The following is a 57,671-nucleotide window of genomic DNA, read 5'->3' on the forward strand; positions in this document are numbered from 1 at the left end:
TGTGCTGTTGCAGCATTGGTGGCGGCTTGCAGTGCTGCTTGGAGTGTCGTGACAACATCTTCAGCGACAACCGCATCCGTCATACTTGTATCAACAAATATTTTACTTTGCCCAGCCTGCGTAAATGTCTCAGTCTCAAATTCAGCTTTAGCCAGTGTTTCATCACCAGTACGTTCTACAGAGACTGCAGACGAACGGCCACCATCACTTGCACTACCGGCAGCAGTACTTACAGGATCGATAAACTCTTCATCAGAAAGGATTAATTCTTGAATGGCACGAATGTCAGCTAAAACATCATCACCAACTTGCGGTTGGCCTGGTGTTGGTTGATCACTCGCTTCAGTAATTTCATCTAACACATCCATCGCTATATCAGGTGTGTCAGCATTATCAGTTGCTTTAAAATGCTCATCGATGATCACTTGTGAGCCATCGGCATATTTCAATATAACTTGAGCTCCAGACGTGATCTCAATTTTGCCACCCGCAGCGATTTCATAACCACTTTCCAAGGATTGACTATCCTGCTCAAGTATATGCTCCGCTTTACCGTTAACAGATATAACTTGGGCTTGTTGGGGGATGACAAATGTGATCATGGGTAAGTCCTTTTGACTATCTTATTCCAAGGAGCAGGTAAAGCCTGCATAATTATCGGTTTACCGACATTTTAATCATTTAATAATAGTAATTAAACATCTAATTAACACATACTACTAACATCTAAGCACATCGCCAATCACAACTTAACAGAGTCACTACAAGGCATTGGTTTTAATAGCACTTCTATTATACATGTTTAACAAAACATAAACCATTGTATGAAATGTAATTTTATATACAAAACTTGCCTAATTTATTATTTATGACTTACCCTTTTAAAAGAACTCGTTATCATTTCAGTAAGCTATTGTAATTAATAATCATTTACAAAAACGACTTTAGTACTAAGTTAGTATGACTATATATTTTTTTAATTTAAAACAAAAAAAGCCCATCGTTATTGCTAACGATGGGCTTAAAAACCATTAAATTTAATACATTGTCGGTTAGATCACTTATTTAAATAAGTTATTTCCACCACAACGCGAGCTCAGGGAAGATGATAAGTAACGCCAGTGCGACTACTTGCAAGCAGATAAACGGTACTAACGCACTGAATATTTCACCTAAACTGATGTCTTTTGGTGCGACTGATTTAAGATAGAAAGCAGCCGGACCAAAGGGTGGTGATAAGAAGGAAACCTGCATATTCATACAGAACACCACACCAAACCAAATAGGATCAAAACCAAGACCAACAACAATCGGCACAAAGATAGGCATAGTAAGTAGTGCAACACCTACCCAATCCAGGAACATACCCAATACAAACAGCACTGCCATCATGATTAAGATAGTCCCCATTGGGCTACCACCACTCATCGCGAGAATACCTTCACTGACGAAATCAATGCCGCCCATCAAGTTGTAAACACCAACCAATGCGCTCGCACCAATACCAATCCAGATGATCATGCCACAAGTACGCAAGGTCGCAATCGAACTTTCTTTTAACATGTTCCAGTTAAGTTCACCACGAATCGCCGCACTAATGGCAATACCAACAACACCCAATGCCGATGCTTCAGTAATTGACGCAATACCGCTGTAGATACTACCCAGTACCACTGCAACAGATAACATCGGGAATAATAATGCTTTCTTAAAGTTAATATTTTTTGCTTCGTCTTCCGCTAATTCTTCCGCGCTAGGCAAGGGTGCTAATGACGGGTTTAAATAACAACGAACCAATACATACACAATATACAATAACGCTAATATCGCAGCTGGTAAGAACGACGCTTTAAACAGATCGCCAATGGATACACTTGCCGTGAGACCATAAATAATCAACACGATACTTGGCGGTAACATAGTCCCTAACGCGCCACCAGCACAAGTCGTACCAATCGCCAGTTTACGGTCGTAACCCAAGCGCAGCATTTGTGGTAATGCCAGAATACCAAGCAGTACCGTTTCACCACCAATCACACCTGACATAGATGCCAGTAATACCGCGACTAATAACGTTTGAACGGCAACGCCACCACGGACGTTACGCGCGACCTTTTTCATTGCATCGAATAAGTCACGCGCAATACCTGAACGGTCAAGCAAGGCGGCCATCAATACAAACATAGGCACGGCTAAGAATACGTAGCCACTAACAAAACTATAAATCCGGCTGGTGATCAGGGGTAACACCTCTGGACCAAACCAACCAAATGTGAAAATAACAGCAACTAAGCCCGTTACAAATGCCAACTGCATACCTGTTAATAACAGGCCAATCATAAGCACCAGCATTAACAAACTGCCGTAACCAATACCGATAGATGAAAGATCAAACATATTATTTATTCTTCTTAACTAAGTCGTGGATATCTTGAATGAGGTGCAACACAAATTGCACTGACATTAAGCACAAAGTACCAAAAATTAACGCTTTAAGTAGCGCAGGATATGCAGGATCCCAAGCAGAGCCCGATGTTTCTAAACGCATTTCACCCCAAGGTGCATACCAAGCACCTTCAGTCATTGTCCATGCCGCAATAGAAAGTAAAACAGTGAACAATAACCCCATAATATGATGGAATACATTCAAGTACTGTTTTGTTCGTTCTGATACATGATCATAAATAAGAACAACACGAACGTGTTTGTCTGTCGCTAATCCATAAGCGCCACCAATTACAAATAATGAGCCACCAATAAAGGATGCTGTTTCATGTACCCAAATCGTCGGTGCATTAAATACATAACGCATCAACACTTCATAGAACGATATTAATACCGTAAATAAAAACAGCACACTAATGGCATTACCAGCCCATATAATGCCCGCGTCAAGGCGGTTTCTTGGTTGCAGTTCTTCTGGATTACTCATCGATTTAGTCATCTTATAAGTGGAAAAAAAGGCTGCAGTGCAGCCTTCAGGTATAGCACTTACTTAAATTACAGTAAGTTTTTCGCTTTCAAATGTGCTGTTACAGAATCATATACTTTTTGTGCGTTTGGAGAACGTTTTGCATAAACTTCCCATTGGCTACGCGCAATGATACGGAATTTTTTACGTTCTGCTGCTGGCCAGTCATGTATTGTAATCTTTGGATCTGCCATTGCTTCTGCAACCGCTTCAGCATCTGCTTTCTTTAAGGTATCAACCATAGTGTAAGCAAACGTTTTAACTGAATCTTGCATTATTTTTTGTAAATCAGCTGGTAGTTTGTTCCACGATTTTGCACTGATTGATACTTCAATTGCAGGTAAAGAATGGAAACCAGGATAGACAGGATGCGGTGCGATGTCATTTAGACCGGCTTTATGGTTCGTTGAAAATACCGTGTAATCGGCAGCATCAATAACGCCTTTACTTAAACCTGTAAATACTTCTGAACCCGGTAAGTTAACCGGTGAAGCACCTGCCGCAGCAAAGACTTGTTGCACTAGACCTTCTGGTGCACGTAGTTTAAGCCCTTTAAGATCGGCTACGCCATTAAGCGGCACTTTAGAAACAAACGCTTCAAGACCCGTTGCTGATGCACCAATATAGTAGATACCATATGGCTGATAGATTTCACGCATTAGCTCGTTACCGCCGCCGTTATACATGTAATCAAGTAATTGTTCAGGCTCAGACCAAGCACCAACCGTGTTGCCCATCAAACCAAAGGCAGGATCTTTACCAGCAAAGAAACCCGTTGCCGTAATGTGACCTTGTAAAACCCCAAATTTAATCGCATCCAGTGTTTCGGTGTGCTTAATAACAGCACCAACAGGCAACATAGTGACATCGATACGACCGTCAGAATCTTTTTCTAGTTGGTCAGCCCATGCTTGTTGCACTTGGAAGTTCTTCTCACCTGATGGATCTGAAGATTGGAATTTGAAGTTAAACTCAGCAGCGAATGCAGATGCACTCATTAACGCGGCAACAGACGCTGCAAGTATTGTTTTAGAAATCGTTTTCATTAGTAGCGGTATCCTTGTTTCTGGTAAACCCGATAATGATGTTATGTTAACTTTTATGTTAATCGTTATGTTACCGGTAACTATTAAGGCAATCTTACTCTCACAAACAGTTAAACTCTAGGGCTAACATCACATTTTTACATAAAATCATCGGATAATTTCAACTTTCAAGTCACTATTGTTACATATGCACAACTTTATTGTTTCATTTGAAAGTATAATTTCGGGATAAAAAAAACGGCCATATTTTGATTAAAATATGACCATTATTATATTTTATGAATGCACTGATATTTTATAAGATCAGTCGTAATCAAGACAATATCGCAATACTATTCGCTCGATAAAGCAGCGACACTGAGCATTACAATGTCATCAATTGTACCATCAATAGGCACAGAGAGTACGTCGCTTTCATCTGCCAAAGGTAGCTCTAAAGTACTGAACTGACTTTTTAACATCTCTCCACCACTAAAGAAGTGGCCTGCTCGTGCTTTCATACGCGTTAAAATTAAATCAAAGCTGCCATCTAAGTAGATAAATGTCACGGCTTTATTACCGTCACGAATTTGATCACGGTAATCTTTGCGTAATGCAGAACAAACGATAACGCCTGTTTCGTTCTTCTGCTCAATACTAAAACACGCATCACGGATACGTTCTAACCAAGGTTGACGGTCTGCATCATTTAATGGCTGGCTCGCGGCCATTTTTAAAATATTCGCTTTCGGATGCAGGTCATCGCCATCAATAAACTTAACGCCAAGTTGCTGTGAAATTTTTAATCCTATCGTGGACTTTCCGCTGCCAGAAACGCCCATGACAATAATGCTTCTACCTATCATATTATTTACTTCTTAACATTACTCGAAATCAACACGGCAATGTTACCGATAACACAATAAAACACAAGTTTTATTAGTACATATTAGGTAGAAGCACGCTCTGAAATAATAAAACCGAGATCCAGATGCTTATTTTCGATCGGTTCATCGTTGATTCTTTTAAGTAACATTGTTGCCGCTTGCTCACCAATATCAAAGCGAGGAATAGACACAGACGTTAATTTAGGGTTTGTTGCTGAGCAAATTTCAAGGTCGTTAAAGCCAACTAAGGCGATATCTTTTGGTACTTTCAAATTACGACGTTGGCACTCAAACAGGGCACCAGCCGCTAAATCATCATTACAAAAGAAGATACAATCCGTTTCAGGCCATTCACCCAATATCTCCGTCAGCATATCTGCGCCCATCTGGTAAGTAGACGCATAGTTACTGGTGACAACACGATCATCGCTCAAATCGGTTTCCCAAATCGCTTTACGCCAACCATCCAAACGCATCTGTGCACGTAAATCCATACGCGCGCCGGCAAAGCCAATATTTTTATAGCCTTTACCAATTAAATGCTCTGTCATCTTATAGCCAGCTTCTTCATGATCTAAGCCAACCGACATATCAATGGCGTTACCATTACATTCCATGATCTCGACAACAGGTAAGTTTGATTTACGTAACAGGCGATTACTGCGTTCGGTATGATGGGTTCCCGAAATGATGATACCGTCGATACCAAACTGTAAATAGGTTTCAATCAAACGTTCTTCTTCTAACAATGAATAACCCGAGTGACCTAATAAGATCTGAAAGCCTTGCCCTAACATCACATCATTAATACCGCGTACAACGTCAGCAAATACGCCGTTAGATAATGAAGGCACAATTAATACCACCGTTTTACTTTGCTTGGCACTTAACATGCTAGCGGCACGGTTAGGTATATAGCCCATTTGATCTATGGCTTTATGGATAGTTAAGCGTAATGATTCCGATACTTTCTCAGGTGTGCGGATCGCCCTAGAGACGGTAATTTTAGTCACGCCTACTTTATTTGCAACATCTTGTAAGGTCACTCGACCGGACTTGCGACTGTTGGAACTCATACGCCTAATATCCTTAGTTATAAAATACTTACCTCATTATACCTATCTTCAATTAGGGGTAAATAAACTTTTCAATTAACTTTAAATTAGCAAATTCGTATAGTTTTCAACATATTTGTTAATTTATTTAGCCGTTAATGCTACTGATATGTTTAAAAAATATTCACGAGACTGTTATATAAACATATTAGTAATTTTAGCTATATTTATATAATTGGGCAGGAAAGAACCAATCTTAAATTTATACAAACTATGATAGTGTGAGGTAGATCTCATAAGACAATACGGATTAACCATATCAATTTTAATGATTTAAAATTAGTTTATCCAAAAAGTGTGATTTAGATGAAAAAGACAAATAACGATAGCGTTAACATTGTATCTTTTGCTACTTTCTATATCATGCCTTAAACAATCAGGCATTAGCCAATTCTCACCTTCATGACTTGCCAAGGCACAGAGGAACAGATGAACAATAATATTGATATTGCAGTAATAGGTTTAGGCGTAATGGGTGCCAACATGGCATTAAACTTAGCAGAACGTGGTTTCTCAGTTGCCGCTTTTGATATTAACGAAGCCCGTCGTACTGACATCGTTAAGCGTCATCAACCTCTCACAGCAGCAAAATTAATCGCTGTTGCCGATCTTGCAGAACTAATTAACCAACTAGATACGCCACGTCGTATCGTGCTTTCTGTACCAGCAGGTCCGGTTGTTGATATCATTTGTAATGACTTAATTGCAGCTGGCTTAGAAGCAAGCGACATTGTGGTTGATACAGGTAATAGCCAATGGCGAGATTCAATTACCCGTGCAGATTCTTATGCCGGCAAGTTTAACTTCTTCACTTGTGCTATTTCAGGTGGTGAAGTGGGCGCTCGTTTTGGTCCTTCACTTATGCCAAGTGGCGACAAAGCAGCATGGGAATTGTTAAAACCGATGTGGCAAGCAATGTCAGCGAAAGTAGATCCTGTAACAGGTGTTGAAATTGCACGTACACAAGTCGAGCAGCCGTTACCTGAAGGTGAACCTTGTGCTGAATATATCGGTCCAATCGGTTCTGGTCATTTTGTTAAAATGGTACATAACGGTATCGAATACGCTGATATGCAAATGATTGCCGAAGTTGTGCAGTTCATGCGTCAAATCTTGGGTATGTCTGCTGTTGAAGTTGGCGAAGTATTCAGTGAATGGAATAAAGGCAAGCTACAAAGCTACCTCATCGAAATCACCGGTAACATCCTGCAAGTTGTTGACCAAGCAACAGGCAAACCTATGGTTGACGTGATCATGGATCAAGCTGGCCAAAAAGGTACGGGTAACTGGACTGCACGTGAAGCTTTAGAGCTTGGCGTACCAGCAAACGCAATTGCAGAATCTGTATTTGCACGTTGCCTAAGCACACAAAAATCTATCCGTCAGGTTGGCGCGATGAAACTTGCAGGTCCTGCAGTGACTATCGAAGACCGTAACGTATGGTTAGAAAAACTGGCTGACGCTCTGTATTGTTCAAAAATCTGTAGCTACGCGCAAGGTTTTGAATTAATGAGTGCAGCTGAAAAAGAACATAACTGGACGCTTGATTACGTTGCTATTGCAAAAATCTGGCGTGCTGGTTGCGTGATCCGCGCTCACTTCTTAGATGATATTTCAAAAGCTTACCAGGCTGAGCCTGAGTTATTAAACCTAATGTTAGCTGAACGTTTCACTAATACCCTTGCAGAAAGCCAAATGGCATGGCGCGAAGTATTAGCGAAAGCAATCATGCAAGGTATGCCAATGCCTTCAATTAGCGCAGCAATGAGCTACTACGATTGTTACCGTGAAGCAGATTCTTCAGCAAGCTTAATTCAAGCAATGCGTGATTACTTTGGTGGCCATACTTACCGTCGTAAAGATCAAGATGCAAGCCAAAGCTTCCATTACGATTGGCACTTTGGTACTGGCGAGCACAAAGCCCAGCACTAATTACTTGATGAATTATATATAATTGATATGCCGTCATCGGTATAACGGTTCAAAAACCCAGTGCGCTGGGTTTTTTATTACCTGCGGTTTATGCTGTCTGTTGTTATTCTCGTCACGACGACCAGCTTACCAGTACAACCAACACCAACAATAACTTCAACGACCACCTCAACGACCCCGTACGCGAATCATCTACCCCTACTTCACCGCTAAGTGTTATCAACTAAAATTAAGCCTTATGCATAAAATATGACATATATCTTTATCATTGTTCGCTATTGTATTCTGAAGTATTACAATGCGTAACAAATAGACCCATTAGTCATTAGGCAAGATGATATATTACTTATATCAGCCTATTTTACTCGTCATCACAAGGACAATGCGATGCAGGATCAACAAGCCGACCCAGAACAAGTACCACAATCAAAACTAAAGTCAGCATTAAAAGGCGCTGCAGCGGCAATGCCACTCAGTATTGCGGTGATCCCTTGGGGTATCTTGGCAGGCTCTTATGCCATTGAAGCGGGGTTAGATATGCTCCAAAGCCAAGCAATGTCGGCGATTGTGTTTGCCGGTGCGGCGCAATTAGTGGCAGTGGGTATGATCAAATCAGGGGTTGGGTTAACCAGTATTTTATTAACGACGCTGCTCATTACTTCACGCCATTTCTTATACGGCATGGCCATGCGTCAGCAAATGAGCCCCCTGCCCTTACGCTGGCGACTGACATTAGGTTTTTTACTCACCGATGAGTTATTTGCCGTATGCAGCGAAACCAAACAGCACAAGTTTGACCGCTGGTTTGCTTTTGGCGGTGGCTTTAGTTTCTATCTCATTTGGAACATTGCCTCTGCGGTCGGCATTGTCGCGGGTCAACAGATCCCCAATTTAGATGAGCTCGGTTTAGACTTTGCCATTGCAGCAACCTTTATTGCGTTAGTCGTGCCAGCGATTAAAACCCCCTCCATTCTCGTTAGCGTGTTGGTGTCGTTAGTCATGGCGGTTGTCTGTGAACTATTCCATATACCGGGCGGATTACTTATCGCGGCATTATCAGGGATGACGGCAGGTATGCTTACGGCTAAGTTCACCAATGAAGCACACCCCAATAAAACCCTATTAACAAGACCGGGAGACGACCTATGATCTGGCTAACGATAATATTAATGACAGTCATCATCTTTTTCAGTCGCTACATCTTTATCGAACCTAAACTGCCCCTACGTTTAAGTGCTGGCATGGTGAAGTTTTTAAGCTACTCAGCCCCTGCCGTGCTTACCGCTATTTTAGCGCCTATTGTCTTTTTACAAGACAATACGTTGCACCTAAACCTGGATAACAGTTATTTAATCGGTGCGGTATTTGCGGTATTGTTGATCTTATTGACCCGCAATACCTTACTCACAGCGGTACTGAGTATGTTGCTGTTTTTCTTGGTTCATTAACACTTTTAATTAGATACGTTGTTTACTAGATAACGTCCAGGGTAACCGTTATGCATGATTTTGATATGAACCTGATTAAGCCGTTTATCAAGGTGTATGAGTTTAACTCCTTCACCAAAGCGGCTGAATTTTTAGATGTTTCACAGCCAGCGATTAGCGCCTCAATAAAGCGTTTAGAAGACTACCTAGGTTATCAATTATTCATACGCAGCGGCCGTAATTTAACAACAACAACCAGTGCCCAACAGTTTTACCAACAAGTTGTCAGTGTGATTGACGTCGTCGATAATGCCATCGACACAAAAAAGCAATTTATCGTCACAGCACCAGAGAGTATTCTTTTACAATTAATCGGTCTGCCTAATATCCAGCTCATTGAATCTGGAGATACTGAAGACAAGACATTTAACGACTTGCGTATGCGTACCATTGATTTAGCCATTGATAACATCACTCAAAAAGACAGTAACTTTTGTTTTGAGCTAATCCATACAGAACCCTTAGTGTTGATTTGTTGTCAAAATCATCCAGAAATTCAAGGCCAGGTAAGCTTAGAACAGTATCGACAAGCGGGTCATGTAGTAATGAAGCTATTACGTCATAATATGCATGCGGTAGAGTTTTTTAGTAAGACGACAATACTGCGAGAGCGAGATGTTAAGGTGCAAGTATCTAGCCCAGCAAATTTAATGCTCGCTGTGCAAGGCACTCCTTACATAGCTGCAATGCCAGCAGGGCTTTCGCACATTGCTAAATCTTTAAATTTACAAGTACTACCATTGCCTTTCGCGATCAGTGATATTGAATACCACATGATTTATCACAAGCGCTTCATTAAAGATCCGGTACATAAAAAGCTACGAGAAACATTCAAGGCTAAACTCATTTAGTATAAGCACTGGTTATCATAAGTATATCTCACACCCTATTTTTAATTATACCTAAGTCACTTATAGTTAGCTCATCAAAACGAGGCGATGCATACCGCCTTATCTTATTTTTAATATGAGTGATGACGATATGAAGAAGACAACCTTAGCAACTTTAATTTTTTCAATTTCATTTGGCGCTGTTGCAGCACAACATGATCATGAACATTTTAGTGAGATTGGCAATCAAGGTGGTAAAGCCGCAACCCAAGCAACAATTGACTATAACCAAGATTTCTCTAAAACACTTAACTATAAAGATACCCGCGCTTTTGACAATAATAACCGCGGCTTGATTGCTGCATTTGATCAAAAAACCGGTGATCTTATTCGTAACAGTTTCGACTTTATTGACCCAAGTGCAGCCAATGCCGATAAAGCGCCCGATTCAGTGAATCCATCGCTTTGGCGCCAAGCAGTATTGAACCAAGCTGCAACAGGTCTATATGAAGTCGTGCCAGGTAAAATATATCAAGTGCGTGGTGCTGACCTCGCTTCAATCTCGTTTATCCGCAGTGACAACGGTTGGATCGCATACGACGTATTATTAACAAAAGAGTCAGCGGAGCAATCACTTAAATTCTTCCAAGAAAATGTACCTGAAGCAGGCAACTTACCGATTGTCGCCATGATCTACTCACACTCACATGCCGATCACTTTGGTGGTTCTCGCGCAATTAAAGATGCGTTCCCAAATATAAAAGTATACGGTTCAAAAAACATCACCAAAGAGATTGTTGATGAAAATGTACTTGCAGGTAATGCAATGTCTCGCCGTACGGCATACCAATATGGTGCAACATTAAATCGTGATGAACACGGTATTGTTGATGCAGCACTCGCAAAAGGCCTATCAACAGGCGAAATTACTTATGTGCTACCTGACTATGAACTAAACCAAAAAGATGAATTTGAAACATTAACCATTGATGGTCTAGAAATGATCTTTATGGATGCATCAGGCACAGAAGCATCATCAGAAATGGTCACTTATATTCCAAGTATGAAAACCCTGTGGTCGGCAGAATTAACTTACCAAGGCATGCATAACTTATACACACTACGTGGTGCAAAAGTGCGAGATGGTTTACTTTGGTCTAAAAAAATCAATGAGATGTTACACACATGGGGTAATGAAACTGAAGTATTGTTCTCTGCTCACTCTGCGCCAGTTTGGGGAAATGAAGAGATCTCTGATTTCTTAAAAATGCAACGTGATGCCTATGGATTCACTCACAACCAAACGCTTCGCCTAGCCAACGATGGATATGTAATGCAAGATTTAGGTGACAAGATTTATGATGTAATGCCTCAATCAATTCAAAAGGCATGGTATACCAATGGTTACCACGGTACTTATTCACATAATGCACGCGCCGTTTACAATATGTATCTGGGCTACTTTGATATGGTTCCTGCAAACCTTAACCCGCTACCTGTTGCACCACAAGCAGAGAAGTTCGTTGAATACATGGGCGGCAGTGAAGTGATACTCAAAAAAGCGCAAGCTGACTTTGAAAAAGGTGAATACCGCTTTGTCGCGACAGTATTGAGTAAAGTGGTCAAAACTGAGCCAAGTAATAAAGATGCACGTAAACTATTGGCTGACACTTACGAGCAACTTGGTTATCAATCTGAAGGTGCTGGTTGGAGAAACATTTACCTCACTGGTGCTCAAGAATTACGTATAGGTACTAAACCAGGTGCACCTAAAACAGCATCAGCAGATGTACTTGCTAACATGACGGTTGAAAATTTATTTGATTACATGGCTGTACGTGTTGATTCATTAAAAGCACAAAATACCCCATTCACACTGAATGTTGTATTACCGGATTCAAAAGAAACATTTTTTGTCGAGATGTCTAACGGCAACATGAGTAACATTAAAGTAGATAAAGCACTAGAAGCAGACGCTACTCTTTATGTTAACCGCACCGATGTAACGAAACTGGTATTAAAACAAACAACACTAAAAGCCTTGTTTGAATCAAAAGAAGCCGGACTTAAAGGTGACAAAACAGTATTAAATAAACTGATGGCCTCTTTAGTCGAGTTTGATGAGAAATTCGAAATTGTGCCTCGCCCAGCGAAAGGCCAAGAAGTCGATGCCCAGTTATATGAAAAAACGACAGACCATACAGGTCATAAACATTAACCACGTTTATTAGCGTCACGACTAACACCATGACTAACGTCACTATCCAAGCCAGCTTATGCTGGCTTTTTTAGCAGTTAAATTTGCACCGTATGCAAAACATTAATGCGACGCTAGCATTAAGACCCTATCTCATTATGTTTCGAGACATTATCGACGTTAGTTTCATTAATTATGCTTTAACCACACATAAAGTGTAAGTTTAAATAGACAAACGAAACAAACGAAACTAAAATGCGACAACTTCGAAACTTAAGTTATCGTATTGACAGCATTAAAGCATTAATATAACGAGTGAAAGTAGATAAATTTCAATCACACGCTATATTTATTAAAACGTAACCCCTGAATTTCATTTCAGTTACGTTTCGAACTAAAAATCATTAAAACAAGTTGTAAAAGGACGCACGTCATCACGGACCGATAGGCAGTACTATCACGTGGTTATTACTTGTTTACATCTTATTTGTTACATATTTATACAAATTATAAAGTTAGGAGAAGACCATGTGTGGGATTGTTGGTGCAGTAGCGCAAAGAGATATCGCTGAAATTTTAGTTGAAGGTTTACGTCGTTTAGAATACCGCGGGTATGATTCTGCTGGTGTTGCGATTGTAGATCAAGATAACAACCTACAACGTATTCGTAGCTTAGGTAAAGTAAAAGAGCTAGCAGCTGCTGTAGATGTCGAACAACCTATTGGCGGTACTGGTATTGCCCATACACGTTGGGCGACACATGGTGTACCTTCGCAAGAAAATGCCCATCCACATGTATCTGGTGACATCGCCGTTGTTCATAACGGTATTATCGAAAACCATGAATCATTGCGCGCGCTACTACAGCAACGTGGTTATGTATTCCAATCACAAACAGACACTGAAGTTATCGCCCACTTAGTTGAATGGGAACTACGTTCAACGGATAGCCTACTGGATGCAGTACAAAAAACTGCAACGCAATTAGATGGCGCATACGGCACGGTTGTACTTAACCGCCTAGAACCAGGTAAATTAATTGTCGCGCGTTCAGGCAGCCCGATTGTGATTGGTTTGGGTGTAGGTGAAAACTTCCTAGCATCAGATCAACTGGCACTACTTAGCGTAACACGCCGCTTCATGTACCTTGAAGAAGGCGATGTTGCTGAAGTAACGCGCCGCGATGTAAACGTATTTGATATTAACGGTGACGCGGTAACACGTGAAGTAACTGAATCGAACGCTGAACATGATGCTGCCGATAAAGGTAAATTCCGTCACTACATGCAAAAAGAAATCTTTGAGCAGCCTGTGGCATTAACTAATACAATGGAAGGTCGTCTTTCAGCTAACAGTGTGATCACTCAAAGTATTGGTGTTAACGCCGCTGAAATCTTACCGAAAGTAGAACACGTGCAAATTATCGCTTGTGGTACTTCTTACAATGCAGGTATGACTGCACGTTATTGGTTTGAGTCATTAGCTGGCGTCAGCTGTGATGTCGAAATTGCCTCTGAATTCCGCTACCGTAAATTTGTAACGCGTCCGAACAGCCTACTAATTACCTTGTCACAATCAGGTGAAACAGCAGATACCTTAGCAGCATTACGCCTTGCTAAAGAAAAAGGCTACATGGCGGCAATGACTATTTGTAACGTGGCAGGTTCTTCGTTAGTACGTGAGTCTGACTTTGCATTCATGACCCGTGCTGGTACTGAAATTGGCGTGGCATCTACAAAAGCATTCACCACCCAACTTTCTGCTTTATTAATGCTAGTGACTGCATTAGGTAAAGAGAAAAAGGTAATTAGCGCAGAGAAAGAAGCAGAGATTGTGACTGCATTACACGCTTTACCTGCACAAATCGAAACGTCATTATCATTTGATAAAGACATCGAAGCGCTGGCAACAGACTTTGCCGACAAGCAACACACATTATTCTTAGGTCGCGGTGAGTTCTACCCTATCGCAATGGAAGCTGCGCTTAAACTGAAAGAGATCTCTTACATTCACGCTGAAGCCTATGCTGCTGGTGAATTGAAACACGGTCCGTTAGCGCTAGTCGATGCTGATATGCCAGTTGTTGTTATCGCACCGACGAATGAATTGCTAGAAAAACTTAAATCGAACATTGAAGAAGTACGTGCACGTGGCGGCCTACTGTATGTATTCGCTGATGCAGACGCTGGTTTTGTGGAATCAGAAGGCATGAAGATCATTACTATGCCGCACGTAAGTGAAATTACTGCACCAATCTTCTACACCTTACCAATGCAGTTGCTTTCATACCATGTTGCACTGATTAAAGGTACGGATGTGGATCAGCCACGTAACCTTGCTAAAGCTGTAACGGTTGAGTAATCAATGAATTAAGTTAAAAAAAAAGCCTCGATATTTTTCGGGGCTTTTTTTATATGGCTATAAAGTTTACTTCACAGCTAACTCAATTATGCCCCTTTCCTTGTTAGTGCTGTTACTCACTCACAATATGATCATATCGATTTGCCATAAACTTTCTCATGTGAGGAATGGCATTAAAGCATTACTTCCCTTTTTTATTTGTAACACGATTGTATAAGGAAGTAATTTATAGTTGATTTAACTATTTTAATAGATTTTATTACATGATTTTACGTGTTAGAAGAACACCTTGTAGTTGAACCAGACAGAAGTGCCTCCAGCCATCTCTGTTTTCCTCGAGTCGCTTTCAATGGTACCGGTTGTATTTTCAAACTTAACTTGTCCCCAGCGTTTGCCATCAGCAGAGAGTGGCGTAGACACCATTAATGTTGTTTTTACAGTACTAAGCTCTAGATCACCACCGAGGTAAGTAAGCTCAGGGTAGGCTGCGATAAATGTACCATCTTCACCGGTTTTCCATACTGCATAAAGCGCAGCAGAACCACCTACAGCACTAGTATCATCTACGCCATACTCGTTAGCGAAATTTTCATCGAATGCCCCACCAAGAACTGCACCACGTGCAAAGAATGTTAGTGAATCTGATGATGTACGAATCATCGCTATAGCGCCAACAGCTGCACTAGTAAACATCTCGTTGTTAATCATATCAACTGATGCAGCGATACGCGGTGTTGTCGCACTATCGATATTAAATACATGGAAGTATTGCAGACGGGCATCTTTGTAATTGCCTTCATTATCCATTGTACTTTCTGCTAACGTCATCGCTGTCTGACCATTGTCAAATCCGTACGATAATGAACCTGTTAATTTAACATCGCCTGAGTTATTAAACCCAACAATAGCTGTACTGCTTGCTCGTGTCATATCCGAAGCATCAAAATCTTCCTCTTCAGCCATCGCTAGCGGTGCAACCATACTCATGGCCAATGCTGTACCTATAAGTTTTTTAAAAGTCATAATATTCTCGATGAATAATTTAGTAATTTTTAGAATTAAACTTGCCGATTATTCATCATCACGGGGCAATCATAGTAAAACCCTTCATTATAGTGTGATGAAAATAAACTAACGTTTTCAAGGTATGTCCTCTATCAGGCTTACTGTTAGCGGACATTGATAATAAGGATTAACTTATTTCATATCTTTTATGAAACCGCGAATGTAACCAGCAACATTGTGTTTTTCAACACGGTTACTGAACCATACAGCTACTGTGTTTTTGTCTGGAGAAACGTATAAACCTTGGCCACGCATGCCACCTTTATAAAGGTCGCCATCTTTAAATACGGCGTCAAACTGGTAACTACCACCAATTGGCTCATCAGGGAACATACCAACGAATCCAGTGTGCGCAGGGCTTACTTTATAAACGCCAGGCTTAACTGATTGTTGAATATGCTTTACCATAGAATCTGGAACGACTTGCTCTTTAGCTGTCGCTGACCATGAGTCAGTGAATAACATTGCAAAACGTGCCATGTCTTCAACGTTAGAGTTAAATAATCCGTGTGATACTTCATAACCATCTGGTGTTAATGTGAAGTAAGAGTCACCTGTCATCCCCGCTTTTGCCCAAACTCTTTCTTCAAATATTTCTGAGAAAGTTTTGTTTTCAACTGTTGATGCTAGTAGCGATAACATTTGAGTATTAGCTGAGCTATATTCAAATGCTTGACCTGGTGCTTTAGCTTTAGGGATATTGATTAATGTTTCGTAATAACCTTTATCTTTACCTACTTCTGCTAGCATCATTTTTGTGATCCAAGCATCAGGATTAGCACGAACTGAATCATTCTCTTCGTGATCCATGCCTGATTGCATGTTAAGCACGTCAATTACAGCAACATCTCCCCAGTCTTTCCCTTCTAAATCAGATATGTAGGTTTTTAGTGGTTTGCTTACGTCGATCTTACCTTCTGCTTCTAACATTGCGATGATAAGTCCAGAAATTGGTTTTGCATTACTCATCCAGACATGTTTAGTATTTGCTGGAATGTTGTGTTGCTCAAAAATCACCTTGCCATCTTTCACGATCATCATAGAGTTTAAAGATGGATCTTCACCATTAAATAGGTCGTCTAATTTAGTATCATTAAATGTTGCGTTGTATACCAAGTTAGGGTCGATATATGCACGCTCAAGTGGTATTGCAACACCTGATTTTTTTACCGATGCAGTTGGTACGACTTGGTCAAGGTTTTCCCAGTACCAAGATGCTTGTTCGCTTGGGTACATAAAGCTAATCATACCAAAATCGTCAATGTATTCTTGACGTTGTTCTGTTGTAATAGCGGCAACATTTGCGCTACTTAAGGCTACGACAGCTGCAATTAGGGTCTTTTTAAACATTGGTAACTCCTGATATTAGGGAAACATTTCTCTATGCAGGAAGCTTACGCGGAGGGATAACTGAGTACCCTATCATTTTCTGACATTAATATTATCAACGGGGTTTATGTTCGCGAGTGTTATGGAAGGGGTAGTGCCTATTTGAACTGATTGATATATTGCATCGGGGTTAAGCCTATCTGCTTTTTCATTGCACGCGTTAGATTTGCAGGTTCAGTGTAATTAAGTTGCTCTGCGACGTCACTGACACTGTAACCCTGTAAAAGAAGTTGCTTAGCTTTTTTCATTTTTACTGTATTGAAGTAGTCTCTAAAAGTGCCACCTTCATCGGTAAATAATCGTTGAATGGTTCTCTCTGAAAGGCCAAATAAGTGTGATAATAAGTCCAAATTGAAGTTTTCCATCCCCCACAATGCGTTAATAACAATTTTGATTTGTTGTAACGCTTTTATCGATAATTTAGGGTTGTCATTAGAAAGCGGGATTTGCGCGTTATCTAGGTTGTAAGCAACTGGAATATAACTTCTATCCATGCCACACAACACATGGCCCATGTGCGTATTTCTTGCCAGCTGAGAGGTGTCTGCAATATTGGGTTCTAGAGCAATATAGTCAGGTTTCCAGTGTGTACCTCGGTATTGTTTTAGAAACTTGATGATGCGTGCTGTTGTAAAAAGATGTGAATGAACAAAACCTCGGTTTGATGCAAGCAAGGCACTTGAATGATAAATTCGCAATTCCTTATTTACATACTCAAGTTCAAATCTAAAATGCGATCCTTGTAAGTATTGCAATTGAGCTAAGGTGACTAAACAATCTAATAATGTTTCCTTTTGCTCAATGAGTTCCATAAGCTCTGGGTGTATATCTATCATGTCATCGGAGCCGCCAAGCATGAAGCCTAAATCAACAGATTTTGTTAATTGAGCGCTAGAATCAAGAATATGGCCCAGAGAGTATGCGGGTAGATAAAGTTTTTTATTTTCAAAGTCTTGATCACTAAGTCCTAGGCGTGCGGTAATAATGTTAGGATCACTTCCGTGCTGTTTCATTGCATTTAAAAATGGCAATGCGATAGACGCACGGCTTAAGGCATATTTACGTGACATATAGAGCCCCCAAGAAAGTTCTGGTCAAGCCCAACCGGACACCTGACGCTGTAAATTTGTCATCGTTAATCGGCGTTAAGTCGCCGAGTGTTGTATGGTGCCGCTCATGGTCGTAATAACGGATATTCTTTAACATCCATCTTCATGGCATCACGTGTTAAGTGAACAACATTTAATAACCACTCATTCTTATAGTCGCACAGTAATTCTGGTCACTAGTGCAGAGTAAAGCACCTTATAAATAACAAAGATGTGGCCAATTCTACTCAGACAATTCATACCTGAGTTAACACTGTTTACCCATAAAAATAGGCCAGGTAACAGTTATAACATATGAGAGATCGAAAGATGGTGAGTTGAATCAGGTTAAAAATATCCTTTTTATTAGCTTATTAATAAACACAAATAATCTTTATTTCATATTACCTTCTTTCCAAAGTAGTACGGCTACTATCTAGAGTATTTAAGATGGTAATTCCTAGCTCGCTTTGTGCCGAAGCGCCTCAGCATCATCGATCAAAATGCTCCAAACACCATCGATTTTTAAATCACTCTAACTCGATCCTGCCCCTTTCCTTGTTAGAGTTTCTACTCATTCACAATATGATTATGTCTATTTGCCATACATTTATGTAATGCGAACTATATTCTTTGAAGCATAAGCGCTAAGCCAGTTATGCCTATCAATGGCTTAGCGTTATCGCTCCGACTCTGTGCTCAAACTCATCATTCTAATAGGAATCTACCTTCACTGTTAACATATTTTGTAAACATCGAGCTATAAAGTCTTTATTTTTATATACGATAAAAAGCGCAAAATAATCTTACTTCACTTTCTCAACCAAAAGATCAATAAACGCCCGTAGCGCAGGGCGTTGGTATTTACTGCCATGATAAACAGCAAACACTTCACCAGCTTACCCTCGCCAATATAATCCACCGTCATCCATTTTGACATTAACAACATACCGCCACCGTGTAATGCAGCTTCTAATAACGGGCTAGAGTCTTATCTGGGCACTACAGATTTAGCGCCAACATTAAAAGAGCTCATCAAGATCAAAGCGTCGATCACCAACAAATGTGCGTATTGCGTGAAAATGCATACCGAGCAGGCTCGTAAACAAGGTGAAACAGAGCAACGTCTCTATGCATTATCAGTATGGCAAGAGTCACCACTCTTCACCTATACCGAACGTGCAGTACTGGCGTTAACTGAAGAGGTCACACAGGTTTCCGCCGCAGGTCTCTCTGATAACACTTATAACCTTTGTCTAGCATTACTCGGTGAGCAAGTATTAGCGCAATGTATCATGCAAATTGTCACGATCAACATCTGGAACCGCATTGCGGTAGCAACTAAAATGACGCACTAATACCTCTTTCAATTTCAGTCATTTCCCTGCACTATTAGTTAAAGTTTTACGTTGAATAAAAGTTTGAATCAGAGCTTCGATTGAGTTTTGATTCAAACGTCTTATGCATAGCTAAAACCAATTAAAATTTTATTATCAATAGATTTTAGATAGCTTCCACCTATCAAAATAAAAGATTCAATCGATTAGACCAATACTGTGATGTTTTGCATAATAGCTACATCAAGACGAGGCAGACAACGTCTTAACCGAATACTTTTTATAAAAAAGAAGTTATAAAAAACGTTTTATACCAAACACTTTATATCAAACAAGTAGCTTAATTAAGCGCTACACTAAGGAATATATTATGACTACATTAGTATCGAAAGAAGGCCAAGCAGTTCCTCAAGTTACATTCCCAATCCGTCAAGGTGACGCATGGGTAAACCGTACAACTGAAGAACTATTTGCTAATAAAACTGTGATTGTATTCAGCCTGCCAGGCGCATTCACACCAACTTGTTCATCAAGCCATTTACCACGTTACAACGAACTAGCTAGCGTATTCTCTGCACACGGTGTTGATGACATCCTATGTGTATCAGTTAACGATACTTTCGTAATGAACGCTTGGAAAGACGCACAAGAAGCAGAAAACATTACTTTCATCCCAGACGGTAACGGTGCATTTTCTGAAGGTATGGGCATGTTAGTAGACAAATCTGATATCGGTTTTGGCAAGCGTTCATGGCGTTACAGCATGCTGGTTAAAAACGGCGTGGTAGCAAAAATGTTCATCGAAGCTGACGAACCAGGCGACCCGTTCAAAGTTTCTGATGCTGATACTATGCTTGCTTATGTTGCACCAGAATACAAAGTACAAGAGTCAATCACAGTATTCTCTAAACCTGGTTGCCCGTTCTGCGCTAAAGCAAAACAAACCTTAATCGACCAAGGTCTAAGCTACGAAGAAGTAGTACTAGGTAAAGACGCAACAACTGTAAGCCTACGTGCTGTAACAGGTCTTAGCACAGTGCCACAAATCTTCATCGGTGGTAAACACATCGGTGGCAGTGAAGAGTTAGACGCACACTTCGCTTAAGTATTTGGTTTCAGTTATTACAAAGTAATGCTGAAGATCATAACTAAAAAGCATACTAACGAATAGTCATACTCACATGCCTTGTTCGTCACGAAGGAAGCAGCAATGCTTCCTTTTTTCGTCTCTCATTTTGTCTATAAAATCCCCTACCCCAGCATTCGATAAACATACACTATCAATCACTAAACCCTTAACCTTAAATTATATGATTTATCAACGCTAGCTCACAAACACGTGACGAGAATGACATTTAAAATCCAACCTAAGTAAAAACAACATTTAACTTACTACACTTCTATAGATTCAGTTATTTACTCTCAAATTTATTCACAACAGCACCATTACAGGATGTAAAGCGAGGCGCTATGCTAAAAAACATTAAATTCACGACTAAATTATATGCCGGATATGGTGTAATATTATCACTCATGGTGAGTATTACACTCGTCGTTTTATTTAGTGTTAAGTCATTAGAAAATAATTTTAATTGGGTTAATCATACCCACGAAGTCCTCGCCAAAGCATCCAAGATAGAGGCTGCTGCCGTTGATATGGAAACAGGCATGCGCGGTTTCTTACTCGCAGGGGAAAATCAATTCTTAGACCCTTACAATCAAGGTAAATCCCAGTTTGATAAATTGAGTGAGGAACTTGCTAACGCGGTCGCCGATAACCCAGTACAAGTAGCGTTACTCACAGAAAGTAAACGCACGATAGATATCTGGATAAATCGTATCGCCGAAAAACAGATCGCATTACGACGCCAAGTCGGTAATGAAAAAACCATGGATGACGTAGCAGCCTTAGTTGGAGAGGCAAAAGGTAAACAGTATTTTGATAAGTTCAGACAACAAATAGCCACCTTTAAAGAAGCCGAATCTAGTTTGATGGCCAAACGCATGGTGTCATTAGCTGAAACCGAATCAACTGTCATCAACATCGCGGTGTTAGGTACGCTTTTTGCTGTGATCATAGGTTGTTTAATTGCCGTATGGTTAACCAAACATATCATGAACTTACTCGGTGGGGAGCCGACTTATATTGCCGAGATAGCCAAATCCGTCGCGGCTGGTAATTTAACCATTGAATTAAAAAGTGATGGTAATGACCGTGGTATTTTCGCTGAAATGAAAAACATGATCGCCAACCTACAAGATAAGGCCACACTCGCACAGACCATCGCAGCCGGTGACCTTGATAATAAAGTGATGCTAGCCTCTGACCAAGATTCGGTTGGTCTCGCATTACAAGCAATGACCGACAACTTAAATGAAGTACTCGGTCAAACTCAATTAACCAGTATTGAAATATCACAAGGTAGCTATAGTGTTTCAGAAACCAGCTCTGCGCTATCTGAAGGTGCATCAATACAAGCGTCAAGTTTAGAGAACATTTCAGCTTCATTAAACCAGTTAAGTACGCAAATCAGTGTTAATGCACAAAATGCTAATCAAGCACAAGAGCTAGCCATGCTTGCCCAAAACTCCGCAGAGCAAGGCATCGAAAAAATGGAAACCATGATTTCTGCCATGTCTGAAATTTCACAAGCCAGTGAAAGTATTGCAGAATTTATCAATACCATTGATGACATTGCCGCGCAAACCAATTTACTGGCTCTAAATGCTGCAATTGAAGCCGCTCGGGCTGGTGAGCAAGGTCGTGGTTTTGCCGTAGTCGCAGATGAAGTCCGCAACTTAGCCGCTAGAAGTACCACTGCAGCCGAAGAAACCTCAAAACTAATCGCCAGTTCGGTCGATAAAACTAAAAATGGTAGCTTGATTGCCAGCGAAACAGCACAAAGTTTAAAGAGTATTTTTGAAAGTGTCAGTCAAACAGCCGCACTGGTTGATCAAATTGCCAATGCCAGTAATGAGCAAGCTATCGGCGCTGAAGAAATTAACAAAGGCGTGAGTGAAGTTGATGGAGTAACACAACAGAATAATAGCGCAGCACAAGAAAGTGCCGCGGCTGCTGAGCAACTATCTCAACAAGCTGAATTACTAAAATCCATGTTGTCTCGCTTTAAGCTTGCTTCAACCTACGCATAACACGCATCAAGTGAAAAGCTGTAGCGGTTAACAATAACAACGCTACAGCTTCACCTCTTTATATCAGCAACAATTGCCATAAATCACCGTAAACTGCCGCATAATATTATTAAATCCATTAATAATTACAATTTCCCCCTCTCGAAATGACTTTAAACTCGCCATTAATAACCTCTTCGCCACTGATAATTACCTTTAAATACAACATTAATTAAAAATCAAACAATAAGTTAAAGTCATATTATTACCTTTAAGGTAACAATCTTTTACCATTTCAGTGTATTGTTTTGTTCTCATCCAAATGTAGAATGCCCCCATCGAAACCGAAACCACTTTCCAAACTCAATAATCAACACACAAGTGACTTGATTAAATAAAGGATATTAAATGTCTACATTAACCAACAAACCGGGTATTTTTCTTTTAAAGTCAGGTTCATTCAAATTAAATGATCTAAGTAAATTACTTGAAGTCGAAGGCCTTAAAAGTGACATGGCAGAAGTTGCCGTCACCAACAATAGCAACGCACTAACGATTGGTCACTTTACAATGGAACCGGGTGTTGAATTTGAATACGCTTACGATTCGGTTGAATACAAAGTTATCACCAAAGGCAAGATCGTCGTTCGTGATACAGAAAACAATAAATACGTTGCTGAAGTTGGTGATGTATTACTGTTCTCACCATACACAGTCGTGATTTTTGATGCAGAGAGTAATGGCGAAGCTATTTATACCGCACACAGAAACGCTGATTCATCTTTCGCACCTGCATCAAACTAATTGGAATTGAACATGATAAATAAAATTAAAAACGTCTTTTGCCCAACAAATAAAACCAAGATCCACCCAGCAATGGACAACGGTATCGCACCAACAGCAAGTAACTTTAACGGTGGCACATTACAATGCCACTGTATCCGTAACCCAGTAACAGTAACGATTGATAGCCAAACAGCACATAACCATGCCTGTGGTTGTTCAAAATGTTGGAAACCAAAAGGTGCATTGTTCTCACAAGTTGCAGTTGTTTCTAAAGAAAAATTAAGCGTAACAAACAACAACTCAAAACTGAGAGTAGTTGATGCGACAGCAACTATCCAACGCTTTGCGTGTAAAGATTGTGGTGTACACATGTATGGTCGCATTGAAGATCAAACCCACCCATTCTTTGGCTTAGATTTCGTTCATACCGAACTGTCTGCTGATAAAGGTTGGTCAGCACCTGAGTTTGCAGCATTTGTTTCATCTATTATTGAAACGGGTACAGATCCAAAAGACATGGTTGCAATCCGAGCACGTCTGAATGCCTTAGGTCTTGAATCTTATGACTGCCTATCGCCAACATTAATGGATGTGATTGCAACGCACGTTGCTAATAGTAAATAACCCATACTGTTAAGTACAAATGTATGATCGACCTCGTTATTGCAATTATTACTTGAATCCAGTGCAATGTTAAATGACGGGGTTGGTTTTTGTTAATGCATTCGGGGTCTATACAGGTACTTTATCCCCTCTCCCTATGATAACCATTCTAGATTGTCTTCACGCATTATTATTTATCATAATATAACCCTTAAATTTAAGAGGTGTTTTATAAGCAACTGATATATAATTAAAACTTAGTTTATTCTATGTTATTTATAAAATCCAGATTACTAAAATGGAATTAGTATCATTTTGCTTATAATTAGTGTTTTAGCATTTATTATTCTCAAGCTTGATAAAACATAATGGAGTAAGGGTTTAAGTGGCCACACAATCAAATAACAATGATTCAATAACAAAACAATTAGCTGTACTAAAGCAAGTTTGTAATACTTTAGGCGCCTACATCTACACCAAAGATATGCAAGGTAGATATACCTACGCTAATCAAGCGGTACTCACACTCTTTAATAAATCTTTAGAAGAAGTCATTGGATTCGATGATACTAAATTCTTCGATCTCGATATTTCTAACCAAATTAGAAAAAATGACAAGCAGGTCATGCAAACTGCAACAGTAATAAATACAGAAGAAAAAAATCATATAAAATCTAGCGATGAATCAAGAATTTACCGCACAGTAAAAAGTCCACTATTCGACGATGATAACCGAGTATGTGGTATTTGTGGGATCTCAACAGACATCACCATCGAAAAACAATTACGCGACTTAAACCTTGAGCAAAAACAGTTACTCGATACCGTATTAAATAGTATCCCAGCATATGTGTATATCAAAGATGAGAAACGCCGCTTTTTATATGCAAATTCCAAACTTTCAGCACTATTTGAACTGCCCGTCACCGAGATCATTGGCCAGTTAGAAACCTCGATTCTACCTCAAGAGGTAGCCGCCCACTTTCATGAAAGTGATGCAAAGGTTTTTAAAACCAACCGTATTCAACGAATAGAAGAAACAATCACCGATAATGTTGGTAATACGTCTCATTATTTAAGTGTCAAAACGCCTATAACCATCAATAATAAATGCGCATTAATCGGTTTCTCCACGGACGTAACCGAATTATACCAGCTAAAAGAGCAGTTTCAGCAGCAAGCTAACACGGACTATCTAACCAATTTATACAACCGACGTTACTTTATCGAACAAGCTGAACGTGAATTTACACGCTCTCAACGTCATGCTTTACCGCTCGCGGTTCTTTCAATTGATATCGACCATTTTAAACACCTTAACGACAATTACGGGCACCCATTTGGTGACAAAATATTAATAGGTATTTCTGAGCAATTATTGCAAGGAACGCGACAAGAAGATGTTGTCGCACGAATTGGCGGTGAGGAATTTGCGATTATGCTGCCGAATACAACACAAAGCAAAGCTGTATTATTGGCCGAGCGCATTCAACAAAAGCTGCAACATCATGATTTTTCGGCGACGACCGATGATCTAAAGGTGACGGTTAGTATCGGCATCACTGTATTATCTGGGACTGACAGCTGTTTTGATGAATTACTTTTACGGGTTGATGAGGCACTATATAAGGCCAAGAACAAGGGTCGTAACCAAGTCGTGTATTTATAATGCATACTGTTAAGAACAAAAAAGCCCGCAAGATTCATCTTAACGGGCTTTTATTAATTGATAACGCTTAGCTTCTCACTCTCTAACTCTCGACCTATAAAACCTTAGGCTTCATAACCAAATGGGTCATCAATCGAGTGTGATGGTTGGGTAAACCATTTAGGTCCCGCGTCAGTCATGTAAAAATGATCTTCTAAACGAATACCAAATTTACCTGGAATAACGAGCATAGGTTCATTACTGAAACACATGCCTTTCGCTAACGGCGTCATGTCGTTACCGACTAAATATGGCCATTCATGAATATCTAAGCCAATACCGTGACCAGTACGGTGCGGTAGTCCTGGTAAATCATAACCCGGTCCAAAACCATCGGCTTCCAGTGATACGCGTGCGGCAGCATCAACATCCTGACAAGGCACATTAATTTGCGCCGCATCAAATGCCGCTTGCTGAGCATTTTTTTCACTTAACCAAGCAGCGCGCACTTCATCACTGGCTTCACCAAATACATACGTACGGGTAATGTCAGAGTTGTAACCGTGTAACTGGCAACCAGTATCAATTAATACCACGTCATCTTGTTTTAGGAATTGTGGGTCTTTCACGCCGTGTGGGAACGAGCTCGCTTTACCAAATAATACGATGCAGAAATAAGAACCTTTTGGCGCACCAACCGCTTTATGCGCTTGATGAATAAATTCTTCTACTTCTGTGGTACAAATATCTAAACGTAAGATACGGGCAGCGGCTTTATGCACTTCTATTGTCATGTCTTTCGCACGTTGTAATAATGCAATTTCAGTGTCTGATTTTTGCTGACGACAACCTGCTGTTACTACTTTCGCATCGATATATTCAAACTGCGGATGGGCATGACGAATATTATTAAACATAAAGAAGGCTGTGGCTTCATCGATACCCACAGTACCGTCGGTAATATCAAGTTTCGCTAAGATCTCACCAAATAACTGTGCAGGGCTTTCATGCTCATGCCAGCAATGTAGTGGACCTTGAACTTGCATAAATTCGTTAATGGTATCTTGTTCAAAACGTGGGGCGATAAACTGTAGTTCACCCACCGCTGGTAAAATAGCACCAACCAGACGTTCACCCGCGCCCCAACGCATGCCAGTGAAGTAATACAAGTTTGTACCGGCATTAAGATAGATCGCTTTAATACCTTCACGCTGCATGATCGCTTGTGCACTTTCCATGCGAGCATTAAATTCTTGTAACGAGACTGCGTTAACGTCTGCAGTCATATCAGCCAGTTTAGCTAATTCCAATGCAGCAGTTGAACCACCAATACCAATAGTCATAAAAATCCTTATTATACAGCTTGATTAACGAGATATAGATGAATTCACTGTAGCATACCTTAAAGGCGAGATGTACCACCAAACAGCGCTAACTTAATTCGGCTTCACACTTACTGCGTAACAGATCGCGTAGCATCAACATTGCAGGTGTGACTTGGATACGGTTAGGACAAATTAACCATAAGTTAATCGGCGGCGAATTAAAATCACGCAATAATTCAACCACATTACCCGAGCGTAAATCAGCAGCCATATCTAAGCGCGATTTCATGGTAATGCCCTTGCCTGCGACCACCCAGCGGTGCACCACATCTGCATCATTACTTAAGCGATTCCCCGCCACTTTGACATTGTATTTACCGGTATTGTTGCTAGCACTATCCACAAATGGCCAAGTATCATAAACACGCTCGCCAAACCGATAGAGCAAACAATTATGTTGAGGTAATTCGTTGGGATGACTCGGCTCGCCATATTTCGCCAAATAGGCTGGCGATGCACAGACCACTCGATCTATTTTGGCGATCAGAAAAGCCACCAGCGTCGAATCTTCAGGTTCGCCATAACGCAGTGCCATATCTACTTTGTCATGATAAAAGTCTGCTAAGTTATCACCGACATTGAGCTGTATAGATAACTCAGGATAGGCATCCATCACCTCATCAAGCCAAGGCAAGACAATATTCCGGCCTAAATCAGAGGACGCAGATAAACGAATTTCACCGGCAATTTTTCCCTGCATCTCGTTTAAGGACGCTTTGCCTTTCTCTAACGCAGCTAACGCCTCAGTGCAGTGCAATAAGTAACGTTCACCTTCCGCGGTGATCCGTAATTTACGTGTCGAACGGATAAAAAGTTGTACACCTAACTGTTTCTCTAGGCGTTTTAAGGCTGCACTCGCCGCTGCTGGTGACATTTCCAACTGCAGTGCGGATGCGGTGATATTACATGTTTGCGCTGTTCGCACAAAAAGAGTCAGGTCTTGAATGTTCATTATCAAATATTTTTTGAAACTGTTAGTTGTATTACCATCTTTTAAGAATAGCAATAATCAGGGATAATGTCCTCACTCACTAAGTGAACAACGAATAAAAGGTAGATGAATATGACTACGCCATTAACGCTTGTTGCCAATATCGAAGCCAAAGCAGATAAAATTGAATTCGTCAAAGCCGAATTATTGAAGTTGATAGCCCCAACCCGACTTGAAGAAGGTTGCATCCAATACGACTTGCACCAAGATAATAGCAATCCTGCGCAGTTTACTTTTATTGAAAATTGGGCAAGTAAAGCATTATTAGAACAACACCTTAACAGCCCACATTTAACTATGTATGTGCAAGCAACTGAAGGTGCTGTAGTGAATTTCACGTTAAACGAAATCACTAAAATCGCATAAGAAATTAATCCCATTGAACATGATCACTACTTGTATGCCCAAATTTATTAAGGTTTTATTATGACACACCAAATTATCCAAGATTTAAGCAACCGTTATACAACTAAAAAGTTTGATGCTTCAAAAAAAGTATCTCAAGAAGATCTTGCCGTGATCATGGAAGCAATGCGTTTATCTGCATCATCAATTAACTCACAACCGTGGAAGTTTATTGTTATCGAAAGTGATGCAGCCAAACAGCGTATGCACAATACTTTTACGAATAAATTTCAGTTTAACCAACCGCATATCTTTACTTCATCGCACACGATTATTTTTGCGCATAACCCTGCTTATACTCGCGAAAACTACGAAGCAGTTATTGATAAAGGCATCACAGATAAACGTACTAAACCGGAAGAAAAAGAAGGTGCATTCGGTGCGTTTGCTTTTGTTGAATTAAACACAGGTGAAGATGGCGATACATCAGCTTGGACTAAAGCACAGACGTATCTAGCGCTGGGTAATACTATGCACACATTGGCACGCTTGAATATTGATTCAACCCCAATGGAAGGCATAGATACCGATTTAGTTAGCAAAGAATTTGCTGTGGAATTAGATGGTTACGTGACTGATGTAGCTCTCGCAATCGGTTACCGTGATGCAGGAAACGATTACAACATTGCACCACCTAAATCACGTTTAGCAATGGAAGATGTGATCGTAAAAATATAGTTTTAACAAGAACAAACGTACCCTCCCTTTGATACACACTGTTCGTATCAAAGGGATAGCCTTCCTCACCCCCTATCTAATACCTACCTAGCTAATACCTACCTAATTAATACCTACCTAATACCTACAACGTTAAATAATAGCCATGATCAAGCGTTAATCCAGCGCACTTTTATCTAGCTCATTTTGTAATAACTCTCTGCCATTAGTCTCAATATGCTTTAAAAATTCCGAAGCAATTAACGTCGGACGTTTCGATGTTAACCACAAGAAGAACCAATGAGAATCAATTGGCAATTCTTTGACCGGTAAACGTATTAAGCCACTTTGACCACCATAAGTGAGGGTATGAGCAGAAATAATGGTGATGCCTAATTTAGACATAACAGCATGTTTAATTGCCTCGTTACTTTCGATAGTCATTTTTATCTTCGGTTTCAAATTATGCTGTTTAAACAATTCTTCAATCGCGTATCGCGTACCCGAGCCTTTTTCCCGCATAAGAAAAGGTTCATCACACAAGTCCGCTAAACTAATTGATTTGCGTTTGCCGAGCGGATGATCTTGATGGGCTATCGCCACCAAAGGGTTATCTAGAAATTCGAGGCTTTGCGCATCAATATCCTGCGGCGGATGACTGAATACATAAAAATCATCGACCCCCTGCTTCATCCGTTCGATGGTTTTTTCTCGATTACCAATATTTAATTGGATATCAACATCGGGAAATTGTTCACAGAAAGGGCCTAACAGATGCGGAATAAAATACTTCGACGTAGTCACCACGGCCAACCTTAAGGTACCGGGTTTAGTCTTGCGTATATTGCCTAATGTCATGTCTAAACGCGCAAAACTATCGAGTACTTCGACCGCAGTTTTAACTAACTCTAAACCCACATTGGTAAAAATAAGCTGGCGGTTTACAAATTTATACAAGGGCTCGCCAATTGCATCGCTGAGTTTACGCATCTGAATTGACACAGTCGGCTGGGTTAAAAACAGCGCTTTTGCAGCCTCATTAATACTACCTTGATCGTGCACAGCCAATAAGATCTCAAGCTGCCTCATGGTGCCAATGTGCGCATGAATACGTGATTGCATAATAACTTCCCCACTCTATTACGACATGTTGCGGTGCTACGGCATGATGCTAACGCCAACCAAGCATAAATAACCATATAGATAATAGTCTATAGCTAGGATAGATAATATCTATTTTTATCTATGCCAACTTATTGCTATTTTTACCTTCATCGTAATAACACATTAGATAATAAGGTAACAACAATGACACAACATAAAGTAGCTATCATCATGGGTTCTAAATCAGACTGGCCAGTAATGCGTCACGCAGCGACCGTGCTTGAACAATTTGAGATCCCGTTTGAAGCCATGGTCGTATCAGCGCATCGCACACCAGAAAGATTATATGAGTTTGCCCAGTCAGCCGAAGAAAACTACAGCGTCATTATTGCTGGAGCAGGTGGCGCGGCGCATCTTCCAGGCATGACAGCTGCACTGACTTGCCTACCTGTCATTGGTGTACCAGTAAAAAGTAATGCCCTGAAAGGCATGGATAGCTTGTTATCAATCGTACAAATGCCGAAGGGTGTTGCTGTCGCGACCCAAGCCATTGGTGAAGCTGGCGCATTTAATGCCGGTTTATTAGCGGCTCAGATGCTAGCAACCCACAATTCCGAATTACAAAGCAAAGTAAAAGCATGGCGTAAGGAACAAACTGCAAGTATCGGTTGGGAGGTAGAATAATGCGTATTGCTATAGTCGGTTGTGGCCAACTGTCGCGCATGTTAGCCCTAGCAGGGTTACCTTTAGGCATTAAATTTAGTTTTATTCACGACGATCTAAACCAAAACCAAGACTGTGTGGCAGGTTTAGGCATCATCACACCAGCACCGCATAAATGTGCAACGAGCAATCGTTATAACGACCAAGACGTTGAGCAGCTGTATCAAGCATTAGGTAAACCTGATTGTATTACCGTTGAAAAAGAACAAGTCGACCTTGCGTTATTACAAGCGTTAGCGGCTTTTTGTGCCATTTACCCGAGCATTGCAGCGATACAAGCCTGCCAACATCGCGGTGAAGAAAAACAGCTATTAACCCGTTTAGCCATACCAACATCGCCGTATCTTTATAATGCCAGTGCGCAACAAGCAGTGCAGACATTGGGTTATCCTGTCATGGTGAAATCATGCACCGAAGGCTACGACGGTAAAAACCAATGGCTGATTAAAAATCTTGCCGATGCCCAGCAGTTTGATACGTTAGACATTAAAGATTACATCATCGAAGCCTTTGTCGATTTTGATAAAGAAGTATCGCTGATTGCTGTTCGCCACCAAAACGGCCAAATTGAGCACTACGCACTTACCGATAATGAGCACGTACAAGGCATGCTAACCCGCTCCATCGCCCCTGCTGCTAACATCACTGACGAGCTAAAATTACAAGCCCAACACTACATGGTCAGCTTGCTGAATAAATTAGACTATGTCGGCGTTATGGCAATGGAATGTTTTGTTATTGGCGATAAACTGATGGTTAATGAGCTAGCGCCTCGTGTACACAATAGTGGTCATTGGACGCAACTAGGCAGTATTACTTGCCAGTTTGAAAATCATATCAGAGCCTTAGCTGGACTCAGTCTCGGCAGTACCGCGCAAATAGCCCCCACAGGTATGCTGAATATTATTGGTACTGAGCGCCCGCCTTTTGCCGCGATAGCCGAAAATGCCAAGCTATACTGGTACAACAAAAGCGTAAAACCTAAACGTAAATTAGGTCACATCAATTTTATTGCTGATAACTCCAAGATACTTAGCCAGCAAATGGCACAATTTAGTCTGGATAAGTAATTTCAATGCCTGTTTTTTGATAACGGCTTTGCTAACAGATTTGCTAAGGAGATTTGGATTTTGTTTGGACATCGTTTTGACAGTATGAATTTAAAAGGTGATGTATTTGGTGGTGTTACCACCGCGATCATCTCGTTGCCATTAGCACTGGCTTTTGGTGTTGCATCTGGCGCAGGGGCTGAAGCAGGCCTTTGGGGCGCCATTATGGTCGGCTTTTTTGCGGCGCTGTTTGGTGGCTCAACAACCTTAATTTCAGAACCTACCGGCCCAATGACAGTGATCATGACAGCCGTACTGACCAGCATGATGGCTAAATACCCTGAAACCGGCATGGCGATGTCCTTCACTGTGGTGATGATGGCGGGCGCTTTTCAAATATTACTCGGTACCTTAAAACTGGGAAAATATGTCACCTTAATGCCTTACAGTGTCATCTCAGGTTTTATGTCTGGTATCGGCGTCATCCTCATCATCTTACAATTATCGCCACTATTAGGCCATGCAGCGCCATCTGGTGGTGTGGTCGGTACCTTATCAGCACTGCCAAATACCTTAGCAAATATAAGTTTCAGCGAGCTATTCTTAGGCTTACTCACGTTAGCAGTACTATTCTATTTTCCTAAACAATACCGCAGATATGTACCAGCACAACTGGTCGCGTTAGTCGCTGTAACACTGTTGTCAGTCCTGTTTTTTGATACCGACAGTATCCGCCGCATTGGTGAAATACCAGCAGGGTTACCGTCATTAGTATTACCGCATTTTAATGCAGAAATGTTCACAACCATGGTTATCGATGCCTTAGTACTTGGCACATTAGGCTGTATTGATACCTTGTTAACGGCGGTCATTGGTGACTCGTTAACACGTAAAGAGCATGATTCAGACAAAGAATTGCGCGGACAAGGCATTGCCAACATGATCTCTGGATTATTCGGCGCGCTACCAGGTGCAGGTGCAACCATGGGCACAGTGACCAACATACAGGTAGGCGCCCGCTCACCGCTTTCAGGTATGGTGAGAGCACTTGTATTAGCACTGGTGGTATTAGTTGCAGGCGGATTAACAGAACCCATCCCAATGGCGGTATTAGCAGGTATCGCTGTGTATGTGGGGTTTAATATTTTAGATTGGAGCTTCATTCAACGCGCGCACAAGGTCAGTATTCAAGGCATGGTGATCATGTACGGCGTGATGTTCCTCACTGTGTTTGTCGATTTGATTGTTGCGGTTGGTCTGGGTGTCTTTATTTCCAATATCATCATTATTGAGCAGTTAAGCCGAGCACAAGCACGCCAAGTTAAGGCCATTAGCGATACAGATAACGATGTGCCACTGACCGGCAGTGAGCGAGCCATATTAGACAAAGCCAATGGCAAGGTATTGTTTTTCTACTTATCGGGGCCGATGATATTTAGCGTATCCAAAGCGATATCTCGCCAGCATTCCAGTATCGGCGATTATGACGTAATGATATTAGATTTAAGCGATGTGCCGATGATCGATGTCACCGTAGGACTGGCACTAGAGAATGCGATAAAAGATGCATTAGACGCTAACTGTGAGGTGTTATTGTTATGCCCGAATATCGATACCCGTGAGCGCTTAGATAAATTGAATGTATTGAATTTGATTCCAGCTAACAATCACTGCACGTCGAGGGAGCAAGCATTACAATCAGCGCTTGAGCATGTGACAAGGTATTAAGTATTGAAGTAGTGGTGATTGCCGATAAGAATTACTGCGGTTAAATATGGTGTCCCCTACAGGATTCGAACCTGTGGCCTGCTCCTTAGGAGGGAGCCGCTCTATCCAGCTGAGCTAAGGAGACACTTGGCGTTTATTATATATAAAACAAACACAAATAGCAGCATCACAGCACGTTAAAAAACAATATAAGCTAACATTTTATTTATTTGGATCAAGGATCACATTACTTTCTATACGGCGAGACAATCGTATTCCCTGTTTCCGCATGCTGAGACACAATAACAAAGTCTTGATACAAACGATGAATGTTGGCTTTTGTCAAAACATCGCTCGGTTTCCCTTCCGCTATTATCTGCCCTTGCTCCACTAAAATAAGACGGTCACAAAATTCTGCTGCCGTATTTAAGTTATGGATAGCCACTAATGCCGACTTACCTTGCTGACATTGTTGATATAACACATTCATCAGTTGTGATTCATGGCCAATATCCAAGCTTGCTGTCGGTTCATCAAGTAACATTAATGGTGCCCCTTGCACGAGTAAACGCGCAAAATGGACCAGCTGTTTCTCACCACCCGATAAAGCGGTAATAGAACGGTCTTTTAAATGGTCAATACCCACTAAGGTTAACGCCTCGATGGTTTTCGCAGCAATCGCTTTAGCAGACATAGGTTGCGTTTGTTGCTGCACATGAAAACCAAAACCGACTGTTTCCATCACACTAAATGGGAATGCAGTTTCACTGTATTGTGGTAAATAACTTAAATCACGTGCACGGTCGATATCCGATAATTTGGTTAATGACAGGCCCTTTATTAATACCTCTCCACGGTTGTATTTTTGAAAGCCACTTAAGCATTTCATCAAGGTACTTTTACCTGCGCCATTAGGACCGATAATACCCACCAGCTCACCCGCTTGAATCGACAGTGAAATATCGCTTAATAAGGTTTTTTCTCCGGCGTTATAACCCAACTTGGAAACGATCAATAATGCAGAACTCATACAAAGCTGCCTTTACGCTGAAAACGAATGATTAACGCAATGAAATAACAACCACCAATAAAAGACGTAATAATCCCCACTTTTAATTCATTGGGGGCAATGATCCATCGTCCTAACAGGTCACAAGCAAGGAGGAAAATAACCCCGAACAAGGCAGAAAAAGGTAACAATTTTTCATGGGTAGGGCCGACGATCAACCGCACCAAATGCGGAACCATCAAACCAATGAAACCAATCGGCCCCGCGACTGCAATCGACATCGCGGTTAATAACGTCGAAAACATCAATAACTTGAGCCGCGTTTTCTTGATGTTCAACCCCATACCATGGGCATTTTCTTCCCCTAACGCCAGTAAATTTAACGCCCGACACTCTCTTAATAACAACGCAGATACCACCACAATAATCGGTGCTGGCCACATCAATTGCGACCAAGTACGACCGTCTAATCCACCCATCGCCCAGAATACAAATTGGCTCATTTCATATTGTTGCGCCATCAAGAGTAGGCCCATTCTGGCACCGCCGAGTAAACTTGATAACGCCAACCCGGTTAGAATCAAAAACAAAATCTGCGTTGACGCATGGCGAGACGCTAACAGATAAATAACCGCCGCAGCAGCCAATGCACCCACAGTCGTAAAAATAGGTAACCACATCGGGTTCATGAACGAAAATCCCGTCACAATAGCAAGCACAGCGCCAAAACTACTACCAGCACTGACACCTAACACATCAGGACTAGCAAGTGGGTTTCTAAACAAACCTTGTGTACATGCTCCAGCCAACGCCAACGAGCCACCCGCTAATATAGCCGCACAAGCACGGGGTAAACGAATGTGTAACACGACTGCTGACGCTAACGGTTGCTCTGTTAAAGCAAGTTCGCTACCGCCAACAAAATACGCTTTAAACAATGCCAAGATATCGCTAATAGGAATATGAATAGCGCCAAAGCTAAGATAGAGCAAAAACAAGCCGCAAAATAACAACACAGAGAACAGCGTTTGTACTGCAGTAAGTCGATAGAATGGCATGATTAACTCTTATATACAGCGTGATTTATAAAACGGATAGCATCGACAAAATACTGACTGTATACGCCTCTCAGCGCATGAGGTACTTGATACACACGGTTGTTTTTAATTGCATTCACCGATTGTAGCGAAGGGTCAGTTAAGACTTGTTGTTTAAATTGTTCGGCAGTACTTTCGTTACCATATACCCACGCCGGTATAAACAATACATCCGGATTTAACACGATAATCATTTCTTTAGAAACGGGCACTTGGCCATATTTATCCGTCGCATAATCTTTAATAATATTATCCACATGCGCTTGTTCTAATAAACCATTCCATGACGAGTCTTGACCACTGGATGTTCCCCACGGATTGTAGTCCATCCCAGTCAGTTTGTGCTTGGCAGGAATAATGTCTGACTTTAAGCGTGCACGCATACGAGCAACAATCTGTTGCGCGGCTTCATTATGATTGACGATTTTGCCAACCCGTAAGATTTCAGCCTCGATCTCGTCGATATTTTTCGGTGCCTGTAAACGAAAGACCGTAATGCCAGCGCGCTCTAGCATGCTTAGCTTAGCCGCATCACTCCAATTAGCGGCGAAGACAATATCTGGGCGATTGGCGATGATCATTTCAATATTCAGCCCCAATAGCGGCACACTTTCAGGTAAACGATCAATAATGAGTGAGTAGTTCGGGTTAATAGCGAGGTCGGTTAAGCTCGATAATGCAGTCTCATCAACGAGTTCTAATAATACGGCGTCAGTAAACAAGGTTTTTGATGAAATTCGTTGAGGCTGTTCTTCAATGACAATCTCTCGACCTAAACCGTCAGTCACCGTCAATGGATAACGGGTATTCGCCAAAGATGAAGATGAAATAAAAATAAAAATAATTAACGTGTAAAAAATATGCTTAAAACTAGCCCAAGGCATGGTAACTCCTGTAAATCGCGTACAAATTAAAACGTTTTACCTGATTGTAAACCGTGATCTTCGTATCTGACTCAGTGCCGATAACATCATTGCTCATGTCATCGATACCACACAGTGGCGCGCCCGTTACGGATTTTCACCGTATTCCGAAGATGCTGGGTATTGTACGTGGCTATAGCAAGATATTCTACATAAGCACCCTAAAGAAAATACAACGAATTCAACTGTTACCTGTAAATCACCAGTCATGTTAAGGTAGCGAATTATAATTCCAATTAAACGGTAACGTGATGACATTAAAAGCGTCAGGCAATATAGATGAACTTTGCTATCCTTTCATCTTTGAAGACAGTCCACTTTGTGACTTTGAGATATTAACGGATGAGTTATGTACTTATACCGGATTAGCGTTATCGCAAGTAACCAACACTGAAGTACGAGCATCACTCGAACGTTTACAACCAAAGATTTTTAATTTGAATGGCTCTATTCGTGGTAAATGTGGGATATTTGAAGAAGACATACAAGCGCTTTTAACAGACTTTAATTACTTTAAAGCCCAAGTCACTGATGATGCTAAACGCTTTGTACTGCCAAGAGGTACAGGACCAGTGATCCAGCTGCATCAATGTCGTAGTTTAAGTAAGAAAGTCGTGCGCCAATTAGTACTGGTTGATAAAGCCGGCAAGAAAATACCAGAAACCTTGCCTCGTTTTGCGAATACGTTAACGAATTATTACTTCGCGCTAACACGGGTATTAAATCAAGACGCAGGTATCGAAGAACCTGAGTATGTCAGTATTAATTACCCCAAACCAAGCTAGCTGCATCTGGCTTTATTCACTGACTACAGCCGTAATATTTTATGATAGCTCGCAACTTCAACATCAAATTGTGTATGCTGACGTAAATGATCCCGCATTGCTTCACTCGCATCGGGATCACCGTGCACTAATTGGATCTGAGTGTTTTTAGTCAGCTTTGACGCTTGCAGCCAATTGGTTAAATCAACATAGTCACCATGGCCAGATAAACCATGTAATACCTCAACATCGGCTTTTACCTGCAACCATTCGCCATGAATTTTGACACTCTCACAACCTGCCAGCATTTTCGCACCGCGCGTACCGCCACTGACATAACCAATAAACAGTATTGTGGTACGGTGATCGCCAATCCGTCGTTTCATGTGGTGAATAATACGTCCCCCCGTGGCCATGCCACTACCAGCAATAATAATATGTGGCATGACAATATCATGCAGTAATTTTGATTCTTCCACATCACGCGTGAATTTAACCAAATTGGTCATATCATGGCATTGCGCTCTGTTTAACCGGTGCAACTCATCAAACTGGCAGTAAATATCAAACACACTGATCGCCATGGGGCTATCGAGATAAATGGGTAATTTGGGGATACGCTCTTCAGCAATCAAGGTGGCTAACATATGTTGAATAGCTTCAGTTCTACCCACAGCAAAGCTCGGTATTAATAATACCCCGCCCTTTTTCGCCGTCGCGTTAACTACCTTGGCTAATTGTTCATACGGGTCCTCATTACCATGCAAGCGATTACCATAGGTAGATTCAAGCATTAATAAATCAAGATCAGGTAAAGGTTTAGGTGGATACATGATGACGTCATTCGGTTGACCTACATCACCAGAGAAGCCGACACGTTTACCTTCGGCCTGCAAAATAGCACTCGCGGCCCCTAAAATATGACCTGCTGTTTGCAATGTCACGGTAATATCGCCAATGGTAAAAGCCTTGTCGAACGACACAGCTTTGAAGAGTACCAAGCTTGCCTCTGCTGCCGCCTTGTCATACAAGGGTTCTGGTTTACCATGTTTACTGATTTTATATTTATTAAAATAACGCGCGTCTTCTTCTTGGATCTTACCGCTATCGGGCAACAGAATACCGCATAAACTAATCGTCGCAGCATGTGCATAGATAGGGCCTCGGTAACCTTGTTTATATAACGCTGGAATAAAGCCTGAATGATCTAAATGAGCGTGAGTAAGGACGATAGCATCGAGGGATTGAATATCTAACGGTAGTGGTTCACGATTACGCTCTCGCAACCATTTGTAGCCCTGATACAAACCACAGTCGACTAAAATTTTAGTATTACCAGATTCCACAAAGTACTTTGAACCAGTCACCGTTTCAGTGCCACCGAGAAAGGTAATATTCATCGTTTACGCTCCTACTTAATATGATCGTCAATAACCACCAAAGCCTGATGATTATTTGTTGGCAATACTAAATTAAGATTAGAAGATAAAACCACAAGATCCATAACAGTATTCAACAAATGTAATTATACTTTTATAATCATGTTAAGTCCTTACTAGAAAAATCCTTTAAGGCCCAAGCTATGTATAATCCTGAGTTCAGACGCCAACGCTCAGTTTATTGAGAGCCTGATGAAACAATTCATGTGTACAACGTTTTTCCTCGGAGGTGGGTCGGTTATCATTTTCGTAAATCCAATCACAAGATTTAAGAATCGATTCACGCTCATGAATACTCGTTTCTGTCCGTGATTCGGACGGTGTCGCCAGTGCCGTTAATTCAATAATTAAACGACAATTATTATAATTAAACGGGACGCGCTGAAAGGCTTTATACGCATATTTTATGGCCAGGTTACCAGCATTATCTTGTCGCTGCTCTTGTGCTTTATCTGTCAGTTCTTTTCCCTCTTGCAAACGTTGTTGAGTTTCATTCTTAGCCCCCTCTAGCATCTTAATTTGACTTAACATTAAAATATCATCATTGGTGTTTTTACACAGCGCTTGCGCGCGTTCAACCGATTCCTCATATAACTCAGGGACACCACATAATCCATATAAGCGAACAATGTTTAACTCAGTATAAAAATCAACGGCCTGATTTTTGATAGCTTTAATTTGATGTATAACAATCAAGGCATTCTTAATATCACCATGAATATATGCCAAAATTCCAAGCCCAACTAACAAGCTAAATTCAGCAACACAGTTCCCTTTGGCGAGCACACTATACCCGTGAATTTTATATTGTGCCTGACTGATCAATTCAGCCTGTTCTTGACTCGAATCTGTGTATAAACTTGCCAATAATAGCGAGACATAGGTATTCATTGCAATACCATCACTATAGCGACTGGTATCTTCTACTTTGGTAATAAAACGCTGGAATCCTGTAGCAGCCTTACCGTGTTGTTGCAGTGCAGTATATAAATTAGCGAGGATTAACTCACGATGAGGATTAGCAGGATTAATTTTGTGCACTGCATCAAACTCACGGATAGCATCCGGTAAGTTATCTCTTACCAGCATGCATTTAGCAAGGTTTTGTCGTGCGACTGGTTGCCTGGGGTGTTTGGTTAATATCTTATTAAAAATATCTTCCGCTTTATCTAAATCCCCTAACGATTGATAGGTTTGGCCTAAACCGATTTCAGACCAAATACAATTACTTTCTTCACACGATTTCCGATAAAATAATAATGCCTCATCGTGGCGTTTTAACCGTAATAAACAATCACCATAAATACGATTGATATATGTCATATACTGGGGATGGGTACTACGGAACTGCTCACATAATACTAACACTTGTTGATATTCTTGATGATCCATGCCAGATAGCAAGGGTGCGATGACTTTTTTACGCGCTAACACAACTTCAATACGATGAATAAATTCTTTTGCGCAAAAAGGTTTAAGTAAATAATCATCAGGTTCTAATTCAATAAAATACGTCACAACAGAAAGTGAACTGTCGCCTGTCACACAAATAAACACAGTATCGAATGCAATTAACTTACGCTGTTTTGCTTCATCAAAAATAAGGGCACCATCAATGTGGTGATTCATGTTGTAGTCACAGATGACTACATCATAACGATGTTGAGATAATAAACGAATGGATTTTAAACTGTCCGTGGTGCTATCAATAAATTCATTTGCAACACCCGCACCATTTAAGATCCAGCGTATTAAAGAGATCGCGACGACTGAATCATCAATCACTAAAAATCGTTTTTTATTAATCACGTTACACTCCAATTCCATCTGAAACATATCCCTTATTAAATATAGAGGAGAGGTTGTCATCTGCCAGAAATAAAGCTTAATATTATGATAATTATAGTGTTTAAAACACCATGATATCGCTAACAGCGAATAAAATGTCAACCTTATGTGATCTTGAGGTGAAGTACCGCTGAACAAATAAAAAAGCCAGCTTTCGCTGGCTTTTATGTTAAACACCATGATTCACTCTAACAAAGCACGGTTAAATTAATCTTATATGTTATTTATAATTTATTTCAGCAATGACTCGACGATTTTCTAAACGTCCTTCTTTAGTATCATTACTCGCAATTGGTTGCTCTTCTCCATAACCTACAGCAGTAACACGCGTCGCTTCAATAGCATATTCACTCACGATAGTATCGCGAACCGCATCAGCACGACGTTGTGATAATGTCTTATTGTAAGCTGCATCACCGCTACTATCGGAATGTCCTGCAATTTCAACATTAGCATTTGCAAATTGCGTCATCAAATCGGCAACGGCTTTAATTTCCGGCTTTGCACTTTCTGGAATTTCTGCCGAATTATTTGCAAATTTAACTTCTAACTTAATCGATTCAGGTTGTTCCATGGCAACGACTATCGCACAACCATTTTCATCTAAGTTATCCAGTGATGGACTATCTGGGCATTGATCCAAATAATCTGGGATACCATCACCATCACGGTCTAATGCACAGCCTTTATCATCGACATAAACACCACTTGGTGTCTCTGGACATTGGTCTATGTCATCGAGAATGGCATCACCGTCACCATCAAGTAGCGCCACAGCAGCGACTGGAGCAGGTTTATTCTCGCCACCAAAGGCATAACTGACACCGACAGTGACTAATGAATCCCAGCGTTCATCATCTAAACTATTGATAATTTTAGCCTGTAAACGCGCAGACCATTTTTCATTAAAATGATAACGACTACCTAAACCAAGATTAAGCTGGGTCTCTTTGGTATCAGCAGATCCTGAATCAAATGTACCATGACCGACACCAGCATTTAAAAACGGCTGCCAATTACCTAGTTCAGGGGTGTAATAGAGTCCATCAAGGGTGTATTGATCGTTGTCTATGTCAACATTTCCAACTTTAGCGTCAGGGTTACTATAGAGGTAACTAATCTCTGCACCAAACTTAGGGCTAATGACATACTCGCCACCTATCACCAACGCCTCACTATCATCAACACCCAGTTCTGATCCAAACATATGATAACCAACAGCAGGGTTTAAATAGGTTTTACCTTCCGTTTCAGCAAGTGCTGGTTGCGCAGAGGCAATCATTGCACACATAATTAAACTTAACTTTCCTTTGATATCTTTCATCAATCATCTCCTTGTTTTTTAACAAGAGTAGCTGATTAATATTGAAAATGCCTGGTTTGATTAATGATATTGTAACTATACTTATAAACGGAATCAGAATGCCCGACTAAAAGATGGCCGATGACTAACCCAAGCAGTTAACCAGTACACCGTAGGTCACATCAGCATTTAAACACTACTCCTAAATGCATATTTTAATATTTATGTGAATACATCCCCCTAAACGCATATTAATATATGTATAATAAATGTCTAATTTTAAGCTTTTTATATTAAAAGATGAGATATATGATTAGAAAATACTGTAAATTTTCAATAAACAACCAAAAAACACATAAACTGCACATTGCACTATTGTTGTTTATTTTCATTTATTCAACCTATGAACTACTAGAAAATCATGATCTTATCTTTACTCTCGGTTTTGTTATTATCATTCCATCATTAATATTACTGGCTAAATCATCGGAATATGCAAGAAAATACTATCCTTCAAACCGTTAGCAATATACGCACAATAAAAAAGGCAAGAGTATCACCTTCTTAACGGTGTTCCCCTTGCCTTTCAATTTCATCTGTTACTATTTTATGACGATTATTTTACTGCTGTATGCGTAGCATATGCATCGTAACTCAAGTCGTTGCCGTTCTGTTTTAGCTCGCTGGCAGCCAACGATAAAATACCGTCGATAGCGGTGGTAGCGTTAATCGCACTGAATCATTAAGTCCCTGACTCTGTACTTTCTCACTATCTGCGCTGCTAACAAGTGGATAATTACTGCCTGCGTAACAGGCCGCATCAGTGTTTAATAACAGCTCATAACGACCGGCATTCGGGATCCCGAGGCGGAAATTATCTCTTGGTATCGGCGTGAAGTTACTGATCACCAAGATACGTTCGCCATTGTCACTAATACGTTCATGCGCGAGTACACTTTCAGATTTATTGTCTTGTAAGCGCCATTCAAAACCAGCAGGATCACAATCAAGTTGATACAAGGCAGCTTGTGCCTGATAAAGTTGATTTAAATCTGCCGTTAAACGCTGAACACCGGCATTATTGGGATTAGCCAATACTCCCCAATCAAGCTGGGCATCATGGTTCCACTCGGCTAACTGGCCTAATTCAGCGCCCATAAAGTTGAGTTTTTTACCCGGTTGACCGTACATATAACCGGTATAAGCCCGTAAATTAGCAAACTTCTGCCATTCATCACCCGGCATTTTTCCCAACAAAGAACCTTTACCATACACAACTTCATCATGCGACAAAGCCAACACATAGTTTTCACTAAATGCATAAACTAACGGGAACGTGATGGTATCGTGATGGTATTGACGGTTAATAGGTTCTTCTTGCATATAGCTCAAGCTATCGTGCATCCAGCCCATATTCCATTTAAAGCCAAACCCTAATCCGCCCAAGAAAGTCGGCTTAGAGACTCCCGGATAGGCTGTAGATTCTTCTGCAATCGTCATGGCATTAGGAAAGTGGGTATACACTTCTTCATTCATCCACTTCAATACCTTAATGGTATCGTAGTTGTGATTACCACCATCGCAATTCGGGATCCACTCGCCATCATTACGCGAATAATCCAGATACAACATAGACGCCACCGCATCCACGCGAATACCATCCACATGAAATTGCTCTAACCAATACAAGCTATTCGATACTAAAAAGCGTTGTACATGGTCACGGCCACAATCATAAATATAACTGTGCCAGTCTTGATGCCAACCGCGTTTAGGATCCGGATCATTAAATAATGGCGTGCCATCGAAATTAGTTAAACCGTGGTCATCTTCAGGAAAATGCGCTGGCACCCAATCGATAATAACGCCGATGCCGGCTTGGTGGCACTGGTCGACAAAAAATTTAAAGTCATCAGGGTGACCAAACCGACTGGTCGGTGCAAACATGCCTATCGGTTGATAACCCCAAGAACCATAGAACGGATGCTCTGAAATCGGCATCAATTCGACATGGGTGTAATGCATTTTTTGTAAGTACGGGATCAGCTTTGCGGCCAATTCTCGGTATGTTAAGAACTCACCCTCGTCATTACGTAACCACGAACCAACATGCAATTCATAAAATGACAGCGCTTGCTCATGCTTAGCTGTTACAGGGCGTTGTTGCCATGCTTCATCTTGCCATTGATAGCTGTCTTGCTGATATACCAAGGATGCAAACGAAGGGTACTGCTCTGCATGTGCCCCCCATGGATCGGTTTTATGTGGCAAGCTCTTACCATTGCTATCAACAATGGCAAACTTATAACGCTCACCAACTTTTAAGTCTGTAATGAATACACCCCACAAGCCCGCATCTAATTGACGCAAAGCATGATCGTTGGTATTCCAGTCATTAAAATCACCAATAACACTGACTTTACTCGCGTGCGGTGCAAATACTAAAAAGCGTACACCGGATATACGCGAGCCGTCATGCATGAAGCTAACACACTGCGCCCCCATCTCTTTATGCATGAGTTTTGGGGTATGCAAGGTTTCCATGCTTGGCATTAAATCGGGGTATTGCTCAAGATTGTGGATCACGGCCACATTAGCCTTCGCCACGACACTGCGAACGGCTTTTGAAGATGCCTGCATTGAAATATCCTTCTTCTCATTAAAGCAAAAAAAGGAGACTGGCAAACCAGACTCCTTGTTTAATTTAAACTGATACGAGTTAATTTAAACTTATACTATGTACATAGTTATGTTCTTAACTTATCACAAACCAAACCTATTAATCAGCACATACGCTGGCTTTTGCACGCGCAGTGGTCAACTCAGCCGCTAAATAATTAACATTCGGACAGCTAAACATATCATCCAATGTGGCGGATAGCTTACGACGCCAGTTCGGATATTCATCAACCGTACCGGGGACGTTAACAGGTTTATCCATGGCTAACCAGTCTTCGAGCTGTAAACTCAGCAAGCTACTTGAACCTGCCGCTAAATGTAATTGCAGGCTGTTACTCAGCGCCTGATCCATCGGTACATAATCGGCATTGCGACCAACTGATTCAGCCAGTTTACCGTGCCAAGAGACACTATTAAGTATTTCTTGTTTTGACTTGCTGCGATCATCAAACAAGCCATTTAACTGAGATTGATCTGGATATAAACCGATAGTTTGGCCTAATTTAAGGTCTTCACAATGCCAGAAGCCACGTAATGTTGGCATGTCATGCGTACATAAGGTTGCCATTGATTGCGGTTGATAATGTGCAGGTGAAAAATAACCACCATCTTCCGCAGTTTCAAAAAAGAATACTTTGTAAGAATGAATACCCGCTTCACTTAACAAGCTAACGATTTCATCAGGCACAGTACCCAGATCTTCACCAATCACAGCGCACTGATGACGTTGACTTTCTAACGCCAAAATAGCCAGCATATCTTGCACTGGATAATACATATAAGCGCCAGATGTGGCTTTTTCACCTTTCGGGATCCACCACAGACGTAATAGACCTAATACATGGTCGATACGCAACGCACCACAATGCTGCATGTTGGCACGTAATAGTTGAATAAAGGCATCATAAGCAGTGGCTTTTAACTGCGCTGGATTCAGCGGTGGTAAGCCCCAGTTTTGCCCTAAAGGCCCTAATACATCCGGCGGCGCGCCAATGCTAACGTCTTGACATAAGGTACCGTCATCAGCCCACACTTCCGCACCACTATCGGCAACACCTACCGCAAGGTCGCGGTAAAGTCCCATGTGCATGCCTTGCGCTAACGCAAACTTTTGCACATCGCCAATCTGTTCATCAGCAATCCACTGCAAGTACATATATTGTTGAATGGCTGGTTGATTTTGTTTAATAAATGTTTGTACTGCATCGCTATTAATATCACGTAGTTCAGCCGGGAATACTTGCCAACCCCACACGCTATCGTCTTTATCATGTAGCTGTTGATGCAGGGCATCGAAGGTGGCTTGATGCTTTAAGCTTTCGCCACCTTTGGCTACAAACGCCGTGAACGCTTGCGCTCGAGTGCTATTCGTCGCTAAGTGACGTTGTTGGAATTCGGTAAATAACAACGGTAACACACTCATTTTCAAGCGTGATACTTCGCTGTAATCGACCCACTCCGTTGCACGTACTGCGTGTAAACCTTGTTGAAATTCATTGCTACCAACACGCTGTTGCGCCGCAGAGCACAAGGCAAATTCAGGTACTGCAGACACATCTATGTATAACAGATTTAGCCAGCGACGCGATGATGGGCTGTACGGGCTAGCGCCTTCTGGATTGGCTGGGAATAAAGAATGAATTGGGTTCAAACCAACAAAATCACCACCACGGGCAGCAATATCAGCCACCAGCTGTTTCAAATCGCCGAAGTCACCAATACCCCAGTTATGATCGGTTTTCAGGGTATACAGCTGAATACTTGGGCCCCAAGACTTATTGCCTTGTTCAATCGCAGGTTGTTTGTAACACGCTTTAGGCGCAATGATAAGCGTCATTGCATACGGCGATTTACGACGACGGCGTAATACCTGTAATTGGTGATAACCCAACGCTAGATCACTCGGTAAAGAAAAGGTTAACACCCCGCCTTCATCACGCGCATCGCTGATAATTTGTGATTGCAGATAACCTTCAATCACTTCACCTTGTTCTGTCGTTAGTTGCCAGCTAAAGTCACTGACTCTGGCGCTTAAGCCCAAATTCAGCTCAATATGAATCGGCTCATCTTTTTTAACGACCTTAACCGCCGCTAAAATGGGTGTTTGGTGTTTTTTCTCCGCCGATGCCAGCAGTTTTTGTTCAGATTCAGTGTCATACCCTAGCGCGGCTAATAAGCTGGTTAGCGTTTCATCAGAAACTAATTCGTTATTACCCCAAGCGTTGGTATAGCTATCTGCTATACCCGCTTGTGCAGCAACTTGTTTCAGCACATTACTTTGTTCCATTCTATCCTCCATGAATACTTAACGGCTAACCGCGTTTAGTTTCCAGATGTTGTTAGCATAATCACGAATACTACGATCAGAGCTGAACTTACCATTGCGTGCAGTATTTAAAATGGCCATTTTTGCCCAGCCTTGCTGGTCACAATATTGCTTATCAATACGTGTTTGCGCTTGCACATAATCTGCAAAGTCAGCTAATACAAGATACGGGTCGCCGCCTTCTAATAAGCTGTGGCGTGTTGCATTCAACAAACCAGGTTGGCCCGGGGTAAACTCATCACCTTGTAATAAATCTAACGATGCGCGCAGTAATCGGTCTGAATTATAATAATCATTGGCGTTATAGCCTTGCGCCTGCAGTGCTTGCACTTCATCCACGTTTAGACCGAAGATAAAGATGTTGTCGTCACCGACTTCTTCACGGATCTCAACGTTCGCACCGTCCATCGTACCGACTGTCAACGCACCATTCAGTGCCATTTTCATATTACCGGTACCAGAAGCTTCTTTACCCGCTGTCGAGATCTGTTCAGACACATCTGCTGCCGGGATAATGATTTCTGCTAGACTGACGCGATAATCCGGCATAAATACTACTTTTAAGGTATCACCGATTCGCGGATCGTTGTTAATCTTTTCTGCCACCTTGTTAATTGCAAAGATAATTTCTTTAGCTAGCTCATATCCTGGCGCTGCTTTTGAAGCAAAAATAAACACTCGTGGCTGCATTTTGAAATCAGCATCGTTAATTAAACGGTGATACAGCGACAAAATATGCAATAAGTTAAGGTGCTGACGCTTATATTCGTGCAGACGTTTAATCTGTACATCGAAAATGGCGTCTGGATTAAGGGTAATATCCATATGCTCAGCAACCCAATCCGCTAAACGCTGTTTGTTGGCTTTTTTCACTCGCATAAAGTCAGTTTGGAATTGGCTATCATCGGCAAATTTTTCTAATTTTGCGAGTTGGTCGAGATCTTTGATCCAGCCATTACCAATTTTACTGCTAATTAAATCTGACAATAATGGGTTACAAAATTTCAACCAGCGACGTGGCGTAACACCATTAGTAACATTATGTAATCGACCCGGGAAGAGTTCATTAAACTCAGGGAATAAATCACGTTTCACCAACTCTGAATGCATCGCAGCAACACCGTTTACCGCATACGTACTGGCAACACATAAGTTAGCCATGCGAACACGACGTTCACTACCTTCTTGGATAATTGACAGTTTGCGTAATTTATCTAAATCGTTTGGCCATTTGTCTGCAACTGCGCCCATAAGACGTAAGTTAATGTCAAAGATGATCTCCATGTGACGTGGTAATAACGTCATCATCAAGTTTTCACCCCAAGTCTCGAGTGCTTCAGGTAACAAGGTATGGTTGGTATAAGCAAAGGTTTTTGAGCTGATTGCCCAAGCGTCATCCCAGCTTAATTTATGTTCATCAAGCAAGATGCGTAATAATTCAGGAATCGCAATTGTTGGATGGGTATCGTTAAGTTGAATAGACTCTAACTTAGCTAAATCAGTGATTGCATGGCCTGCCGCTTTATGGCGACGTAAAATATCCGCAACCGAACAAGCACAATGGAAATACTGCTGCATTAAGCGCAGCTCTTTACCTTTATCGTGATTATCATTTGGATATAAGACTTTGGTTAGGTTACCAGCTTGAATATTGCTTGCTTGCGCTGCAACATAATTACCTTCGTCAAAACGATTCAGGTTAAACGGTGCCGGCGCGCGACATTCCCATAAACGCAGTGGATAGACAGAATTATTGTTATAACCAACAATCGGTAAATCCCACGCCATACCATCTACTTGTAAACCCGGTACCCAGCGGCGTTGGCTGATGCGATCATTATCTGTGTATTCTTCAACATGACCATAAAAACCGACTTTTTGCGCTAACTCAGGACGAATAACTTCCCAAGGATAACCGGTTTCATCACGCCATACATCCGGCGCTTCTTGTTGACGTCCGTCATCAAAACTTTGCTTAAACAGGCCATATTCATAATGTAAGCCATAACCTACCGCAGGATATTCTTCTGCAGCCAGTGAATCCATGAAACAAGCCGCTAGACGGCCTAAACCACCATTACCTAATGCTGGATCGCGTTCTTCTTCTAATAAGTCAGTCAGGTTTTGGCCGAACTCTGCCATCGCGACAGTAACTTCTTCATACAGACCCATGCTGATCAGGTTATTACCAGTCAAGCGGCCAATCAGGAATTCTAATGATAGGTAGTTAACGCTACGGGCATTTTTTATTTTCGGATCTTGCTCGGTAGCCAACAAGTTCATCGTGGTTGTTTCTGCTAGTGCATATTCCATTGCTAAGCGCCACGTATGGGCATCGGCTTGCGCTGGTACTGTGACTAATTTTGTCGTTAGGTATCTATTAACGGCGGCTTGGAATGCTGTTTTATCAAAGCTTTTGTTTACTGTCGATTTCATCTTATATCCTAATGCAATGCTGCAGGTTCAAAGTTTTATTAAAGATTAAATAGTTAAAATTCGGTAACGTTCAAATTAAGTAAAAGTTAAAATTAGATAAAAGTTCATGAGATGAATCTTGCCTGAATGCGTAAACACCAACATCCTCCTACGCCTACAAATTCAAGGAGGAGTCGTTTAGGAGTAGCGTAGGCGTAGATGAGCGACTTCTAGGCGCGTGGGCGCGTCGGCGTGATAGAGCTCGCAGTTTATGGGGGAGGATGAGCGAATTTCAGTGATTTAAGTCGCGTTATTAGTTTGGCTAAATCACCCATCGTTTGTCTAAACAGCAGAAAGTTAAACAAGCGACAGAGATTATAAAACCATTAATCTAAAGTAAATAAGATAAAAACGGTTATGAAACAGCCGACATAATAATAGCGCGACTGCTTAGTCCTGCATCCAGATTTACCGTCAAGGTAGACGTTGGCCGCGGATACAGCGCTTCGCCGGTCCACAGATCTCGCCACATCACCGGAGAGTCAGCCACTAAGGTGTGCTCAACCGCCTCACTATCAGCGTAATTAAACAAACAGTGCAGTTGATACTGCTGGGCTAATTGCAAAATACTGTGGTTATTGGCTAACGATTGGAACTGGGCAGATTCTTGGCTTAAGCGCTGACGAGTAAGCAGCTTAGTCCAAGTATGTTTAGCAAACTCCGTTAATGCCGGTAAGGGATCGCCCGATAAGGCCAGTCCGCCAGTAGCCAGAATAACATCACGATGAAATTCATAATTATCTTGATCTGTACTTTGGTCGACTAACGAAGTTAAGGTGATGCAATCAGGATCTATTTGCCATAATTGGCGATGTTGCCAACTGCGATTAAACGCCTCTTTGGCAATTTGTTCAAAACGTTCAGGTCGACGTTCCACATCGTCAGATACCCGCATCGCATCGACTAACCCCAACGACGGCCACATTGGCGCATTACAACCCAGTACCAACGCATCACCCGCACCGTCAATAATCGCCTGCATACCTAAACGATAGGCTTCAACACCAGTGATGCCTTTCTGCAATCGCTGACCGCGTAAGCTACCCCAGTAATTTGCATCTAGCTTGAATAATTCTACGCCCCACTCTTGCTGCATAGTACGAACAACCGCAGTTAAATGCGCTTGCACCTCGACATTGGAGGTATCGAGGATATACCAAGGCGTACAACGCCAACCGCCATAAGTAATGTCTTCCGCTTTTAACAAGTCATCATTAGCATGGCGAATAAACCAATCAGGATGCTGTTTAAATACGTCAGACTCTGCCTGGGCAATAAACGGCGCTAACCAAATCGCGGGTTTCTTGCCCCTGGCTTTAATCGACTGTAATAAGCTTTTAATGCCGTGCGGAAATTTATCTGATGGTGTTAACCAATCCCCCATGAAAGCCTGATAGCCATCATCGAGCAATACCCATTCCAGCTCAGATTGGCTAGCACACATAACATCGACATTATCTAAAATATGTTGTTCAGTGACCTGTGCATAATAAGCGTACCAAGAACACCAACCGATTGGTGCATCGACAGTTACCCCTGGGCGACGCGGATGCTGGAGCTCGATCTTAGCGCTATAATCGGCATAAACATCGGCTAACACCGTACCTTTAATGACAGTGATAGATTCCATCTGTTTACTACGCCAATCTTGCGTCTGGGTATGTTCACCATCAATAAAGGCCATGATGTTAATGCCAGCTTGATGTTGCTGGATCTCAAAATAACCAGCAAAGCGCTGACACGAGGTAAAACCAAATAGGGTAAACCCTACCGTTTCTTCAATGACTAAATAATTATAGAAACGCTTTTCTGCTTGCGCGGGGTATAAACGATAACTGGCATTATTATCGGGGCAACGGCCAATATCTTGCGGCGCATTCAGCTGGCCGCCGGTTTGGGCGAGCATTTGAAAACCATCACCGAGTATTCTGGCATCATCCTCAATCTGAGTCGGAAACTGCAGCACAGGAAAGTGATCATCGATTAACTGGTTATCTAGCCCATTAAATTGCAAGCTGATTTGCTCATTGATTAATGCATAACTTAAATCGGATTGCAGTGGAATAGCGGTTTGAGAATTGGCAAATATCATTGAAGTCATGTTAATAACCTTATAAATATTGTTGAAATGATAATACGTTACTCCTAATCACCCGCTTTGGGGGATTTGAATAGTATTTTTGTGTCATTTAAATGTAACAAAGTGAAACAAACAGTAGGTTTATCACCGTATTTCCTCTCATATTTAGATATTATCTAATCATTACTTAGTTATTATTTAATTTTTATTAATGAAAGTTAAATAATGACTAAGTAAATAAATAATAACAAACAACTAAATCAAAAGTAGTAAGACGCTACATCGCCTTCATCTTCGGAAAAATAAGAATAGCTTATGTGGATAACATCAAAATTAAATCGCCCAACTCGTCTACACAACTCGATCACTCGAACACGCGTTTTAGCTCATCTCCAAGAAGCGGCATTTAATAAATTAGTCTTATTTCGTTCACCTGCCGGTTACGGTAAAACCACCATGGCCGCCCAATGGCTTAAAGATAACAGCCAAGTTGGTTGGTTTAATATTGATGAAACCGATAACGATACTTTTCGTTTTGTGAACTATTTCATTCAAGCAATTAACAAAGTTACCGATCAATCTTGCCTCAATTCACAAGCTCTGGCTGAACGTCGCCAATACAGTTCGTTGCCGAATTTATTCAGTGAATTGTTTGCCGAACTAGCAAATTATCAAAGTGAGTTTTATCTAGTATTAGATGATTATCACTGTATTAACAATGATGAGATCCATGAAGGTCTACGTTTCTTCCTTAAATACATGCCCGCGAATTGCACGTTAGTCGTCACCAGTCGCACCCTACCACCGCTGAATACCGCTAATTTACGTATTCGCGATCTGCTCATTGAATTAGACAGTGAACTGTTAGCCTTTGATGACCAAGAAATAGCACAATTTTTTGAACAACGTATTGGCTCTATCCTCGGTGATACCGAGATAAAAGCATTACAAGAAAAGATAGAAGGCTGGCCATCGGCATTACAACTCATCGCCCTGCAAGTAAAACAGAAACAACACAGTGTGGCAGAATCGACAGAGTGGATATCGCAAATTAAGCAATCGCATTTGTGGGACTATTTAGCCGAAGAAGTATTTGATTTATTGGATGAACCATTACAAGTATTCTTAATGCAGTGCTCAGTCTTTACTATTTTCAATACCAGCTTAATCACTGAGTTTTTTGATAATGAAGCAGCCAATAACTTACTCGAATCGTTAGATAAACATGGACTATTCCTGCATTCACTTGAGGGGGAGCAACACTGGTATCGTTTCCATAATCTGTTCGCTGATTTTTTGAAACACCAACGTCATACCAAGCTAGCCCAAAGTAGTAAACAGTTACATAAAGATGCCGCGCGCGCTTGGTTAAAACATGATAATCCCCAGCAAGCCTTGTTTCATGCCCAGCGTGCTAAAGACAGTAGCCTAACCGCCGAGATCTTATTAGCGCACGGTTGGCACATGTTTAATCAAGGTGAATTAGAAAACTTAGAAACCACCATCAGTCTATTACAGCCGGATACCTTATACCAAAGCCCGCGCCTGCCGTTATTACGCGCTTGGTTAGCCCAAAGCCAACACAGTTATGATCAAGTTGGCGATTTATTGGCGCAGGCATTAATCGAATTAACGCAGCGAAAGATCGAGCTTACCTTAGCGCAACAAGGCGAGTTTAATGCATTGCGCGCGCAAGTAGCAATAAACCAAAACAATCCAGAACTAGCACTGCAACTGGCTGAAAATGCCTTGGAACAGTTAGACCCAAGTAATTACCGTAGCCGCATTGTCGCAACGTCGGTGATTGGCGAAGTAAACCATGTACTCGGTCACTTAGATCGCGCGTTGTCAATGATGCAACAAGCAGAACGCATGGCACGTCAGTATCATGTTTACCCGCAAGCATTATGGTCGCTGTTACAACAAAGTGAGATCTTAATTGCCCAAGGTCATATCCAATCGGCGTTTGACCTGCTCGATAGCGCCGATCAATTAGCTGACAAGCAGCACTTACAACAGCTGCCTTTGTATGAGTTTTTACTGCGTATTCGCAGTCAAATCTATTGGCGCTGGAATCATTTAGACCTCGCTGAGGAGTTTGCGCACAAAGGCTTAAATGTACTACCGAAGTATTGCCAATCTAAGTATCTACAATCGTATGCCATTTTAGCGCGTGTGCATATATCACGGGGAGAGCTAGATAAAGCCGGTCGTTATATTGATTTGTGTGGAGAGCTTATCGAGCAATCTGATTTCCATGCTGACTGGATCGCCAATGCTAACTTTTCGCAATTGTTATATTGGCAAGCCAAGGGCAATAATATCGCGGTTGAACAATGGTTAGCACAAAGCAAACCCGTGGCTGACAATGCCTGTAATCACTTTACCCAGAGTCACGGCCGTAATATCTCCCGCGCTTATATGTTAACAGGGAATTACAGCCAAGCACTGCAAACGTTAGCGCATTTACAACAAGCAGCAAGCCAACATCAACTGTTGTTCGAACAGCAAAAAAATGCCACGTTAGAAGCCGTGGTTTACAGCCAGTATGATGATCAAGAGCAAGCCCTGAACAAGTTACAAACCGCGCTGACACTCGCGAATACCACCAGCTCGATTTGTGATTTTTTGATTGATTCAAAAGTGATTGCAGAATTACTCAACAGCTTATTAAAACAAGGCAACATGGCAGAATTAGCACGTTATCGCGCAGAGAAATTACTCGCGGAAATGTCGATCAAACGTCACAACCGTGCAGTCTATTTTGATAAGGCGTTTGTGCATAAACTGTTGAACAATCAAGATGTGCCAGAACTGATACGCACTAGCCCACTGACTCATCGTGAATGGCAAGTACTGGGCTTGATTTATTCTCGCTACAGCAATGAACAGATCTCGATAGAGTTAGACGTGGCATCAACGACCATCAAAACCCATATTCGTAATCTGTATCAAAAACTGAATATTGCGAATCGTCGAGAAGCAATTGAAACCGCAGAGAACTTATTGAAGATGATGGGTTATTAACGCTAACGCGCAGTATTCAGCTCTTTACACCTAATCTCACTACTCATTTGATGCTAACGATTTATACCGTTGGCATTTTTTATATCTTCATTAAATTCATACTTCCCCTGACTCAACGACCAACTTTACTATCAATTCAGCGATGCTAAATCAAAGATGTACTGAATATGAATAAACTACTCAGCTTATATTCAGTGTAAGTGTGGTGTAATAACTACATAGTAAAAATACACCCAGTTACCGAGAAACATAATCATATGAAATCTATTCATTATGCATTAATCGCCATCTTAACTACTTCCTTAGCACTCTGGTTAGGCACTGAACATGCGCTTTCTACGCCGCTACACTTTTGGCCACTGCGTAAAACCATTATCTACGGCTCTGGTATCATTGCCATAATCGCGATGTCATTCGGGACGTTATTAGCGATACGACAATTTTTTTCAGACTCCTTCCTCGATGGGTTGGATAAACGCTATAAATTACATAAATGGCTAGGGATCGCGGGATTCGTTGCAGCAGTGACGCATTGGTTATTTATCAAAGCGCCAAAATGGTTAGTTGATTTAGACATACTGATCAAGCCAATCAAAAACAAACACGGCAACGGTGAAAGTCTATCTTGGCTTGCCAATTTTTTCGACTACCAGCGCCACTTTGCTAAAGACATTGGCGAGTGGGCATTCTATGCCTTGATTATCTTGGTATTGCTGATGCTGAGCAAAAAAATCACCTATAAACTAGCGCGTCAAAGTCACAAGTTAATGACCGTCGTTTACCTGGTACTCGTTTATCATTCGGTGGTATTGATGAAAATAGCAGATTGGGTTACCCCGATGGGCATTTTTCTGATGTTGGTATTAGTCGCAGGTAGCGTAAGTGCTCTCATTTCCTTGTTCGGTAAAGTGGGTAGTGCAAAACAAGCTCATGGCCAAATTTCAACACTCCAGCACTATACGGATAACAAGGTTCTGGCGGTAACAATCCAGCTAACCACCCCGTGGTCAGGCCATGATGCAGGCCAATATGCGTTTGTTACCTTTGATAAAAAAGAAGGTCCACACCCCTTTTCAATCACCTCAAGCTGGGGCGACAGTGGTGACATCAGCTTTAACATCAAGCAGATTGGTGATTACGTTAATACCTTACCGAGCAGCCTTGCCGTAGGTGACGATGTTATTGTAGAAGGCCCTTATGGTAACTTTAATATCGACAGTGATAAGCAACAACATATCTGGATTGCTGGCGGCATTGGTATCGCGCCATTTTTATCACGGTTAGACAGTTTAGCAAACCAAGAAAATACACCTGATATCACGCTGTTTTACACCACCCGTATGCCTGATGACGCCTTTATAAAGCAGGTAAATAACCGCTGTGAACGAGCTGGCGTCACCGTGCATATCATTAATACCAAACAACGCAGTGGCTTAACAGCAGCAGAAATAGCCGCGGTGGTTAATAATTTTAGTACGACTGATGTTTGGTTTTGTGGCCCTGCAAAATTCGGCAACATACTAAAATCACATTTTGTTAAGGCAGGTTTATCACGGCATGATTTTCATCAAGAGCTTTTTGATATGCGTTAAGGACGATTTGAGATGAGTTAACGACTATTTCATATGTGTTAACTGATTTTTAGCTAAAAAAAAGGACCTATCACTGTAATTAACAGCTTTAGGTCCTTTTTTGGCGATGATAGTCCGTACATTACAAAATGACTTAACTATGACACCTAATTTAGTAACGACAATATCGTGACTAAGTTATCTATTTTTCTGCTGATGCGTCTTCGCTATAAAACGCTTCAACAGTACCTTTAACAGTCATCATAAGTGGTTGGCCACGACGGTCCAACGCTTTGTGTGACGGTACTTTTACCCAGCCTTCACTGATGCAATATTCTTCAACATCGAAACGCTCTTTGCCGTTAAGCATAATACCAATTTCGTGTTCGAAAACTTCAGCGTTATGGTGTGGGCTGCGTGGATTACCTGAAAGGCGATCTGGTAGAGCTGGTTTAGCTGTAATATCGTTCATGTTCGTGACCTGTAGTAAATAAAGTGCGCTATTGTAGACAATATAGGCCTCACGCTCAAGCACTGGAGTGATAAATGTTGATCCTAGTTTCCTAAACCCCCAAATAATTGTTTATTTATCCCAATAGCCAAATCCGTCACCTAACTTATTACTCATGAATTCGATGAACACTCTTACTTTTTCAGGAAGGTGTTTTCTCTCTGGATAGACAGCATATATGGCATGCTTTGGCAGAGTATAATCAGGCATTAATGAAATAAGTGCTTTTGATTTCAAGTGTTGTGCAACGATAAAGGTCGGCATCTGGCAAATGCCCAGTCCATTCAATAATGCCTCTGCAATAGCATCACTATTATTAACGATGAAGTTACCTTTAGGTTCTATACTTATTTTTTTATTATCTTTGTAAAAAGTCCATTCAGTCCCGCCCTGAAATAAGCTGTAATAAATACAATTATGCCAAGATAGCTCTTCTGGCTTTGCTGGTTCACCATGCTCTGAGATGTATTGTGGCGATGCGCAAAGCACACTTTTACAATCCACTAATTTTTTGGCCACCAAGGACGAATCTTCAAGTTTGCCGATGCGAATGCCAACATCGAATCCCCCCTCAACTAAACTTACAATTCGGTCATCCATACTCAAGATCACCTTCACATCAGGGTACAAATCTAAGAACTCTTTTAGGTAGGGAACAATATGTAAGCGCGTAAAAGTCATCGGTGCATTGATCTTTAACGTGCCTTTGGGTATGTCTTGCTGGTTATGTAAAGCAGCAAACCCT

The 57,671-nt window shown here is 41.3% G+C and carries 44 protein-coding genes and 1 tRNA gene (1 of these 45 running past the window's edge); 20 read left to right on the forward strand and 25 right to left on the reverse strand.

Annotated features, from left to right (window positions below):
* The 6 genes from A923_RS0106270 to A923_RS0106295 all read right to left on the reverse strand — a co-directional run.
* Positions 1-602: hypothetical protein (locus A923_RS0106270; protein WP_026006098.1), on the reverse strand; the 602-nt coding region annotated here is incomplete at its 3' end.
* Positions 603-1,074: 472 nt separating this feature from the next.
* Positions 1,075-2,397, reverse strand: a complete 1,323-nt coding sequence (locus A923_RS0106275) for a TRAP transporter large permease (protein WP_017220812.1) — start codon at positions 2,395-2,397, stop codon at positions 1,075-1,077.
* Position 2,398: 1 nt separating this feature from the next.
* Complete coding sequence (locus A923_RS0106280) at positions 2,399-2,932, reverse strand: TRAP transporter small permease subunit (RefSeq protein WP_237716183.1); 534 nt, start codon at positions 2,930-2,932, stop codon at positions 2,399-2,401.
* A 68-nt stretch (positions 2,933-3,000) separates the two neighbouring features.
* Positions 3,001-4,017 carry a TRAP transporter substrate-binding protein gene (locus A923_RS0106285; RefSeq protein WP_017220814.1) on the reverse strand — a complete coding sequence of 339 codons (1,017 nt, stop codon included), beginning with the start codon at positions 4,015-4,017 and terminating at the stop codon, positions 3,001-3,003.
* A gap of 332 nt (positions 4,018-4,349) precedes the next feature.
* A complete protein-coding gene (locus A923_RS0106290; protein ID WP_026006099.1) occupies positions 4,350-4,862 on the reverse strand; it encodes a gluconokinase in 513 nt (170 codons plus the stop codon).
* Between the two features lie 83 nt (positions 4,863-4,945).
* Positions 4,946-5,959 carry a LacI family DNA-binding transcriptional regulator gene (locus A923_RS0106295; RefSeq protein ID WP_017220816.1) on the reverse strand — a complete coding sequence of 338 codons (1,014 nt, stop codon included), beginning with the start codon at positions 5,957-5,959 and terminating at the stop codon, positions 4,946-4,948.
* 468 nt (positions 5,960-6,427) lie between these two features.
* On the opposite strand from A923_RS0106295, the gene gndA reads away from it, so the two are divergent.
* From gndA to glmS, 6 genes are all read left to right on the forward strand, one after another.
* Entirely contained in the window at positions 6,428-7,930 is a 1,503-nt protein-coding gene (gene gndA / locus A923_RS0106300) for an NADP-dependent phosphogluconate dehydrogenase (RefSeq protein WP_017220817.1), read from the forward strand.
* Positions 7,931-8,317: 387 nt separating this feature from the next.
* Complete coding sequence (locus tag A923_RS0106305; RefSeq protein WP_017220818.1) at positions 8,318-9,079, forward strand: AzlC family ABC transporter permease; 762 nt, start codon at positions 8,318-8,320, stop codon at positions 9,077-9,079.
* A complete protein-coding gene (locus A923_RS0106310; protein ID WP_017220819.1) occupies positions 9,076-9,378 on the forward strand; it encodes an AzlD domain-containing protein in 303 nt (100 codons plus the stop codon). Before A923_RS0106305 ends, A923_RS0106310 begins: the two co-directional genes overlap by 4 nt.
* A 50-nt stretch (positions 9,379-9,428) precedes the next feature.
* Positions 9,429-10,268 (forward strand): LysR family transcriptional regulator, encoded by an 840-nt coding sequence (locus A923_RS0106315; RefSeq protein WP_017220820.1) that lies wholly within the window; start codon positions 9,429-9,431, stop codon positions 10,266-10,268.
* Between the two features lie 115 nt (positions 10,269-10,383).
* Complete coding sequence (locus A923_RS0106320; RefSeq protein ID WP_017220821.1) at positions 10,384-12,465, forward strand: alkyl/aryl-sulfatase; 2,082 nt, start codon at positions 10,384-10,386, stop codon at positions 12,463-12,465.
* Positions 12,466-12,972: 507 nt separating this feature from the next.
* Complete coding sequence (gene glmS, locus A923_RS0106325) at positions 12,973-14,805, forward strand: glutamine--fructose-6-phosphate transaminase (isomerizing) (RefSeq protein WP_017220822.1); 1,833 nt, start codon at positions 12,973-12,975, stop codon at positions 14,803-14,805.
* A 276-nt stretch (positions 14,806-15,081) separates the two neighbouring features.
* Here the strand turns inward: glmS and A923_RS0106330 are convergent, their stop codons facing one another.
* The 3 genes from A923_RS0106330 to A923_RS0106340 form a co-directional block, all read right to left on the reverse strand.
* On the reverse strand, positions 15,082-15,828 hold the full coding sequence (locus A923_RS0106330; protein WP_017220823.1) for a hypothetical protein: 747 nt from the start codon (positions 15,826-15,828) through the stop codon (positions 15,082-15,084).
* Between the two features lie 174 nt (positions 15,829-16,002).
* Positions 16,003-17,220 (reverse strand): serine hydrolase domain-containing protein, encoded by a 1,218-nt coding sequence (locus A923_RS0106335; protein WP_017220824.1) that lies wholly within the window; start codon positions 17,218-17,220, stop codon positions 16,003-16,005.
* A gap of 137 nt (positions 17,221-17,357) precedes the next feature.
* Positions 17,358-18,329 carry a helix-turn-helix domain-containing protein gene (locus A923_RS0106340; protein ID WP_017220825.1) on the reverse strand — a complete coding sequence of 324 codons (972 nt, stop codon included), beginning with the start codon at positions 18,327-18,329 and terminating at the stop codon, positions 17,358-17,360.
* A gap of 1,013 nt (positions 18,330-19,342) precedes the next feature.
* Here A923_RS0106340 and A923_RS0106345 point away from each other — a divergent pair.
* From A923_RS0106345 to A923_RS0106370, 6 genes are all read left to right on the forward strand, one after another.
* Complete coding sequence (locus tag A923_RS0106345; protein ID WP_272942717.1) at positions 19,343-19,705, forward strand: carboxymuconolactone decarboxylase family protein; 363 nt, start codon at positions 19,343-19,345, stop codon at positions 19,703-19,705.
* A gap of 349 nt (positions 19,706-20,054) precedes the next feature.
* Positions 20,055-20,789, forward strand: coding sequence for a glutathione peroxidase (locus tag A923_RS0106350; RefSeq protein WP_017220827.1), 735 nt, complete (start codon positions 20,055-20,057; stop codon positions 20,787-20,789).
* A gap of 365 nt (positions 20,790-21,154) precedes the next feature.
* The gene (locus tag A923_RS0106355; protein ID WP_017220828.1) at positions 21,155-22,837 is read left to right on the forward strand and encodes a methyl-accepting chemotaxis protein; all 1,683 of its coding nucleotides are present in this window, start codon (positions 21,155-21,157) and stop codon (positions 22,835-22,837) included.
* 387 nt (positions 22,838-23,224) lie between these two features.
* Complete coding sequence (locus A923_RS0106360; protein ID WP_017220829.1) at positions 23,225-23,620, forward strand: hypothetical protein; 396 nt, start codon at positions 23,225-23,227, stop codon at positions 23,618-23,620.
* Between the two features lie 12 nt (positions 23,621-23,632).
* The gene (gene gfa, locus A923_RS0106365) at positions 23,633-24,226 is read left to right on the forward strand and encodes an S-(hydroxymethyl)glutathione synthase (RefSeq protein WP_017220830.1); all 594 of its coding nucleotides are present in this window, start codon (positions 23,633-23,635) and stop codon (positions 24,224-24,226) included.
* Between the two features lie 364 nt (positions 24,227-24,590).
* Positions 24,591-25,874, forward strand: a complete 1,284-nt coding sequence (locus A923_RS0106370; RefSeq protein ID WP_017220831.1) for a sensor domain-containing diguanylate cyclase — start codon at positions 24,591-24,593, stop codon at positions 25,872-25,874.
* Positions 25,875-25,978: 104 nt separating this feature from the next.
* On the opposite strand, the gene A923_RS0106375 is transcribed toward A923_RS0106370, so the two are convergent.
* The gene (locus tag A923_RS0106375) at positions 25,979-27,196 is read right to left on the reverse strand and encodes a M24 family metallopeptidase (RefSeq protein WP_017220832.1); all 1,218 of its coding nucleotides are present in this window, start codon (positions 27,194-27,196) and stop codon (positions 25,979-25,981) included.
* A gap of 88 nt (positions 27,197-27,284) precedes the next feature.
* Positions 27,285-28,190: a LysR family transcriptional regulator gene (locus A923_RS0106380; RefSeq protein WP_017220833.1), complete on the reverse strand. Its 906-nt coding sequence runs from the start codon at positions 28,188-28,190 to the stop codon at positions 27,285-27,287.
* Between the two features lie 111 nt (positions 28,191-28,301).
* On the opposite strand from A923_RS0106380, the gene A923_RS0106385 reads away from it, so the two are divergent.
* Both A923_RS0106385 and A923_RS0106390 read left to right on the forward strand, forming a co-directional pair.
* Positions 28,302-28,595: a putative quinol monooxygenase gene (locus A923_RS0106385; RefSeq protein ID WP_017220834.1), complete on the forward strand. Its 294-nt coding sequence runs from the start codon at positions 28,302-28,304 to the stop codon at positions 28,593-28,595.
* Positions 28,596-28,655: 60 nt separating this feature from the next.
* Positions 28,656-29,312 carry an NAD(P)H-dependent oxidoreductase gene (locus A923_RS0106390; RefSeq protein WP_017220835.1) on the forward strand — a complete coding sequence of 219 codons (657 nt, stop codon included), beginning with the start codon at positions 28,656-28,658 and terminating at the stop codon, positions 29,310-29,312.
* A gap of 156 nt (positions 29,313-29,468) precedes the next feature.
* Here A923_RS0106390 and A923_RS0106395 read toward each other — a convergent pair whose 3' ends face one another.
* Positions 29,469-30,413 (reverse strand): LysR family transcriptional regulator, encoded by a 945-nt coding sequence (locus A923_RS0106395; RefSeq protein ID WP_017220836.1) that lies wholly within the window; start codon positions 30,411-30,413, stop codon positions 29,469-29,471.
* A gap of 186 nt (positions 30,414-30,599) precedes the next feature.
* Here A923_RS0106395 and purE point away from each other — a divergent pair, with 186 nt between their 5' ends.
* The 3 genes from purE (at position 30,600) to A923_RS0106410 (ending at position 33,895) form a co-directional block, all read left to right on the forward strand.
* Positions 30,600-31,079: a 5-(carboxyamino)imidazole ribonucleotide mutase gene (purE, locus tag A923_RS0106400; protein ID WP_017220837.1), complete on the forward strand. Its 480-nt coding sequence runs from the start codon at positions 30,600-30,602 to the stop codon at positions 31,077-31,079.
* The gene (locus A923_RS0106405; RefSeq protein ID WP_017220838.1) at positions 31,079-32,188 is read left to right on the forward strand and encodes a 5-(carboxyamino)imidazole ribonucleotide synthase; all 1,110 of its coding nucleotides are present in this window, start codon (positions 31,079-31,081) and stop codon (positions 32,186-32,188) included. The genes purE and A923_RS0106405 overlap by 1 nt, the downstream gene beginning before the upstream one ends.
* Before the next feature lie 84 nt (positions 32,189-32,272).
* A complete protein-coding gene (locus A923_RS0106410; protein ID WP_017220839.1) occupies positions 32,273-33,895 on the forward strand; it encodes a SulP family inorganic anion transporter in 1,623 nt (540 codons plus the stop codon).
* A gap of 47 nt (positions 33,896-33,942) precedes the next feature.
* On the opposite strand, the gene A923_RS0106415 is transcribed toward A923_RS0106410, so the two are convergent.
* The 4 genes from A923_RS0106415 to A923_RS0106430 form a co-directional block, all read right to left on the reverse strand.
* A tRNA-Arg gene (locus tag A923_RS0106415) sits at positions 33,943-34,019 on the reverse strand.
* Positions 34,020-34,121: 102 nt separating this feature from the next.
* Positions 34,122-34,904 (reverse strand): ABC transporter ATP-binding protein, encoded by a 783-nt coding sequence (locus A923_RS0106420; RefSeq protein ID WP_017220840.1) that lies wholly within the window; start codon positions 34,902-34,904, stop codon positions 34,122-34,124.
* Positions 34,901-35,941 carry a FecCD family ABC transporter permease gene (locus A923_RS0106425; protein WP_017220841.1) on the reverse strand — a complete coding sequence of 347 codons (1,041 nt, stop codon included), beginning with the start codon at positions 35,939-35,941 and terminating at the stop codon, positions 34,901-34,903. The genes A923_RS0106420 and A923_RS0106425 overlap by 4 nt, the downstream gene beginning before the upstream one ends.
* A 2-nt stretch (positions 35,942-35,943) precedes the next feature.
* The gene (locus A923_RS0106430) at positions 35,944-36,864 is read right to left on the reverse strand and encodes an ABC transporter substrate-binding protein (RefSeq protein WP_017220842.1); all 921 of its coding nucleotides are present in this window, start codon (positions 36,862-36,864) and stop codon (positions 35,944-35,946) included.
* A gap of 290 nt (positions 36,865-37,154) precedes the next feature.
* Here A923_RS0106430 and A923_RS0106435 point away from each other — a divergent pair, with 290 nt between their 5' ends.
* Positions 37,155-37,688, forward strand: coding sequence for an adenosyltransferase (locus tag A923_RS0106435; protein ID WP_017220843.1), 534 nt, complete (start codon positions 37,155-37,157; stop codon positions 37,686-37,688).
* 23 nt (positions 37,689-37,711) lie between these two features.
* Here A923_RS0106435 and A923_RS0106440 read toward each other — a convergent pair whose 3' ends face one another.
* The 7 genes from A923_RS0106440 to A923_RS0106470 form a co-directional block, all read right to left on the reverse strand.
* A complete protein-coding gene (locus A923_RS0106440; RefSeq protein WP_017220844.1) occupies positions 37,712-39,067 on the reverse strand; it encodes an MBL fold metallo-hydrolase RNA specificity domain-containing protein in 1,356 nt (451 codons plus the stop codon).
* A gap of 198 nt (positions 39,068-39,265) precedes the next feature.
* Positions 39,266-40,915, reverse strand: a complete 1,650-nt coding sequence (locus A923_RS0106445) for a response regulator (RefSeq protein ID WP_237716184.1) — start codon at positions 40,913-40,915, stop codon at positions 39,266-39,268.
* Positions 40,916-41,174: 259 nt separating this feature from the next.
* Positions 41,175-42,278 carry an OmpA family protein gene (locus A923_RS0106450; protein WP_017220846.1) on the reverse strand — a complete coding sequence of 368 codons (1,104 nt, stop codon included), beginning with the start codon at positions 42,276-42,278 and terminating at the stop codon, positions 41,175-41,177.
* 654 nt (positions 42,279-42,932) lie between these two features.
* Positions 42,933-44,897 carry a 1,4-alpha-glucan branching protein GlgB gene (glgB, locus tag A923_RS0106455; protein WP_017220847.1) on the reverse strand — a complete coding sequence of 655 codons (1,965 nt, stop codon included), beginning with the start codon at positions 44,895-44,897 and terminating at the stop codon, positions 42,933-42,935.
* Between the two features lie 139 nt (positions 44,898-45,036).
* Positions 45,037-47,223: a 4-alpha-glucanotransferase gene (gene malQ, locus A923_RS0106460; RefSeq protein WP_017220848.1), complete on the reverse strand. Its 2,187-nt coding sequence runs from the start codon at positions 47,221-47,223 to the stop codon at positions 45,037-45,039.
* Positions 47,224-47,241: 18 nt separating this feature from the next.
* Positions 47,242-49,698 (reverse strand): glycogen/starch/alpha-glucan phosphorylase, encoded by a 2,457-nt coding sequence (locus A923_RS0106465; protein WP_017220849.1) that lies wholly within the window; start codon positions 49,696-49,698, stop codon positions 47,242-47,244.
* Between the two features lie 394 nt (positions 49,699-50,092).
* Positions 50,093-51,838: a glycoside hydrolase family 36 protein gene (locus tag A923_RS0106470; RefSeq protein ID WP_017220850.1), complete on the reverse strand. Its 1,746-nt coding sequence runs from the start codon at positions 51,836-51,838 to the stop codon at positions 50,093-50,095.
* A gap of 294 nt (positions 51,839-52,132) precedes the next feature.
* Here A923_RS0106470 and malT point away from each other — a divergent pair, with 294 nt between their 5' ends.
* Positions 52,133-54,844 carry an HTH-type transcriptional regulator MalT gene (malT, locus tag A923_RS0106475; protein ID WP_017220851.1) on the forward strand — a complete coding sequence of 904 codons (2,712 nt, stop codon included), beginning with the start codon at positions 52,133-52,135 and terminating at the stop codon, positions 54,842-54,844.
* A 257-nt stretch (positions 54,845-55,101) separates the two neighbouring features.
* Positions 55,102-56,436: a ferredoxin reductase family protein gene (locus A923_RS0106480; RefSeq protein ID WP_017220852.1), complete on the forward strand. Its 1,335-nt coding sequence runs from the start codon at positions 55,102-55,104 to the stop codon at positions 56,434-56,436.
* Positions 56,437-56,617: 181 nt separating this feature from the next.
* Here the strand turns inward: A923_RS0106480 and A923_RS0106485 are convergent, their stop codons facing one another.
* The gene (locus A923_RS0106485; protein ID WP_017220853.1) at positions 56,618-56,887 is read right to left on the reverse strand and encodes a DUF3297 family protein; all 270 of its coding nucleotides are present in this window, start codon (positions 56,885-56,887) and stop codon (positions 56,618-56,620) included.
* A gap of 111 nt (positions 56,888-56,998) precedes the next feature.
* On the reverse strand, positions 56,999-57,671 hold the 3' portion of the coding sequence (locus tag A923_RS0106490; RefSeq protein WP_017220854.1) for a LysR family transcriptional regulator. It continues 236 nt past the right edge of the window; the window shows 673 of its 909 coding nt (coding positions 237-909); its start codon lies beyond the right edge, outside the window — the gene reads right to left on this strand; the stop codon is at positions 56,999-57,001.

The organism is Moritella dasanensis ArB 0140, from assembly GCF_000276805.1.
GTDB lineage: Bacteria > Pseudomonadota > Gammaproteobacteria > Enterobacterales > Moritellaceae > Moritella > Moritella dasanensis.

Bases quoted from the DNA above. Each gene is read 5' to 3' on its own strand.
- A923_RS0106275 (WP_017220812.1), bottom strand. From the start codon at position 2,397: ATGTTTGATCTTTCATCTATCGGTATTGGTTACGGCAGTTTGTTAATG.
- glgB (WP_017220847.1), bottom strand. From the start codon at position 44,897: ATGCAGGCATCTTCAAAAGCCGTTCGCAGTGTCGTGGCGAAGGCTAAT.
- malT (WP_017220851.1), top strand. From the start codon at position 52,133: ATGTGGATAACATCAAAATTAAATCGCCCAACTCGTCTACACAACTCG.
- A923_RS0106355 (WP_017220828.1), top strand. From the start codon at position 21,155: ATGCTAAAAAACATTAAATTCACGACTAAATTATATGCCGGATATGGT.
- malQ (WP_017220848.1), bottom strand. From the start codon at position 47,223: ATGGAACAAAGTAATGTGCTGAAACAAGTTGCTGCACAAGCGGGTATA.
- glmS (WP_017220822.1), top strand. From the start codon at position 12,973: ATGTGTGGGATTGTTGGTGCAGTAGCGCAAAGAGATATCGCTGAAATT.
- A923_RS0106320 (WP_017220821.1), top strand. From the start codon at position 10,384: ATGAGTGATGACGATATGAAGAAGACAACCTTAGCAACTTTAATTTTT.
- A923_RS0106480 (WP_017220852.1), top strand. From the start codon at position 55,102: ATGAAATCTATTCATTATGCATTAATCGCCATCTTAACTACTTCCTTA.
- A923_RS0106310 (WP_017220819.1), top strand. From the start codon at position 9,076: ATGATCTGGCTAACGATAATATTAATGACAGTCATCATCTTTTTCAGT.
- A923_RS0106375 (WP_017220832.1), bottom strand. From the start codon at position 27,196: ATGACTATTGGTATTGGTGGTTCAACTGCTGCATTGGAATTAGCTAAA.
- A923_RS0106360 (WP_017220829.1), top strand. From the start codon at position 23,225: ATGTCTACATTAACCAACAAACCGGGTATTTTTCTTTTAAAGTCAGGT.
- A923_RS0106450 (WP_017220846.1), bottom strand. From the start codon at position 42,278: ATGAAAGATATCAAAGGAAAGTTAAGTTTAATTATGTGTGCAATGATT.
- A923_RS0106485 (WP_017220853.1), bottom strand. From the start codon at position 56,887: ATGAACGATATTACAGCTAAACCAGCTCTACCAGATCGCCTTTCAGGT.
- gndA (WP_017220817.1), top strand. From the start codon at position 6,428: ATGAACAATAATATTGATATTGCAGTAATAGGTTTAGGCGTAATGGGT.
- purE (WP_017220837.1), top strand. From the start codon at position 30,600: ATGACACAACATAAAGTAGCTATCATCATGGGTTCTAAATCAGACTGG.
- A923_RS0106335 (WP_017220824.1), bottom strand. From the start codon at position 17,220: ATGTTTAAAAAGACCCTAATTGCAGCTGTCGTAGCCTTAAGTAGCGCA.
- A923_RS0106435 (WP_017220843.1), top strand. From the start codon at position 37,155: ATGACATTAAAAGCGTCAGGCAATATAGATGAACTTTGCTATCCTTTC.
- A923_RS0106440 (WP_017220844.1), bottom strand. From the start codon at position 39,067: ATGAATATTACCTTTCTCGGTGGCACTGAAACGGTGACTGGTTCAAAG.
- A923_RS0106420 (WP_017220840.1), bottom strand. From the start codon at position 34,904: ATGAGTTCTGCATTATTGATCGTTTCCAAGTTGGGTTATAACGCCGGA.
- A923_RS0106405 (WP_017220838.1), top strand. From the start codon at position 31,079: ATGCGTATTGCTATAGTCGGTTGTGGCCAACTGTCGCGCATGTTAGCC.
- A923_RS0106430 (WP_017220842.1), bottom strand. From the start codon at position 36,864: ATGCCTTGGGCTAGTTTTAAGCATATTTTTTACACGTTAATTATTTTT.
- A923_RS0106340 (WP_017220825.1), bottom strand. From the start codon at position 18,329: ATGTCACGTAAATATGCCTTAAGCCGTGCGTCTATCGCATTGCCATTT.
- A923_RS0106395 (WP_017220836.1), bottom strand. From the start codon at position 30,413: ATGCAATCACGTATTCATGCGCACATTGGCACCATGAGGCAGCTTGAG.
- gfa (WP_017220830.1), top strand. From the start codon at position 23,633: ATGATAAATAAAATTAAAAACGTCTTTTGCCCAACAAATAAAACCAAG.
- A923_RS0106305 (WP_017220818.1), top strand. From the start codon at position 8,318: ATGCAGGATCAACAAGCCGACCCAGAACAAGTACCACAATCAAAACTA.
- A923_RS0106280 (WP_237716183.1), bottom strand. From the start codon at position 2,932: ATGAGTAATCCAGAAGAACTGCAACCAAGAAACCGCCTTGACGCGGGC.
- A923_RS0106410 (WP_017220839.1), top strand. From the start codon at position 32,273: ATGAATTTAAAAGGTGATGTATTTGGTGGTGTTACCACCGCGATCATC.
- A923_RS0106385 (WP_017220834.1), top strand. From the start codon at position 28,302: ATGACTACGCCATTAACGCTTGTTGCCAATATCGAAGCCAAAGCAGAT.
- A923_RS0106465 (WP_017220849.1), bottom strand. From the start codon at position 49,698: ATGAAATCGACAGTAAACAAAAGCTTTGATAAAACAGCATTCCAAGCC.
- A923_RS0106315 (WP_017220820.1), top strand. From the start codon at position 9,429: ATGCATGATTTTGATATGAACCTGATTAAGCCGTTTATCAAGGTGTAT.
- A923_RS0106295 (WP_017220816.1), bottom strand. From the start codon at position 5,959: ATGAGTTCCAACAGTCGCAAGTCCGGTCGAGTGACCTTACAAGATGTT.
- A923_RS0106470 (WP_017220850.1), bottom strand. From the start codon at position 51,838: ATGACTTCAATGATATTTGCCAATTCTCAAACCGCTATTCCACTGCAA.
- A923_RS0106350 (WP_017220827.1), top strand. From the start codon at position 20,055: ATGACTACATTAGTATCGAAAGAAGGCCAAGCAGTTCCTCAAGTTACA.
- A923_RS0106390 (WP_017220835.1), top strand. From the start codon at position 28,656: ATGACACACCAAATTATCCAAGATTTAAGCAACCGTTATACAACTAAA.
- A923_RS0106380 (WP_017220833.1), bottom strand. From the start codon at position 28,190: ATGAACATTCAAGACCTGACTCTTTTTGTGCGAACAGCGCAAACATGT.
- A923_RS0106425 (WP_017220841.1), bottom strand. From the start codon at position 35,941: ATGCCATTCTATCGACTTACTGCAGTACAAACGCTGTTCTCTGTGTTG.
- A923_RS0106330 (WP_017220823.1), bottom strand. From the start codon at position 15,828: ATGACTTTTAAAAAACTTATAGGTACAGCATTGGCCATGAGTATGGTT.
- A923_RS0106285 (WP_017220814.1), bottom strand. From the start codon at position 4,017: ATGAAAACGATTTCTAAAACAATACTTGCAGCGTCTGTTGCCGCGTTA.
- A923_RS0106290 (WP_026006099.1), bottom strand. From the start codon at position 4,862: ATGATAGGTAGAAGCATTATTGTCATGGGCGTTTCTGGCAGCGGAAAG.